This window comes from Lentilactobacillus sunkii DSM 19904, from assembly GCF_001435575.1.
In the GTDB taxonomy this organism is placed as follows: Bacteria; Bacillota; Bacilli; order Lactobacillales; family Lactobacillaceae; genus Lentilactobacillus; species Lentilactobacillus sunkii.
The window spans coordinates 173014-230684 of sequence record NZ_AZEA01000002.1 but is presented as its reverse complement, the minus strand read 5'-3'; the positions used below and the strand labels follow the sequence as shown (position 1 = coordinate 230684).

General features: G+C 40.7%; 55 protein-coding genes, 1 tRNA gene and 1 riboswitch (2 of these 57 only partly in view). Of the genes, 24 read left to right on the top strand and 32 right to left on the bottom strand.

The window, feature by feature from the left end:
* From FD17_RS03100 to FD17_RS03090, 3 genes are all read right to left on the bottom strand, one after another.
* Nucleotides 1–376, bottom strand: partial view of an ABC transporter permease gene (locus tag FD17_RS03100; RefSeq protein ID WP_057823488.1) — the 5' end (the start) only. It extends 434 nt beyond the left edge of the window; only the first 376 of its 810 coding nucleotides appear in the window; its start codon is at nucleotides 374–376; its stop codon lies off the left edge, out of view.
* An 11-nt stretch (nucleotides 377–387) separates the two neighbouring features.
* Entirely contained in the window at nucleotides 388–1476 is a 1089-nt protein-coding gene (locus FD17_RS03095) for an ABC transporter ATP-binding protein (protein WP_057823487.1), read from the bottom strand.
* A gap of 98 nt (nucleotides 1477–1574) precedes the next feature.
* Entirely contained in the window at nucleotides 1575–1946 is a 372-nt protein-coding gene (locus FD17_RS03090; protein ID WP_057823486.1) for a hypothetical protein, read from the bottom strand.
* 81 nt (nucleotides 1947–2027) lie between these two features.
* Between FD17_RS03090 and FD17_RS03085 the strand changes: the two genes are divergently transcribed.
* From FD17_RS03085 to FD17_RS03070, 4 genes are all read left to right on the top strand, one after another.
* Nucleotides 2028–3011 (top strand): asparaginase, encoded by a 984-nt coding sequence (locus FD17_RS03085; RefSeq protein WP_275452947.1) that lies wholly within the window; start codon nucleotides 2028–2030, stop codon nucleotides 3009–3011.
* A 214-nt stretch (nucleotides 3012–3225) separates the two neighbouring features.
* Nucleotides 3226–4389, top strand: a complete 1164-nt coding sequence (locus FD17_RS03080; RefSeq protein ID WP_057823482.1) for a hypothetical protein — start codon at nucleotides 3226–3228, stop codon at nucleotides 4387–4389.
* Between the two features lie 11 nt (nucleotides 4390–4400).
* On the top strand, nucleotides 4401–4775 hold the full coding sequence (locus FD17_RS03075; protein ID WP_235803163.1) for a hypothetical protein: 375 nt from the start codon (nucleotides 4401–4403) through the stop codon (nucleotides 4773–4775).
* Nucleotides 4776–4780: 5 nt separating this feature from the next.
* Nucleotides 4781–5017: a zinc ribbon domain-containing protein gene (locus FD17_RS03070; protein ID WP_057823481.1), complete on the top strand. Its 237-nt coding sequence runs from the start codon at nucleotides 4781–4783 to the stop codon at nucleotides 5015–5017.
* 214 nt (nucleotides 5018–5231) lie between these two features.
* On the opposite strand, the gene FD17_RS03065 is transcribed toward FD17_RS03070, so the two are convergent.
* From FD17_RS03065 to FD17_RS03055, 3 genes are all read right to left on the bottom strand, one after another.
* On the bottom strand, nucleotides 5232–6167 hold the full coding sequence (locus FD17_RS03065) for an AraC family transcriptional regulator (protein ID WP_057823479.1): 936 nt from the start codon (nucleotides 6165–6167) through the stop codon (nucleotides 5232–5234).
* 284 nt (nucleotides 6168–6451) lie between these two features.
* Nucleotides 6452–7504 (bottom strand): aldose epimerase family protein, encoded by a 1053-nt coding sequence (locus FD17_RS03060; RefSeq protein ID WP_057823478.1) that lies wholly within the window; start codon nucleotides 7502–7504, stop codon nucleotides 6452–6454.
* A 22-nt stretch (nucleotides 7505–7526) separates the two neighbouring features.
* Nucleotides 7527–8915 (bottom strand): MFS transporter, encoded by a 1389-nt coding sequence (locus FD17_RS03055; protein ID WP_202813270.1) that lies wholly within the window; start codon nucleotides 8913–8915, stop codon nucleotides 7527–7529.
* Nucleotides 8916–10028: 1113 nt separating this feature from the next.
* On the opposite strand from FD17_RS03055, the gene FD17_RS03050 reads away from it, so the two are divergent.
* Entirely contained in the window at nucleotides 10029–10352 is a 324-nt protein-coding gene (locus FD17_RS03050; RefSeq protein WP_057823477.1) for a DMT family transporter, read from the top strand.
* A gap of 324 nt (nucleotides 10353–10676) precedes the next feature.
* Nucleotides 10677–11594, top strand: a complete 918-nt coding sequence (locus FD17_RS03045; protein ID WP_057823476.1) for a helix-turn-helix domain-containing protein — start codon at nucleotides 10677–10679, stop codon at nucleotides 11592–11594.
* A gap of 93 nt (nucleotides 11595–11687) precedes the next feature.
* Here FD17_RS03045 and FD17_RS03040 read toward each other — a convergent pair whose 3' ends face one another.
* The 3 genes from FD17_RS03040 to FD17_RS03030 all read right to left on the bottom strand — a co-directional run bounded on the left by FD17_RS03040 (nucleotide 11688) and on the right by FD17_RS03030 (nucleotide 16445).
* Nucleotides 11688–13244, bottom strand: a complete 1557-nt coding sequence (locus tag FD17_RS03040) for an MFS transporter (protein ID WP_057823475.1) — start codon at nucleotides 13242–13244, stop codon at nucleotides 11688–11690.
* Nucleotides 13245–13256: 12 nt separating this feature from the next.
* On the bottom strand, nucleotides 13257–15194 hold the full coding sequence (locus FD17_RS03035) for a hypothetical protein (RefSeq protein WP_057823474.1): 1938 nt from the start codon (nucleotides 15192–15194) through the stop codon (nucleotides 13257–13259).
* Nucleotides 15195–15806: 612 nt separating this feature from the next.
* Complete coding sequence (locus FD17_RS03030) at nucleotides 15807–16445, bottom strand: TetR/AcrR family transcriptional regulator (RefSeq protein WP_057823472.1); 639 nt, start codon at nucleotides 16443–16445, stop codon at nucleotides 15807–15809.
* A 103-nt stretch (nucleotides 16446–16548) separates the two neighbouring features.
* Here FD17_RS03030 and FD17_RS03025 point away from each other — a divergent pair, with 103 nt between their 5' ends.
* Together FD17_RS03025 and FD17_RS03020 are read left to right on the top strand one after the other, a co-directional pair.
* Nucleotides 16549–17103, top strand: a complete 555-nt coding sequence (locus FD17_RS03025; RefSeq protein WP_057823471.1) for a lysophospholipid acyltransferase family protein — start codon at nucleotides 16549–16551, stop codon at nucleotides 17101–17103.
* A gap of 12 nt (nucleotides 17104–17115) precedes the next feature.
* The gene (locus tag FD17_RS03020) at nucleotides 17116–18165 is read left to right on the top strand and encodes an Mbeg1-like protein (RefSeq protein WP_057823469.1); all 1050 of its coding nucleotides are present in this window, start codon (nucleotides 17116–17118) and stop codon (nucleotides 18163–18165) included.
* Between the two features lie 246 nt (nucleotides 18166–18411).
* Here FD17_RS03020 and FD17_RS03015 read toward each other — a convergent pair whose 3' ends face one another.
* From FD17_RS03015 to FD17_RS02995, 5 genes are all read right to left on the bottom strand, one after another.
* Nucleotides 18412–18597: an LBP_cg2779 family protein gene (locus FD17_RS03015; RefSeq protein WP_020281212.1), complete on the bottom strand. Its 186-nt coding sequence runs from the start codon at nucleotides 18595–18597 to the stop codon at nucleotides 18412–18414.
* A 76-nt stretch (nucleotides 18598–18673) separates the two neighbouring features.
* On the bottom strand, nucleotides 18674–18988 hold the full coding sequence (locus FD17_RS03010; RefSeq protein WP_057823468.1) for a hypothetical protein: 315 nt from the start codon (nucleotides 18986–18988) through the stop codon (nucleotides 18674–18676).
* Nucleotides 18989–19063: 75 nt separating this feature from the next.
* Entirely contained in the window at nucleotides 19064–19717 is a 654-nt protein-coding gene (locus FD17_RS03005) for an energy-coupling factor transporter transmembrane component T family protein (RefSeq protein WP_057823467.1), read from the bottom strand.
* On the bottom strand, nucleotides 19714–21144 hold the full coding sequence (locus tag FD17_RS03000; RefSeq protein ID WP_057823466.1) for an ABC transporter ATP-binding protein: 1431 nt from the start codon (nucleotides 21142–21144) through the stop codon (nucleotides 19714–19716). Before FD17_RS03000 ends, FD17_RS03005 begins: the two co-directional genes overlap by 4 nt.
* 17 nt (nucleotides 21145–21161) lie before the next feature.
* Nucleotides 21162–21752 carry an ECF transporter S component gene (locus FD17_RS02995; RefSeq protein WP_057823464.1) on the bottom strand — a complete coding sequence of 197 codons (591 nt, stop codon included), beginning with the start codon at nucleotides 21750–21752 and terminating at the stop codon, nucleotides 21162–21164.
* A 135-nt stretch (nucleotides 21753–21887) separates the two neighbouring features.
* Nucleotides 21888–21977, bottom strand: a riboswitch (TPP riboswitch).
* 109 nt (nucleotides 21978–22086) lie between these two features.
* On the opposite strand from FD17_RS02995, the gene FD17_RS02990 reads away from it, so the two are divergent.
* Nucleotides 22087–22893 carry an HAD-IIB family hydrolase gene (locus FD17_RS02990; RefSeq protein ID WP_057823463.1) on the top strand — a complete coding sequence of 269 codons (807 nt, stop codon included), beginning with the start codon at nucleotides 22087–22089 and terminating at the stop codon, nucleotides 22891–22893.
* On the opposite strand, the gene FD17_RS02985 is transcribed toward FD17_RS02990, so the two are convergent.
* Entirely contained in the window at nucleotides 22885–23820 is a 936-nt protein-coding gene (locus FD17_RS02985; RefSeq protein ID WP_057823462.1) for a linear amide C-N hydrolase, read from the bottom strand. The genes FD17_RS02990 and FD17_RS02985 overlap by 9 nt on opposite strands.
* A 306-nt stretch (nucleotides 23821–24126) precedes the next feature.
* Here FD17_RS02985 and FD17_RS02980 point away from each other — a divergent pair, with 306 nt between their 5' ends.
* The 4 genes from FD17_RS02980 (at nucleotide 24127) to arfA (ending at nucleotide 30930) form a co-directional block, all read left to right on the top strand.
* Complete coding sequence (locus FD17_RS02980) at nucleotides 24127–24756, top strand: LVIS_2131 family protein (RefSeq protein ID WP_057823461.1); 630 nt, start codon at nucleotides 24127–24129, stop codon at nucleotides 24754–24756.
* A gap of 902 nt (nucleotides 24757–25658) precedes the next feature.
* Entirely contained in the window at nucleotides 25659–28025 is a 2367-nt protein-coding gene (locus tag FD17_RS02975; RefSeq protein ID WP_057823460.1) for a hypothetical protein, read from the top strand.
* 18 nt (nucleotides 28026–28043) lie between these two features.
* On the top strand, nucleotides 28044–29417 hold the full coding sequence (locus FD17_RS02970; RefSeq protein ID WP_057823459.1) for a glycoside-pentoside-hexuronide (GPH):cation symporter: 1374 nt from the start codon (nucleotides 28044–28046) through the stop codon (nucleotides 29415–29417).
* A gap of 10 nt (nucleotides 29418–29427) precedes the next feature.
* Complete coding sequence (gene arfA, locus FD17_RS02965; RefSeq protein WP_057823457.1) at nucleotides 29428–30930, top strand: arabinosylfuranosidase ArfA; 1503 nt, start codon at nucleotides 29428–29430, stop codon at nucleotides 30928–30930.
* 51 nt (nucleotides 30931–30981) lie between these two features.
* Here the strand turns inward: arfA and FD17_RS02960 are convergent, their stop codons facing one another.
* Together FD17_RS02960 and FD17_RS02955 are read right to left on the bottom strand one after the other, a co-directional pair.
* Nucleotides 30982–31863 carry a helix-turn-helix domain-containing protein gene (locus tag FD17_RS02960; protein WP_156653603.1) on the bottom strand — a complete coding sequence of 294 codons (882 nt, stop codon included), beginning with the start codon at nucleotides 31861–31863 and terminating at the stop codon, nucleotides 30982–30984.
* Between the two features lie 266 nt (nucleotides 31864–32129).
* Entirely contained in the window at nucleotides 32130–33026 is an 897-nt protein-coding gene (locus FD17_RS02955) for an ArsR/SmtB family transcription factor (RefSeq protein ID WP_057823456.1), read from the bottom strand.
* Between the two features lie 257 nt (nucleotides 33027–33283).
* On the opposite strand from FD17_RS02955, the gene FD17_RS02950 reads away from it, so the two are divergent.
* The 4 genes from FD17_RS02950 (at nucleotide 33284) to FD17_RS02935 (ending at nucleotide 40932) form a co-directional block, all read left to right on the top strand.
* Nucleotides 33284–34735, top strand: coding sequence for an alpha-N-arabinofuranosidase (locus tag FD17_RS02950; protein ID WP_057823455.1), 1452 nt, complete (start codon nucleotides 33284–33286; stop codon nucleotides 34733–34735).
* 70 nt (nucleotides 34736–34805) lie between these two features.
* A complete protein-coding gene (locus FD17_RS02945; protein ID WP_057823454.1) occupies nucleotides 34806–36092 on the top strand; it encodes an MFS transporter in 1287 nt (428 codons plus the stop codon).
* Between the two features lie 82 nt (nucleotides 36093–36174).
* Nucleotides 36175–38481 carry an alpha-L-arabinofuranosidase C-terminal domain-containing protein gene (locus FD17_RS02940; RefSeq protein WP_057823453.1) on the top strand — a complete coding sequence of 769 codons (2307 nt, stop codon included), beginning with the start codon at nucleotides 36175–36177 and terminating at the stop codon, nucleotides 38479–38481.
* A 39-nt stretch (nucleotides 38482–38520) separates the two neighbouring features.
* Nucleotides 38521–40932 carry a beta-L-arabinofuranosidase domain-containing protein gene (locus FD17_RS02935; RefSeq protein ID WP_057823452.1) on the top strand — a complete coding sequence of 804 codons (2412 nt, stop codon included), beginning with the start codon at nucleotides 38521–38523 and terminating at the stop codon, nucleotides 40930–40932.
* 62 nt (nucleotides 40933–40994) lie between these two features.
* On the opposite strand, the gene FD17_RS02930 is transcribed toward FD17_RS02935, so the two are convergent.
* Genes FD17_RS02930 through FD17_RS02920 form a run of 3 tightly spaced genes read right to left on the bottom strand, consistent with a single transcriptional unit; the run spans nucleotide 40995 to nucleotide 44167 of the window.
* Entirely contained in the window at nucleotides 40995–42875 is a 1881-nt protein-coding gene (locus tag FD17_RS02930; protein ID WP_057823451.1) for an FAD/NAD(P)-binding protein, read from the bottom strand.
* Between the two features lie 24 nt (nucleotides 42876–42899).
* Nucleotides 42900–43463: a M15 family metallopeptidase gene (locus FD17_RS02925; protein WP_057823450.1), complete on the bottom strand. Its 564-nt coding sequence runs from the start codon at nucleotides 43461–43463 to the stop codon at nucleotides 42900–42902.
* 56 nt (nucleotides 43464–43519) lie between these two features.
* On the bottom strand, nucleotides 43520–44167 hold the full coding sequence (locus FD17_RS02920; protein WP_057823448.1) for an NAD(P)H-hydrate epimerase: 648 nt from the start codon (nucleotides 44165–44167) through the stop codon (nucleotides 43520–43522).
* A 310-nt stretch (nucleotides 44168–44477) separates the two neighbouring features.
* Here FD17_RS02920 and FD17_RS02915 point away from each other — a divergent pair, with 310 nt between their 5' ends.
* Together FD17_RS02915 and FD17_RS02910 are read left to right on the top strand one after the other, a co-directional pair.
* A complete protein-coding gene (locus tag FD17_RS02915) occupies nucleotides 44478–44807 on the top strand; it encodes a hypothetical protein (RefSeq protein WP_057823447.1) in 330 nt (109 codons plus the stop codon).
* A 51-nt stretch (nucleotides 44808–44858) separates the two neighbouring features.
* Nucleotides 44859–44930: transfer RNA gene (locus tag FD17_RS02910), tRNA-Arg, on the top strand.
* A 70-nt stretch (nucleotides 44931–45000) separates the two neighbouring features.
* Here FD17_RS02910 and FD17_RS02905 read toward each other — a convergent pair.
* Together FD17_RS02905 and FD17_RS02900 are read right to left on the bottom strand one after the other, a co-directional pair.
* Nucleotides 45001–46152, bottom strand: coding sequence for a site-specific integrase (locus FD17_RS02905; protein ID WP_057823445.1), 1152 nt, complete (start codon nucleotides 46150–46152; stop codon nucleotides 45001–45003).
* Between the two features lie 51 nt (nucleotides 46153–46203).
* Nucleotides 46204–46782, bottom strand: coding sequence for a helix-turn-helix domain-containing protein (locus tag FD17_RS02900; protein WP_057823444.1), 579 nt, complete (start codon nucleotides 46780–46782; stop codon nucleotides 46204–46206).
* A gap of 156 nt (nucleotides 46783–46938) precedes the next feature.
* On the opposite strand from FD17_RS02900, the gene FD17_RS02895 reads away from it, so the two are divergent.
* Entirely contained in the window at nucleotides 46939–47211 is a 273-nt protein-coding gene (locus FD17_RS02895; protein WP_057823442.1) for a MerR family transcriptional regulator, read from the top strand.
* Nucleotides 47212–47782: 571 nt separating this feature from the next.
* Nucleotides 47783–48430, top strand: a complete 648-nt coding sequence (locus FD17_RS02890) for a Fic family protein (protein ID WP_057823441.1) — start codon at nucleotides 47783–47785, stop codon at nucleotides 48428–48430.
* Nucleotides 48431–48450: 20 nt separating this feature from the next.
* Here FD17_RS02890 and FD17_RS13410 read toward each other — a convergent pair whose 3' ends face one another.
* A complete protein-coding gene (locus tag FD17_RS13410; protein ID WP_235803162.1) occupies nucleotides 48451–48714 on the bottom strand; it encodes an AbrB/MazE/SpoVT family DNA-binding domain-containing protein in 264 nt (87 codons plus the stop codon).
* A 276-nt stretch (nucleotides 48715–48990) separates the two neighbouring features.
* Between FD17_RS13410 and FD17_RS02880 the strand changes: the two genes are divergently transcribed.
* Together FD17_RS02880 and FD17_RS02875 are read left to right on the top strand one after the other, a co-directional pair.
* Complete coding sequence (locus FD17_RS02880; protein ID WP_057823440.1) at nucleotides 48991–49584, top strand: tyrosine-type recombinase/integrase; 594 nt, start codon at nucleotides 48991–48993, stop codon at nucleotides 49582–49584.
* Between the two features lie 47 nt (nucleotides 49585–49631).
* On the top strand, nucleotides 49632–50534 hold the full coding sequence (locus FD17_RS02875; RefSeq protein ID WP_057823439.1) for a LysR family transcriptional regulator: 903 nt from the start codon (nucleotides 49632–49634) through the stop codon (nucleotides 50532–50534).
* 39 nt (nucleotides 50535–50573) lie between these two features.
* Here FD17_RS02875 and FD17_RS02870 read toward each other — a convergent pair whose 3' ends face one another.
* The 9 genes from FD17_RS02870 to FD17_RS02830 form a co-directional block, all read right to left on the bottom strand.
* A complete protein-coding gene (locus FD17_RS02870) occupies nucleotides 50574–51758 on the bottom strand; it encodes an oxidoreductase (protein WP_057823438.1) in 1185 nt (394 codons plus the stop codon).
* A gap of 377 nt (nucleotides 51759–52135) precedes the next feature.
* Complete coding sequence (locus tag FD17_RS02865) at nucleotides 52136–53839, bottom strand: P-loop NTPase family protein (RefSeq protein WP_057823437.1); 1704 nt, start codon at nucleotides 53837–53839, stop codon at nucleotides 52136–52138.
* 183 nt (nucleotides 53840–54022) lie between these two features.
* Nucleotides 54023–54361, bottom strand: coding sequence for a type II toxin-antitoxin system PemK/MazF family toxin (locus FD17_RS02860; RefSeq protein ID WP_057823435.1), 339 nt, complete (start codon nucleotides 54359–54361; stop codon nucleotides 54023–54025).
* On the bottom strand, nucleotides 54355–54627 hold the full coding sequence (locus FD17_RS02855) for an AbrB/MazE/SpoVT family DNA-binding domain-containing protein (protein ID WP_057823434.1): 273 nt from the start codon (nucleotides 54625–54627) through the stop codon (nucleotides 54355–54357). Before FD17_RS02855 ends, FD17_RS02860 begins: the two co-directional genes overlap by 7 nt.
* 134 nt (nucleotides 54628–54761) lie before the next feature.
* Nucleotides 54762–55250 (bottom strand): hypothetical protein, encoded by a 489-nt coding sequence (locus FD17_RS02850; protein ID WP_057823433.1) that lies wholly within the window; start codon nucleotides 55248–55250, stop codon nucleotides 54762–54764.
* Nucleotides 55251–55285: 35 nt separating this feature from the next.
* Complete coding sequence (locus tag FD17_RS02845) at nucleotides 55286–55699, bottom strand: hypothetical protein (RefSeq protein ID WP_057823432.1); 414 nt, start codon at nucleotides 55697–55699, stop codon at nucleotides 55286–55288.
* Between the two features lie 54 nt (nucleotides 55700–55753).
* Nucleotides 55754–56236 carry a hypothetical protein gene (locus FD17_RS02840; RefSeq protein WP_057823431.1) on the bottom strand — a complete coding sequence of 161 codons (483 nt, stop codon included), beginning with the start codon at nucleotides 56234–56236 and terminating at the stop codon, nucleotides 55754–55756.
* 14 nt (nucleotides 56237–56250) lie between these two features.
* Nucleotides 56251–56691 carry a hypothetical protein gene (locus FD17_RS02835; protein ID WP_057823430.1) on the bottom strand — a complete coding sequence of 147 codons (441 nt, stop codon included), beginning with the start codon at nucleotides 56689–56691 and terminating at the stop codon, nucleotides 56251–56253.
* A gap of 32 nt (nucleotides 56692–56723) precedes the next feature.
* On the bottom strand, nucleotides 56724–57179 hold the full coding sequence (locus FD17_RS02830; protein ID WP_057823429.1) for a hypothetical protein: 456 nt from the start codon (nucleotides 57177–57179) through the stop codon (nucleotides 56724–56726).
* 416 nt (nucleotides 57180–57595) lie between these two features.
* Here FD17_RS02830 and FD17_RS02825 point away from each other — a divergent pair, with 416 nt between their 5' ends.
* On the top strand, nucleotides 57596–57671 hold the 5' portion of the coding sequence (locus tag FD17_RS02825; RefSeq protein ID WP_057823428.1) for a DNA primase family protein. The gene runs 1412 nt beyond the window's last position; only the first 76 of its 1488 coding nucleotides appear in the window; its start codon is at nucleotides 57596–57598; the stop codon falls past the right edge of the window.

Below are 57671 nucleotides of genomic sequence, written 5' to 3'. Positions count from 1 at the left end.
GGAACAGTTCATTGACCAGACCATCGTGGCTTAATAGGCCGATAAATGCGTATGCCTTGAGCAGCAGGTTAATCCAGGTTGGCAGAATAATCAACAGAATCCACAAATTCCGGTGCTTGAGCTTACTGATCACCAACGCCATCGGGTAGCTGATCAGAATGGCGAATAACGTAATTAAAAATGCATAAAGCACCGAATTGGCCGTCATTGTCAGGTATGTTCCCGAAGTGAAAAACTCCTGGTAGTTGGACAGGGTGAAGTTGTGGTGAATATCAAAAAATGAATAGTAAAAAATCAAAGCGACGGGTGCGATTACAAACATGCCCAGCCACAAAACATAGGGCGTGAAAAATAATCCCCGAAAGTTTTTCTTCATCTCTCAGCCCCCTAATCTTCATAACTTTCAAGCCGGTGATTGAATTTGGCTTCAGTTTCGTTAAATCGCATAATATGCATATCGTCAGGCCCAAAGGTTAGGCCGACAATGGCGTCATCAGTACTGGCGTTGGTCGAATGAATCAGCCATTCGTTGCCGGCTTTGTCGTACGCGAGAATTTCATAGTAGTCGCCACGGAACAGCTGGGTATCAACCTTGACCTGCAGCTTGCCCTTTTCCGGTGTTGTGATCACCAAATCTTCTGGCCGGATAACAACTTCAACCGGTTCATTGGGCCGCATGCCGGCATCGGAACATTCGAACTGATGCCCCAGGAAGGCAACTTGATAATCTTCAACCATCTTTCCCTCAATGATGTTGCTCTCACCGATAAAGTCGGCGACAAAGTGGTTAATTGGTTCATCGTAAATATCAACGGGTGAGCCCTTTTGAAGAATTTCACCCTTGTTCATGACAAAGATTTCGTCACTCATTGCTAGGGCTTCTTCTTGATCATGGGTCACAAATAAAAAGGTGATCCCAAGGTCTTGCTGGAGCTCACGCAATTCGTACTGCATATCCTTGCGTAACTTGGCGTCTAAGGCCGATAACGGCTCGTCTAACAACAATACCTTGGGCCGGTTAACAATCGCTCTGGCAATCGCAATTCGCTGCTGCTGGCCACCAGAGAGCTCACTGATTTCTCGGTTGGCGTATTGCTCAAGCTGAACCATTTTTAAAGCATCGTGAACCCGAGTTTGAATTTCATCTTTTTTGGCATTGTGGACCACCAAGCCAAAAGCGACGTTTTCAAAAACGTTCATGTTTGGGAATAATGCGTAATCTTGAAAGACAGTATTGAGTTGTCGTTTATTTGCCGGGATGTCATTAATTTTCTTGCCGTCAAATAAGACCTGGCCAGACGTGACTTCGGTAAAGCCGGCAATTGATTGAAGGATGGTGGTTTTACCACAGCCGGAGGGGCCCAGGAGCGTGTAGAATTCACCTTCCTGTAATTTAAAGCTGATGTTCTTCAGAGCGGTAAAGCCGTCGTCGTACTTTTTGTAGACGTTTTTTAATTCAACAATGGTTTTGCTCAACGGTCTTCCTCCTAATATAATTGGATATAATAATTATAACGATTGAATGCGAGTCGCAACAAGGAAAGCGACTAGGCGTTTTGTTTCGCACTCCGGTTTTAGTGTCGCGATGATCTATGTTCCGAACTGCCATTCATTTTATGGACGTGGCGCTTAAATTTGGGCAGTGATTCAGCACCGACAAATTTGAAATTCTTCATCTTGCCGTTAAATGGATTTCCTGCCAGTCGGACTTTCAGCCAGCGTTCCATGACGTCAATCATTGAGTTGATTGAGTCGATTCGTGCCGGGACATTTTCCTGCTTGGCAGCTGCCATGATATCGGTCTTCAGACGGTTTACCAAATTCTGGTGGTAGGTAACGAGTTCTTGCGTGATGGGGGCGTCCTTGTATTTATTGAACAGCTTTTCGATCTGTCGCATAGCGTCTTTTGAATCTTGCGGCGTGTAGTATCGGTCGGAATTTGGCATATCTGTCGACTTCTTTCTTGATTGTAAGTTTACAAGTTCCATTTTACGGTACAATGGTATAGATTAACAGGTTGACGGAGGATGAAATTAATGAAAACAATTCTTGCAATTCACACAGGCGGCACAATTTCAATGTCTCAAAATGAAAAGGGCGAAGTGGTTCCCAACGATGAGAACCCAATCGCAGAAGAACAAGTTATTTTAAAGGGTCAGATTAACCTGATCACTGACGAAATGTTCAATTTGCCATCACCCCACGTGACCCCTGAAGTGATGTTAAAAATTAAGCAGCGGATTATGAAAGCAATTGACGAAGGTGTTGACGGCGTCGTGATTACCCATGGAACCGATACATTGGAAGAAACAGCCTACTTTTTGGATTTGACATTACCCAACACCATCCCTGTAGTACTTACGGGAGCAATGCGCTCATCCAACGAAATTGGTTCTGACGGATTGTATAATTTTAGAAATGCAATCATGGTTGCGGCAACCGACGAATCTTACGGTAAAGGTGTATTAGTTGTGATGAACGACGAAATTCACACTGCCAGATATGTGACCAAGACGCATACAACCAACGTGGCCACATTCCGGACGCCAACTTTTGGGCCAATTGGAATTGTAACGCAAAACAAAGCAAAATACTTCCAGGAGTTAATTCAGACTGAAGTGTGTGATATCAATCATGTGGTTGAGGGCGTTTATTTGATTAAGGCATATGCAGGAATGGACGGTTCGTTATTTGAAGCAATTAATAATAAAAATACCAAAGGATTAGTGCTGGAAGGTCTGGGTGCGGGAAATGTCCCACCAAAGACACTACCAGCCATTCAAAGCTTAATTGACAACGGTATCCCGATCGTCCTGGTCTCCAGATGTTATAACGGTGTTGCCCAAGAAATATACGATTATCAAGGCGGCGGCATCCAATTAGGAAAAATGGGAACAATTCTGTGCCAGGGGCTGAATGGTCAAAAGGCAAGAATCAAGCTTTTAGTGGGATTGAGTGATAATATGCATGGAGACGAGTTGAGAGAATTTATGGGGAATGCAATCTCGTAGAGTGCGACGAGACCCGGGAGATGCGGTCTCTAAGAGTGCTTTGACTGAAGCCCTGGTCTTTGGGGCTTTAGTTGAAGCGCTCTTAGAGGTTAGCATCTGGGTCGTCGGAGCACATTTCGGCAAGATAAAAGTAGGACTCAAAAGAATCTCCACTAAAATCTAAAACCACAAACTAATACCCCCACCCCCACCCCAACAAGAAAGAAGTGACACCATGAAAGCCCTATACGACAAGCTCCGCACCGCCCAAATCGATGAGCAGTTAATTAACGCCTTTCAAAATGATTCCGACATCGTGTATACCGGTGTCATTCAATTTTTAAGTGACAAAGATTTCATCATGCTGACCTATAATGACTATGGTATTCAGGACGGTGAGGTTTATTTAAAGTTGTCATCGGTTAAGTCGGTTGAAACTGACAGTTATGATCTGGCAAATATGGAGGACCGAATTGAATTTGATGAAAAGCATCATCTCAATTCCCAGCCGGCATTTGACCTGCCAATTAAGATGAGTGATTCATTATTCGATCGGGTTATTCAAACCCTTCACGATGAATCAAAAGTTGGCCTCATTATCACTGAAGAAGCCGGCAAGCTTAAGTACAACGAAGGCCTCATCTCCGAAATTCATGAAGACGGGATGACTTTTACCAACATTAATAAATTCGATTTTTCAAAACGGCCTGTTTTTAACATTCAATTTGACGATATTCGTGGGATTGAATTTGGCGGTACCGAATTACAATTATTGCAGAACGTGTTGGATATGGTGAAGCCGGAAAATCATATTGTAAATACAATTATTTCAGATCCAACGGCATTCCGCGATGTCGTGACCAAGTTCAGGAATTCCGGTGATTGGCTGGTTATTGATACCAATGATGACCGTAAATACTTTTATGTCGGCAAGATTATCTCCAGCAACCACAATGAACTTGTGATGATGGTGGTCGACATGAATGGTCGATTTGGCGGATACGTCTGGATCAGGTATGATGATATTGCAAGGCTGATTACAGATTCCGATTACCTTCGAGTAATTGATAAATTTGTCGCCGAAAATAAAAGCAACAAGCATTTTGCGTTGTCCGTGCTGAATTCAGACCGGGCTTTTGATAATGCCGATAATATTTTGATTAATATTATTACTCAATCGATTCAGTATCAAAAAGTGATTCGCTTTGAAACGGCTGACGAAGAAAACTTCGCTGGATACCCGACTGCTATTAACCTTGACACTGGTGTTTTAACCGTTGAACTATTGGATGTTGACGATGACGGCGAGCTGCCGACCCAACAAATCGGGATTGAAAATATCCGCGAGATGGCTTTTGATTATTTCAAAGCATTCTTGACGGAAAATGAAATTGATTAGGAGGATGCGCTTTGGCAAAAAAGAAGAAATTCAAATTTCCCAAATGGCTGACTAATACGCTGAAGATGACGATTATGATCACCGTTTTGATGGCGGCGTATAATTATTTTGGCCCGATGATATACAAAAGCGGAACTTATTTTCCGTGGTATACCTTCCCATACTCAATCGTTTCTGCACTATTCCTGATTGGCGGCTGGAACTTTCTTTCTCATCGGGCGAACATCATTCATAATCAGATGGTGGCTGACGATAAAGCAAAGGAAGAACGTCAAAAACGCGAACAACAGATTCGTGAAGCGAGTGCTGTCCAAGAAAAAGCAGAAGCTGAAAAGCGCCGTCAGCGAAACACCAATCGTAACCGCAACAAGCAACAATCGAGGTAAGCAAAATGGCCGAACAGAAATTTTTATTTTGTCCGTATTGTGGAGCGAAGTTGAAGCCTGATGATGTTGTGTGCCCGAACTGTGGCAAGAAATTGCCGATAGATGACGGTCACAGCGAAGAGCCCACTAGTTCCAATTCATGGTGGACGGGGTTGAGCAAGTTGTTTGGTAATCCCTATAAAGAGGGCATGAGCCGATATCAGGCGGAGAAAAAATCCAAGGGTAACAAGACAAAAAGATAACCATTTTTCCATAATCATCAACTGTCTTGATGCCAACTAAATATGTAAGTAAAAGGGAACTGAGTAATAGCAGATAGCTGTTATTGCTCAATTCCCTTTTCAGTTGTAATCGTAGATCATGTTTTGGTAATTAAGCGAATATGATCTTGTGCAAATATCTCGACTGATTTTTCAGTAGAAAAACAGCAGCAACTCTCACTAAGAATATATCTGCTTATTTCTCCTCCAAGCCCCTTAAGATAAACTTGGCACGTTTGGGAATTGGGAGATCAGGGTCAATGAGTGAATCGTTTGTATGGATTCCGTTATGAGCTTCCCGAAAGCTGAGTGGGGTTGTTCCGGTGATTCTTTTAAATTGAAGAAAGAATTGTTTCTCATTCTGGAAATATGAAAAGTTGCTAACTTCCTTGATTGACAGTGAACTTTGTAGGAGTAGAACTTTGGCCACTTTGATCTTTTGAACATTCATGTACTGAACGATTGTCATACCCTCATGTTCTCTAAAAGTTCTTGATAGATATTCTTCTGACAACCCAAATATTTGACTTATTTTAGAAACTCTAAGCGAGCTATCCAGATGTTCACAGATCCATTTTTTTATTTGAGAAATTCTTGCTGATTGACGATCGGCGTCTTCAGCCAATATTCTTTGGGAAAATTCTGAACTAATTATCAATAATATATTGGTCATCAAAAAATTTCTTTTCTCAAATTCATAAACGTCGTTATGTACACGATTTAGGAGATCATAAGCTGCTATCACCAGGTGGTCAGTGTTCTCAACTTTCGTTCGAACGGGTAGCACGTATTGCCGATAACCATCTTTGGCGAGCATTGGTTTGATTTCTTGGTTATCGAATTCTCTGAGGTCTGAATCTTTTGACGGAAGGAAATGTAGCCACAGGAAGGATAAGTTGCTGGATTTTTCTCTGCCACTGATTGTGACGCCGCTTGGAACGAGCAAAATTTCATTATGTTTCAGAGTGACTGATCGGTCGTCAAGGTTTAGATACAATGATCCCTTCAGCATGATAAATAATTCATAGTCTTCATTACAGACAACGTCATGCTTCCATGGTAATGACGTCCTGAATTCTCCTCCGACTGTGAACGTTACTGGAAACTGTGTTGATGAGATTAAGCATTTCATTAAGATACCCCCGTTAACACCGTTTAAATCGTTTTTGTGGACTAAATTGCAGCGCTGATCTTGTTTGACATATTAGAATATCAATCTGAATTACACTCATATTATAACGCGTTTGTTCTTTTTTGACGATCAATTTCTGATAAGTGTCATTATGCCAGTCTAATTTATATTACTTCGCAAAAGAGTCGATATAAAAACATTCGCCCAATACCAGCACTGAAAGGAAAGCAGAGTGCTAATATTGAGCGAATTAAGTTAAAAATGTTAATGAGAGTTAATGACAACTAATAACTGAGGTGGTATTTGATCGTGTGAGTAACTGGGTGATTCTTAGGAACTTTCATTTCTGAAAAATCTCTATCTTGACCAGGTTTAGCTAAAAACATTGGTTCAAGAGCGACACCTAAGTATGGGTTACCAACACCATTCGTACGAACGAAATTCATATTTTCGTGAGTAAATGAGTTTGCAGTGAACAAGATCATGCCGTCACGGGATGACTCCACAGTCACACCACGGTTAGTGGCCGGATCTCTTAATTCCGCAATGATGTTATTGGTGTCCGGATTAACAGGAAACACATCGTCGAACCCTTTTTCCTTAGTTTTCCCCATCGCAGCAATAGACTCACCTAACTTTTTGAAGCCATTAAAATCGTAAGGGGTGTTATTGACATCAATTCTTTCTTTGGTGGGAATCTTTTTATCATCCAGTTTGAGTGCCTGACTTGAATTGATCTTAAGAAGTTGATCGTTGATGGTGTTGCCATCTCCGAGATTGAAATAGGTGTGCTGAGTTGGGTTGAAAACAGTATCTTCTGTGCTCTTGGCAGTGAACTTAATTGAAACCACATCATCGTCTGAAAGTGAATAAGTGATTGTGACATCCATATCACCAGGGAAACCATCATCCTCTGATCTTTGGAGATGCTGAAGCACGATGACGTCTTGACCATTTTGGGTTTCAATTTTGCCATCCCAAATTTGAGTATTAAATCCATGCGGGCCGCCATGCAGCGTTGTACTTCCTTCGTTGGTTGGCAAATTGTACTTGTTTTGATCGATGACCAATTTCCCGTCAGCTATCCGACCAGCTACCCGGCCAATTCCCATACATACATAAAACGGATTTTTGAGATAATCCTCACTATGCTGGTAGTTCAAGACGATGTTATGAGGTTGACCGTTCTCATCGGGGACATTTAACTCATACAGCGTCGATCCTAACGTGATAACGGAAATTGAAACATTATTTGAATTTTTCAACGTCAGTTTTTTGATCGGATGACCCTGATAATCATCAAACTGATCGATTTTTCCTGTAACTTTGTTATCCATTGTTATAATTGCCTCCAAATATCTATTTGTCCGCACCGTCTGCAAATCTATCATTTCTCAAATCATCCATGATTTTTGGATATATTTTATCAATCGTGTAGAAGTGGAGAATAATCAACTGAAGAATAAAGAAGAGAACTGGTAGGTAGATGAAAATCCAGTAAATTGCGTGGACCGCACTGGCTGATTGGGTGGCAACGGCTCCGTTGTAATGGCCCATACCTAATACCCAACCAACAGCAGCAGTACCAATACCCAGACCAAGCTTTTGACCTAAACTACCACCGGAATAAAGTAATCCTTCGATTCTGTGACCAGTTTTCCAATGACCATATTCAATGGTGTCAGGGAATAATGCCCATAATGAACCAAGAAGTGGGGCTTGACCCAAGCCTTTAATGACTTGAGCAAATTCATTAAAGCCAACACTTTTTGGCATGATCAGTGGCATCGCATAGCCGATGATACTGATAACAGCACCTACAACCATCATCTTTGTTTTACCAAACTTATCGAACAGTTTAACAGAAACAAAGAACCCTAAGATAGTTGGAACGTAGTATAAAACATTCATAATTCCAACTAAATTTTTATCATGCAAAATATACTGAGCAAAATAAACCATTGTTGATTGATTAAAAGCGGTTGTAACACTGAATGTGACCGCAAACAGGAAGGCAAGGATCCAAAACTTGTTTTTGAAGATCAATGATAATTGCTTGCGGACTGTGAGCGTTTCTTCCTGCTTTTCAGTGATTTGAACACGTTCACGCTGTGTAAAGAATACGATCCACAGTAGGGCAATTGAACCAACACCCAGACATGCATATGCTAAGATCCAGCCAAATTGTTGACCGCCAAACATTTGAACCAATGGCATTGTCAGGTTGGTAACAATAATCAAACCAATCTGAGCTTCTGTCATTCGGAAAATGTTAAATGTTTCTCGCTGGTGTCGATCCCGAGTAACCAGTGAGTTCAAAGTTCCAAATGGAATGGCAATGGATGAGAAAGAAATCATCAAGACGTTATACGAAACAAACGCATAAGCAATCTTGCCAACACCAGAAATATTTGTTGGAACTGCGAAGATTAATACTGTTAATACAGCAAACGGAATGGCGCCAAATAAAAGCCAGGGACGAGTTTTCCCCCAACGGCTTCGTGTACGGTCAACCAAACCACCGATAACCATATCGATGATCCCGTCAAATGACCGTGATATTAACATCATTGTCCCAACAACACCAGCTGACAGTCCAACGACGTTCGTGTAGAAGTAAACGACAAACACTCCTAATGAACCAAAGGTGAAGTTGATGGCCATATCCCCAGCTCCAAAGCCAAGGTAATCCCAAAAATGTAGTTTCTCCCTAAAATTTGTTTTTCCTGAAATCGAATTAGATGCCAAAATAGAATCCTTCTTTCTATTAGTATTCAGTACCCAGACTGAACCAGCATTAAAACGATTTTTGCGAATACGCTTACAGGCAAATATTATTTTATTTATCCGCATAAGTCAAGATGTTTTTTATTTATCCGAATAATTATGTGAAGTTTCCGACTTAACGCTTAGCTCTTTAAATTGTGTTGTTCTGAATCCCCCATGACTAACGAATTAATAAATGTTTTGCTACTTTAAAATTATACGGATAATTTTCGGTATAACCTTTTAAAACTGTTAAGGAAATCTCAATGTCAAAAAAGGTAATTAGATATCAAATAATTTGCATTAAAAATCTTTTTGCAAGGGCTTACACTTTTCCCATAGATCATCTAACCCACTTGTTAGATGGCATCGGGAGGTGTTGCCACATATTATTGAGCCTTTGGAGATCTTTTCCACCGGACGTTTTAGTTTATTGAACAGTATTTTTATATCTGTAGATCCTTATGTCAACATGGGCAATGACATTTAAACTTCGTTAAAACGATTTTTGCCATAATACCTTACACTTATGATCCATGGTGGCTTGCTTAACAAGATCTCAGGAAAGATATTCAAAATTGAAGGTGGGTTTGATACCTAAGGCAGAATTTCGAAAAGAAATCACAGAACGATGAACAACTTAAGAGAAAACGGAATATTAGAAGAAGGAAATTGGTATTTTCGAGTAGTCTATAAATACATGAACAGTTGCAATCATTCAACGCACTCATTTTTGTTGACCGTAAGATGGATCATTATTACAAATTCAGTAGATTGTAATACCAGCTTTCTGACAGCTGGTCATCACTTGCGATCATCTTAAAGTAACAATACGAGTAATCTCCACGGCAATAAATGGCACGACCCGGCAGAATTTGGAGTCGTGTCATTTATTGACGGCAAGTTTATATATTGAATTTCAAAGTTTTCCTGACATTTCTGTATCTTCGAATGGTATACTATTTTCACTATCAAAAAGGATTGGTCAAAGTAATGGATAAAACATTATACTTGGCACTTGCATGGGATGTTCTTTGGTAAACGACCTCATTGCTGAATAAATTAATAAGCTATTCATCACTTTGAGGTGAAAACATGGGATATGTATTTTTAATAATTGCCATTGTTGGCGAGCTGTTGGGAACGAATTTGCTGAAGGCATCTACCGGATTTACCATTTTTTGGCCTTCCGTTGGGGCCCTCGGTGCTTATGGACTTTGCTTTGTTTTCCTGGCGATTGCAATGGAAAGTCTTAGTCTAAATCTTGCATACGCATTATGGAGCGGCATCGGAATTGTCATGACCACTGTTATCTCGATTGTCTTGTGGAAAGAGCCGATCAACGCTGCGAGCATTATTGGAATTGGTTTGATTTTGGTTGGGGTTGTCGTTTTGAATCTGTATGGCCCCAGTCACTAATTACCAATAAGGTTGACGAACAACCAAAATAAACTGAGATGAGGTTTCCCTGCTTTTTGGAAACCTTATCTCAGTTTTTAGGTTTTCATCAACTAAATTTTTTGCAGGAATGAGTTGGCATGTCAGATATTTTCCTTTGGGAGAAGGTTAATTGATGATGTCCTCTATTAACAGTAATCTAAAGAACCTAGCTTACATTCCCTCGGTTGGTGGGGGAATGTAAATGACGACTTTGTTAATTAAGTAGTCATTTTAATAAAAAGTATGTAGAATAAGAATGTAAGCGTTTACTAGAATACTGCAAATGAAATTTCAGGTGATAAAATGATCAAAGCACATGTTGTCAGAGATACGTTTATTCGAACTGAACTCAATTATATTGACCACCCACAAGCTCAAAGAGATATGCATTATCATCCTGAATGTGAACTGATGCTGATTCTTGATGGCGATGGTGAGTTTATTTACAATGGGCGTACCTATCCTGCCCAACCAGGTTCTTTATTTATTATTAAGCCTAATATTCCTCACAGAATTGATATGATGAACTCGAAAAGTCACACTCGAATTGTGATCGAATTTGATGGAAATTATACAGATACGAAGATGAAGGAATTAATCGGTTTTGGAACATTTGATTTCTTTGATAAATTTACCGGGGTATATCAACTGCCAAGTTCTATTTTACAGAATATTCAAAGGACAATGACGGTAATTGTAGATGAACAAATTAATAAGCGTCCCGGTTATCTTGAGATGATTGTCTGCAAACTTTGCCAGTTATTCTTACAAATCAATAGGGATGTTAAGTCTGATCGTAATCGGAAGGCGTCCTCACCAGAACAACTGGTTCAGACCGCCATTGAATATATCGAGGAACACCCCGCTGTTAGCTTGTCGCTTGCCGATATAAGTAAGGAATTGTTTGTAACACGGGAATATCTGAGTCGGATGTTTAAGAAATATAAAAATACAACTGTTCAAAAGTATATTAATCTTTCAAAATCTCGGACTGCCAAGGAGTTGCTGAATTCAACTGAAGATTCCATCGCAAAAATTGCGGATGAACTGGGATTTCAAAGCACTTCCTACTTTAGTACAGTTTTTAAAAATGAAACTGGGATGTCTCCCAGAAAGTATCGGGAATTTGTCAAAATCACAAACCAGTTGGAAAATGATTATAACAACCGAAACCTTAAATCAAAAAGGCTGTTAGATAAGCTGCATTTAAATGATGAGTAGATATTACCTACAACATATTCAATAACACAAAAATGTGGCTGAGATTGTTTAAATCTCAGCCACATTTTTATACATAAGCGCTAAATTAGGTGATTATTTTTTCCAAACTGTGATACTATCATAATCCATTCCAGATAGCTCGGTGATAACTTTCTTTACTGCGGGATCTGCGGATGACATGCTCCCACCATCTTTAAGACGATTAACTTCTGCGTTAACAATTTGTGAGGTTTGACGGTTAACTTTGAACTTGAATGCACCAAGCATCGCAACGATAATCAAAGCTCCAACCACCAAACTAATGATTCCGATGATCATCAGCTTAGCACTTGTTGGTTGTACCAAGATACCCGTTTTGGACTGGACAAAGCCAGCGGCATCTAACAATAAACCTACCACGATCGTTCCCAACGCGATGAATGTTTGCATAATGAACATCATTACCGATGCAAATACCCCTGAACGGTTTTCACCAGTGACAGCTGTATCAATATCGGGGATGAATGGGAACACATTCCACGGAATGAACCAGAGGATATATTGGCCAACGTTATACAAGAAGCAGGTGATACTTAGCCAAATGATCACATGCGGCGGTTGAATGAATGCAATTGCGGCAGTCGCCCCACATGCTACTAAGATTGGTAAGTATGCATACATATATAATGCTTTTGGGGTGATCTTTGTGATTGCCCATCCAGCAATGATGGTTACTGGAATTGAGACGAGACTAAACATACTCAGATAAGCTGCAGTCGATGATGATTGACCCATGACATCAATAATGTAGTATGCAAATACGGTTCCCCAAACTGAGGCAGCTAAGTACGAGGCACCAAAAATAAGCAGATGAATCCGAAATGCTTTAATTTTGAAAGTTGAAACGTAACTTTTGACTGCTGACATAAATAATGACCAGATATTTTTGTGTTGTTGTGAATGGGAAGCTTCAATTGCAGCCTCTTCTTTTGACACGAAATGTTCCCATGTGGTGAAATAAGTAACCAAGATAAGAACAAATGCTCCTGCAGAGAAAATGGTTTGAGCAGTGATGTATGGAATTGGGCTTGATTTTGGCCACATTTTAAACATTTGTGCGATAACCCACTGGATGACTGGTGCAAACGCCCCGGCAAAGACCATTCGAGAAGTGGATAATTTGGTCCTCTGATTGTAATCTTTTGTCATCTCATTTGAAAGTGTATCATATGGGATCTCAAGAAATGAGAGAAGCATATTTGTGAACAAATAAGTTAACAGGTAATAGAGGTAATTCATGTCCGGAACCCATTGAGTAATGGCTAACAGTGCGGCAGGGGCAGCCATAAAGATGAAGAAGTGTCGTCGACCAAACCGACGGCCAAACTTAAATTTATACAGCTTATCAGAAATATTTCCTGCCAGTAGGGTTGTGAATGCATCTATTACACGGCCAATTGCGAATATCGAAGCACCCTCTACGGCACTTAGACCACAAAAATTTGTGTAGAAGAAAAGGAGCCATGTAACCACCATACCCTGCATCGCCTGGCTATATGATGAGAAGACACCAAAGCCAATCGAGCGCCAGAAACCAATCTTCTTCTTTGATTGATAGATCCGTTTTGAACGGTATTCATCCCAACCGTCATGTAGATTTTGTTGATCCATTATGATTTCCTCCTAAAATTCATTATGTTTGAGGATATAGTATAATCCCCAATCTTGATCGTTTGCCCAGGGATCATAAAAGTGGGCAACTTCACCGTTTACTGTCATTGGGTAAATCATGGCATTTGAAGCACTGCCATCTTTTCTAAACAGACTGAGGATTGAACGGAATGATTTTCGGGCCTTGTGAGTATATTGATCAGTCCCGATCACCAATTCTGAATCGTAAAAGGCAAGTCCGGAAAGGGTTGTCCAATAGTGAGGGAAGGTGTCACCGAGCATTCGACGTTTTCCAAACCAATAACCGTCCCAATGCCTAATGGCAACTTCATTCATGTGATAGTCTGGTTGGAATCCTTCAAATAAATCTAACCCCATAAGCTGAAGTTGAGCTCCTTGTTGATACTTTTCTTCATCGGTCATGAGATACATGTCTGAAAGATATCTCGCAGCTGGAGCGACAATGCTCTGTTCATAGGAAACTTCGCTTTCAGGATAATTTTGTCCGGTTTCTTCGATAAAATCAGCGTGTCTTTTGTACATTTTGAGTAGTTTATCGGCGAGGTCGGTTTGTCCAGCTTGACGGAATGTTTTAATGGATTCGCGCATTGGCAGTCCAATGGGATAAAATTTGTCACCACCAAGTGAATAGAAGTGAACCATCAACTTAAAGTACCAGTTCAGGTATTGGCTGTCCTTTTCCAACTTGTACATTTCCAAAAAGAGGATTCCAATCCATGGGTAGTTATATAGGCGGGGCTGATCATTATTTCGTTGTACATCGTTATACACGGTTCCGTCATCCGGATTAAATAATTCCCTCGTAACGTAGTCAACGTATTTTGATAGGCTGGCGTGAAGCTTTTTATCAGGATGCGTTTGAAGATAGAGAGCGATTAACGCTCCCATGCCAACCCGTTCTCTGCCACCGTTATGGTCGTTAAGATGACTGTAATATTGGGCCTGTTCCTCATTGTCATAAATTAAATACGCACCATTTAAGTGGCCCTTGGGATCTATACACTGTTGTTTATTAACAATGAAATTGACCCGTGACTTTGCAATCTGGCTCAATGGCAGTGTTGCCAAAAACTTGGCTTTCGTTTTCGCACCACCCCAGGTGATTGTAAAGGTATATTCTCCTGATTGAATCACCGGATATTTTACCGAAACAGCTGAACCTTGAATCTCGTACTCGGCTCTTTCCCCGTTGCATAAGATTGTCGGTGGGGTTTCAGGTAAGTTGCCTCCAAACTGAGCCTGAAATTGAATTGGTTCATTACCGATTGTCACAAAGGCAGGAGAAGAGACGTGAATGTAATCTTGGGTGTTTAATAACCGCTTTTGGAAGTCTGCTTTATCTTGGAACCAAGTCAATTTCCAAACGAGTTCGTATGATTCTCCTGGATGAAGAATAAAGTTGTCCGGATGAAGAATCATCAGCCCACGATTATTGCTGACTTCCTCCTCTCGGCCTTTAAAATCATATCCTCTCTCAATGCTGTAGCTTTGTATGCCGCCATGTTGCACAATCAATCCCAAGTTGGGAGCCTCACCGCCTTGCCGAAGGCCCATGATGTAGCTTGAAGTATTTCCGCACCAAATATGGGCATTACAGCATTTGGTCAGACCAATGCTGGCTTTCGTGTAATAATCGGGGAATGGCGTGTAAATACCAATACCGTCGCTAAGCGTATAGATGTCAAAACTTGTGTTATTAGTAAACACCATTGTTTCCTCGAGATCGCCTGCGTCGGTGAACCTTCTAGTGACTTTCACGTCCAGGTCATATTTACAATGGACTTTACCCCAAACTGCACCAGGCTTAACCCAATCCATATGATGTTGGTCGTGTGGGTTTCCGATGCTGATAATTTGATTTTCAGAGTTTGTCTGTAATTCAAAATTTTTCGATTCTCCAGATAAGGGTGAATAATGAATTGTTTTCATTCGATCCTCCTGTAATTGATTAAAGGGTGTTCAATAATCAAAATAGTTAAAATTATTGCGACTTTTTTAAAAAACATTGGACATATAGCAGGTAAAACTTTGTTACGATATAGAAAGCGCTTTCTTGAATTGATTATAACGGACGATTGCCGGTATAGGAATACTTTGGAGCCTTTCGGTTAAGATCATGTAATATTTTATACGATTTTAAATATATTGACCTGAACTGTTTTTTTAGAAAATGTTGTGTTTGACAATCAACCATTTTCCAGAAATTACGAAGGCCGATAGTGTCCAAGTGTTTTGAATGGCGAGACGCACATAAACTATCTTGTAAGTGGAAGAATATTCGGCAGTTTACTTATGATGTATCTTGGCCTAAAGTGACAATTCCTGCTTTGCATGGGTTGATGTACCGGATTGTTATCGCTGAGGCGAACCAAAGAGGCTCCTGGTCAATTGTTGATGATTTTGTTGCAACCATAAACACAAAGTAAGCGAATGTGACATAAGTTCCTTAAAAAGAATCGGATCCATTCAAAATTCGTTTGAACTTTGAATGGATCCGATTTCGTGATTTTTGAGTTTTGTGAACCAGTCGACACCAATTGATCAATCAGCTTGCTTAAAATCAGTGGTGAATTCCCAAGTAGTGGAACTTAACTGATCAAAAGTATCTGTGGCAATTGTCAGCGTATTTTTGATTAGGCTGGCTGGCACGTCCAGCATACTGAGAAAGCTTGTCATGATGGTTGACGTAATGCGATTGATTGGCAGCTTCAAATTATCTTTGAAGCGATAAAGCTGTAGGCCACCACTTAACGCAAATAGCAATGCAGACCGGATCTTACTTTGATTACCCGTCAGAAGGTCGTGTTTGGTTAACCATTTTTGGAAATAGTTGATAAAGATGTCAAAAAGTTCATTGTTCTCGATGATCTCAATAATAAATTTGTGGATTTGCGGGTTTTGGGAAATAAATTTGAAAAACATCATTAAAAATGTCGCCAGCTTGGCATAAGTTTCCTCTACGGGAATGCTGGCAATCCATTGATTGAAATTCGCATACATAATTTGCTCCAGCAGGAGCGATTTTTTGGGGAAATAGTATTGAAGAAGTGATTTGCTGATACCGACTTCTTTGGCAATCTGACTGTAGGTAACTGCACTATAACCGTGTTGAATAAAGAGATTTTCAGTTGCACTCAATATTTCGACTCTTAAATTTTGATTGTCTTTTGTTTTTTTCATGGAGATACCTCTTGCATTAATTTGAATTGTCACTATACTAGTATAAAAAGATGCTCTTATACTAGTATAGTATCATATTTGACGTGAATAGTGGAGGGAAATAATGTTATATCATTTTGCCAGAGTTCTTCTAAAAATGTATTTTGCCATCTATCTTGGACCAATCAAAATTGTCGGTAAAGAGAATTTACCCGACATCAACTTTATTCTTGTGGCACCTCATCATTATTTGTGGGATGCACCGGTTCTTGCAGTGACACTCGTTTCAACCACGTTCTTCTTCATGGCCAAAAAGGAATTGTTTTCAAACTTCTTTTTCGGAACCCTTCTTGGTCATTTGAATGCATTCCCGGTTGACCGTAAAAAGCCTGGAACCCGAAGTATTAAAATGCCGATCAGAGAATTAAGACGTGGTTCAAAGTCGATGATCATCTTTCCAACTGGTTCCCGGTTTTCAACTCAAATCAAACCTGGTTATCTAATGATTGCCCATGCGAGTCAGGTACCGGTTGTTCCGGCAACAATCAAGCATTCCAAGTGGGGACAAACTGTCATTGAAATTGGTAGACCGTATTTCGTCAACGAGGCAGTTAATAGCCGAACCAAGGAGAATCACTATCAGAATCTGTTGGATGCATACGAAAGCATCGGAGCTTAAGGAGTTATGTTAATGAATTTAGTCGATTACGTTATCAAAAATGCAAATACAAGTTTTCAGGATCTGCCATTTAACCAAGTTGACAGTGCCGTTCTCTCTCAAGCCAGTTACCTGGACTTTAACGTGGCTAGTGGGAAGACATTGGGTGAACTAGCTGTCAGCAGCCGGTCGGAGAACTTGTACGAAGGGACTTGGAACCCTCAAGGCAACCGAGACCTGGTTGAAGCATTCCAAAGCAGCAAAAGATTTGGTGGTATTAGGTGGACTGAATTTGTAAATGTCACAGATTGCGACAAGCAATACCAGTTTTCCGCCGTTACCTATCACCTGAGCGATAATCTTTGCTTTATTGCCTACCGTGGCACGGTGGCCAGTGTTGTTGGCTGGAAAGAAGATTTGAACATGTCGTTCATGCAGACAATTCCATCCCAAAAGATGGCAGTGGCCTATTTCATGGCTGTTAACAAGAAGAACCCAAATTGTCAGTTCATCCTCGGCGGGCATTCCAAAGGCGGCAATTTGGCAGAATTTGTTGCGGCTCAACTTCCCAATGATTTAAAAGACAAAATTAAGATGGTTTATAATCTTGATGGTCCTGGGTTTCGGAATGATCTATCATCAAAGACAGACGCGAAAGTGCTGAAGATGATGCCAAAAAATTCAGTGATTGGGGCCATTCTTGATGAAAGTTCAGATTACCAAGTTGTAAAAAGTTCCAAAGTCGGCATTCGTCAACACGATTTGTTTACATGGCAGGTTTCCGGAACGGCCTTCATTGAAGAACCAGATATCAGCAGGCTCTCAAAAGGCGTCAGCTCATTATCCAGCAAATTTGTGGTTGATTTGGAAGATTCCGCAAAAGAGTTTTACTTGGACAAGTTGTTCAGTATGATTTCGATTAATGAAAATACTTATTGGCGGGAAGTCATGACCACTCGGAATGGCTGGCTGGTAGTTCAAAGGTTTTTACAAACCGATGCGGAAACCAAACGAAAGTTGTTTAAAACGACTGTTCAGCTGCTGTCGTTGGCGGTGGCTCGGGATGCTTCGGGTAGTCGGTAATGGGTGTAATGAAAGTTAATATGTATGAAATAAGGACTGAAGCGGTTGGCTTCAGTCCCTTTTGTTTTGTGGAATTTGTTTGTGGTTTTAGATTTGAGTGGAGCTTCTTCTGTGCTTTGCTTCTCTCTAGCCGAAACGTGCTCCCTGGGGCAGCAACCTGCATCTAAGGCACTTCGAACGAAAATCAAACTCGATTTCCGTCCAAAGTACCTTAGACACTGGTTGCTAACCGCCCCAGTCCGCACTCTACCGAACAAACTGTTCAATCGTTCTCTTTTCGTCCGGTGTGGGGTCTGATTCCATTGACTTGATATTGTGGAGGCGTTCAACTGATATGTGCAGGTTAAATGCTAACGCTGTATCGGGCATATCGTTCTTCTTTTGATAATTGATAATTTCTTCTGCTAAGGTACTAAATTTTTCTGCCATCATAATTCTCCTCCATCAATTCGCATTTCAACGATGTTCTATAAATCCATTATACCAATAATTGAAATTTTGACACAGATTAACGATGCTTGAGCCCATATTCCATTAATGCCATCGCGATCAGAGCAATCACAATTGCGACCCACAGCTTATTGGTTTGAATATAAAAGTAGTACAGTAGGCCTAATCCAACCACAGCCTGACCGGCATATCGTTCCCACCGGTTGGGCAGGGACAGGAATGCCAATCCGATCGCTAAAATGATCGAACCGATCAAGACGACCTTGGCGCTGTCCAGCGAGCCAAACTGATTGACCAACCCATAAATATCAACAATAAGTCCTACGACCAACGAAAAAATACCAAACGCAAATGCAAATAGATTTGCCCGCATAAAAAACGCCTTCTTCCAATTTTCACTCTCTGATTTAATTATAAGTCAAAAAATGAAATGTTGGAATAACAGCGTTTAGTATCTGATGAAGAATAACAGGACTTGAACGATTATCAGTAAAACAAAGAACAGTGTCCAGTCGAGGGCTGTGATGCGGATTATCTTATAATGAGTCCGCTCATAATCTTCTACAAATCCGTGAGAAGTCATGGCTTCAGCAAGATTTTGCGACCACTGAATGGCTGACAGAATGGACTTGAAATACAGCTTTGGTGACCAGAAGTGAAGCGCCTCGCCACGCATTAATGCCGATGTTTTGATGATTTGAACTTCCTCGACAATTTTTGGCATCAGGTTAAATGCGGCCAGAACACCGTACGCAAATTTGGAAGGCAGGTGAAAATCCTGCTCCAGTGTTAGTGACAGGTCGGTAATACTGCTGGTAAGCGTGAATGTGGCACCTAAAAATACATAGGCATAGATACGGGTGAACAGGATCCATGCAAAGTGAATGCCGGCACTACCATACAGCCATTGAGATACGAAAAGTCCAACGGCAGGAAACAGCGGCCAGAAGATGATGCCCAGTAAGGCTTTCATTCTGATATGCTGGGTCAAGATATACACAAAACTGACCGCAATTAAGATACAGTTAACAATTAAGCTCTGGGTAAATGAAATTTCCAAAGCTATCAGCATCACTAATAATAGTTTCATTCCAGGATTCATTTGATAACCTCCTGGTAAGCCAGATTTTGATTTTTAAAAGTTGCGTGATAATCAATCAGAGTGTCCAAACCGGATAATTGATGAGAAATAATGATCTGGGTTTGGTGGAAATCCTTTTTGGCACGGTTCAAGAAACCGACAACGACTTCCAATGAATGGTAATCCAGTCCTTTAAAGGGTTCGTCCATCAATAATACCGGTGGATTCATGATTAACATTTCGATAATCTGAAGCTTCTTCTTCTGTCCTTCACTGAGTGAATAGACGATCCGGTCGTCTCGGCCAGCCATATCAAGCTTGTTGAGCATGTCGTCAACGTCAGCTTGGGTATAGTCGGTGTTGGTTCGATTAGCCAGCGACAGGTCAAGCTCTTCTTTAACAGTAATGTTCAAAAATTGATTTTCTGCATCCTGAAAGAGCAGCGTCACATTTTTTGCATATGGTAACGGCCGGATTTTCTTGATATCCTTGCCGTCAAAGACAATGGTGCCTTCATATGGCAGGAGTTTGGTTAAAGCGTTGAACAGGGTTGATTTACCAATTCCATTGGCACCGGTGATCAAAGTTGTTTTTTGTTTATAAAAGTCCAAATGATTCAGCTTTAATAACAAAGAGTGATGGGGTTCCAACTTAAAATCATTGATTTTAAGAATGGAATTGTCATCACCACTTGGCACCTCAACTTTCTTGTTGATGGTTTGAGTTGACTCAAAATTCTTGAAGAAATGTTCGGCCTGCTCATCATCCAAAAGATTGATGTGGTGGGTATCGGGATCCAAGTAGTAGAATTCATCGACCAAATTGCGGTAACTGGTCAAATCATGATCGGCCAGAATGATGGTTTTCCCATGTTTTTCCTGGAGGATCTTCAATTTGTTGATCAGATCCTCACGTGAGTCCGGGTCAATGCTGGCGAATGGTTCGTCCAAGACGATGACTTGTGGATCCATTGCCACGATACAGGCCAACGCGACCCGCTGCTTTTCACCACCGGATAAGGTGTTGATGACCCGCGACCGCAGTCGTTTGATGCCACAGAATTCCAGGGCATGGGTGATAATATCATCCATCTTATCCGGGGCAATTCGCAGATTTTCCAAAACAAAGGTCATTTCGTGAACGACCGTGTCCATGGCAAACTGCTGGTTGGGATTCTGGAACATCATTGCGACAGATTGGCTGACCTTTTCTCTGGGGATATCCTTGATATTGGTATCGCCAAATTTGATTTCCCCAACCGCGTCATTGCCGCTAAAGTGCGGATACAATCCAGCAATAAAGTACAATAAGGTTGATTTGCCGCTGCCGGAAGGGCCTGAAAGCAATGAGAAGTGATGACTCTTGAATGTGATATTAATATCGTTCAATACTTTAACGTCACTCTCCGGATAGTGGAAAGTGAAGTGGTTAATCGAAACATCAGTCATTATCAAAACCCCTATAATTACAAATTGATTGCTTTACTACGATCCAATAACTTAACGATCATCTTGGTCAAAACGCCGGCAAAGATGAAGGTTGAGATATAACGGGTAACAAATAATCCCAAGAGCAATGGCAGACTGAATTTGTCATAACCATTTCGAATCATGTCCCAGGCAAATGTCACAACAACAGTCGTAAAGATTGATGCGTTCAGACCGAACCAGTCGTAACGTTTGTAGGCTGTCAAAGTAAATCCAAGTTCGGATGCAATTCCTTGAACCAGTCCGGAAATAAAGGCACCGGCACCCCATTGGCCACCGAGAAAGACTTCAACAGAAGCGCCCAGGAATTCACCAAGAAAGGCTGAACCGAATGTGCGGATAATAAATCCTGTCAGTGGGCCGGCCATGCACCAAAGACCCATTAACAAGTCATTGGCGAATGGAGCCATTCCAAATGGGGTAAGAGCAACGGTCAAAGCGGTGTACAGGAAGCCGGCTCCCCAAAAAATAATACCAGTAAAAATAGCAATTAATGCAATTAAAATAATGTTTCTAAGCGTCCATTGGCTTTGCTTTTTGCCAGTGGTTGCCTGATTCTTGTTATCCATAACAAGACCTCCAAATAAAATTTTGATCGAATCGTTCTCTGGAAGCCTTACCGCTGAGCACACAAAGAGGCCAGGTACAAAACTGTTGTTTTGCCCTGACCTCAGAAAATCATCTAAATGCAATTAATCCATCTGAATACAACGGAACATGCTCCCTTCGCTGGTATTATCCAGATCAGGTTCGATGGGTTTTTCTCAGCCGATAAGGCACCCCAGATAGTTGTATGATCAAATTTAGTATACAAGATATAAAATTAATTTACAAACGAAACTATTCCCTTAAAATAAGAGTGTAACCAATTTTTGAAATTTAAAATATTTAGGAGGAGCCATTGTGGTGAAAGTTATCGCGAGCGACATGGACGGCACTTTTTTAAATGATCAGGGAACTTTTGACGAGGATCAATTCCAGCAGCAGCTGGATCAGCTGGGGGAAAAAGGGATGCACTTCATCTCGGCTTCCAGCAATCAATACCAGCATCTGTTGGGATTATTCAAGAATGTCCACGGCCCCATCTCATATGTTTGTAACAACGGCGCACTGGTCATCGATGAGCGCGGCGTGATTGTTCATGAAGAAATTATTGATCATCTGATTTTGAAAAAGGCCTTGGATTGGATCTTCAGTGAGCCCAGCTTTGCAGGTGCCGAGGTGATTCTGGTAGGACGAAATGGGACATACTGCAACTTGCCCGAAGATTCCGATCGTTTCCAAGCGTCTAAATATTTCTATGAAGACATGCAGTCAATGGCCGATTTGCGGCTGGTCTTCGACTCAATTTATAAGCTGGATATTACCTGGGAAGAAGGCGGGGTTCTCAAACGCCAAGATGAATTTAATCACAAATTCAGCGGCCGATTGAACGCTATTTCTTCCGGTATGAATGGGCTGGACATCATGGCCGATGGCACCGATAAGCTGACCGGGGTTGAGATGCTGCTTGAATCATGGGACCTGAGTCTTAACGACGTGGCAGCCTTTGGTGACAACGGCAACGATTTTGAAATGGTCAATGCTGTTCAAGAAGGCTATGCAATGAAAAATTCTGCAGCGGATTTACTGCAGAAAGTTGAAAATGTGACTGAGTATTCCAATAATGATCAGGGCGTCCAACGAAAAATCGACGAGTATCTAAGCTAAGAATCGGCTGGCATCTGGGTATAATTTAACCAAGTCGCTTAATGAGAAACTAAGCAGCTGCTCAGAATCATGATACCTGAAGTAGTAAGTCTGATCGGTGGAATCCAATACGGAAATGTAATGCGTATAGTTGAAGCTGGGATGGTCGTTCATCGATGGCTTGTAAGGGATGGAGACTTCATCCAGTACATTGAACAGGCGATTTCTAGCCTCAAACTGAGTGTGGCTTTCCTGGCCACCAAGTTTGTTGACAGCTGCTACCAGAAAACGGGTGGTTGGCGTGTTGGTTGCCTTTGGCAGGTCTTGGGTGAGAATAAGCTGTTCGGCTTTATCAGCCAATTCTTGTTCGGATGTTGCCTGCAGTTTCTTCTCTAATTTCTGCATGTGTTCCGGGTAAGTCGGTGAGTTGGTCATGACACCAATCGAGTTGTCGATGACTTCCAAGCCGTTAATGGTTGGCTCAATGATCAGAGTTTGACCGGTCTTATCGGTTAAAATCCAGTGAAACGAGAAAACTTCACGGCCAGCCATCCAATATTTGCCGATTAGTGCGATGTTATCGAGATCAGACTTAACCTCATCAAGTGAGGCATGCTCGCCCAATACCCATGGTAAAAAGTCCTGAGGTGTTAAATTGAGCTTGTCGTCGACTTCTTTATCCAAGTAATGAGCTTTCAGCGGAAACATCAATTCCGCACAGCTTAGACCCTGCGTGTTGACGCCGTCGGCAACCAAAATGTTGTCATTTTCTTCAGTCCGGCCTCCGCCAATGTATGGATACTTAATGGGACGGGTTCCAGATAAAGCGGTTTCATAATTTGGCTGATTAATGAGAACTGGTCGCCATGCCGCTTTAACAGGAAAGTCCATGGTTCGGGCCAACAGGACGTGTTCGTTCAATGTTTGTAGTGTGAGACTGGTGCACATGTGGGTCACCTCGTTGGTTGATTTTAGTTGGTACGATATACATCAAATATAACACGAATCATGTGGAGTGGTGTTTGGCTTACACTAAACGTGCTCGTCGGACCAGCAATCTACGTCCAAGCCAGCATTAGACGAAAGCAAAAACGTGCTCCCAGGAGCAATAATCTGCACATAAGCCTACCACAATCAAAATCAAACTCGATTTTGACCGCGGCAGACTTATGCTCCGATTATTCCCGCTCCTGCTCGCACTCTATAATTTTTTAGTGTAAACTTAAGCTATCAAAGAGAAAAAGGGGAATGATTATGAAATCCGCCTGGAATTTAGTGGGAATGGCTTTGTGGCTGCTCCTGATTGTTTACTTTGCATACATTATTCACGATATGCGGGCACGCCGCCTGCGGTTAATCGTGACTGAAAAAAAGAGTTTCTCGTGGCACAATTTTTGGATTTCATTTAGTGAATTGGCAATATTTTTAGTATTCTTGTGGGGAATGTCATATTCAACATTCTTCCTGGATGTTAAAAAAATGGACCAGAACCGAATTACCACCAGTTATTCGTATAAACCATTGATTATCCGCTACCGGGCCGACCAGTCCGATTATGTAACGGTCAAGAATGGTGTCGGTCGAAAGCCGATCCAAAACTATACATTTTACGTTGATGGCGGCAAGTACCTGGTGAACAGCACGAATGCCACAGTGGTTTACGGCAAGAGTAATTTGAACGTTCAGGCCGAAAGCTACAAGTGGAACAAGGAGTGGCTGGACCATTTGGATACCAGATACCAGAAGGCGTGGGTAGCGACCGTTACCACCACGTATAAGAAGAACTTGTTCAACGGAATCGGATTGCATGCCGGAAGACAGGCCGATCGGTTTAGCTTGATCCGGATACCGGATAAGTCGTTTATGAATACAGTGGGCGAGTAGCTCCGGGAGATCCTGAGCATTAAGAGAATAACCGAGATGATAAACGGGCTCTGTTTATCGTCTCGGTTATTTTTTTAAGCGGAGGGATCTGGAGCTAGGAGCCGTCCTCAGAGTAGACTGAATCGCAAAATGACATTAACGTCCCATCCGGGAGATCCTGGAGTGTAACCGGAAAAATTCGATGGGAAACGAACCTGTGTTTCCCGTCGGATTTTTTTGGTTACATGCAAGGATCTGAGTTTATTTGCCGTCCTCGGAGTAGGCTGAACCCCAAAAGAAAATAAAAAACCATCCTCGGGAGATCCTGAGCATTAAGAGAATAACTGAGATGATAAACGGGTCTTGTTTATCGTCTCAGTTGTTTTTTTAAACGGAGGGATCTGGAACTAGGGGCCGTTTTCAGAGAGGACGAATTACCTAAAATCGGATCGAAACCAAAACCAACGATAATAACAGCTGAGGAACTCATGAAGTATCCATAATTCAAAATTCAAAAGTCCATTAGCGAATCATATGATCAGTGCCAACTTAGTTGGATGAACACTGGTTTTTATGACTTTTTGTCATCAAACTAATCCCTCACAGAATAGCGGAAATGGTCACCTGCTGTGAAGAATCATAAATTGATTGTGATACTTTTTAACTGGGCCTGTCAACTAATATAGCCAGTGATTGCCTTGCATCAGCAATCACTAACTTATATATATTGAAAGGTATTGTAAAATTTGTGAATTTTTATAAATACAATTCATTTTATTTTAAAATATTTCACACATATTATATAAACATTGTATCTGAAATCCCATTCCTATCAGACTTGATACGTTTTATGATTACATCGTAAGCGTTTCCAGCAAATTAAATGCTTGAAACAATTCCACAAAACAAAGGAGGATTTAATAATGAAGTCCAAATTTTTAAATGTTTCCCAGAATGATCGGGGGGCAATTACAAATTTACAAATTACCAATGATTCATCAAATATGAACTGGGTGATTGACCCGGAATATCTGAAATCATTGAATTATGATGACTTTGATAAACTATTTGGTGAGTTTAATATTACGATCAATGGTCAAAAGTATCGAAGTATCGATGAGAAACCGGATGTTGTAATCAATGATACTGACAGTTCGATTACATATCACATTGCTCAATTGGCGTTAACACAACATTTTGAATTGGTTGATCATTCATTGCGTTGGAACTTTAGCATCAATAACATCGGCACCGATAAAGTGACTATCGATAATCTTGGACTTTGGGTCAGCTTGGCTTATGTCATGTTCAGAGACAAGAATGTTCATCGGAATGCGAACCAGTCTGCCGCCGTATTTCCATCTATTTCTCGAAATTATACCAAGCTCGCAGCAGTTCGCAGAGATAACACAAAGCCTAACATGGGGCTCTATCAGTTAAGTGGCAGTGTCTTATCAGTGGGAACATACAATGAATATACCAATCGCTTTTTTGAAAACGTTTCCCCATCTTTGGACGGCATGTTGTTTCATGAAATTATCTTAGCAGGTGGATATGATTCTGATAAGCGTCCTCATAAGGATTGGATTTATCCACAAAATAAGGTGTCCGTTGAACCTGGCAAATCGCTTTCATGGACTTTTGCTCTTCAACCATTTGAAGATGAGAATGACTTTTATGATGTCGCTATGTCATATGGGCATCCACGGATTAGCTTTGAGCCGTTGATCCAAGAAAGTCAGAAGCAAATTTTTGAAATTCATTTAGCCGATCATCAGAAAATTCGTCAGATCGTGATTAAATACAATAATGGCCGCAAACTTGTTGAAGAGGACATCACTAACAGTCTTGATGGCGAGAAGCTGATATATTCTCCAAACGGCTATGGAGAGCATGAGATTATTGTCACATTTAACGACGGTACTTCCGACATGGGCGTCTTTAATGTGATGAGTTCAGTTCGGCAACTACTTAGAAATCGTGCAGATTATGTTTCTAAACACTCTTATTCTGGTAAGAATGGCAAGGTTCCATATAGTTTTGGCCCGGTTTCAAACCAAGGTGAATCCCTTGGGAAGATGACTTTTATCATCCAGGAGTGTCTTCTTGATGACCAAGTGAGTGATCCTGCAAAGAAGATTCAACAGGTTGAGGAAAGTGCTGTTAAATATGTTCGACCAAAGTGGTTCATTGATGGAGACTTTATCCATCCACGCAAGTTGTATGGCGAATTTTATCGCGTAATGGACTTTGAATACATTGGTCACTTATTCTACATGCTATCCAAAGTTCCGGCAAAATATTTAAAACTCCATTCACCAAAAGAATACTTAGCATGGGCTGCAAAAGTATTCGACATGCGGGTTAATCCGGATCTTCATGATAATCAACGAGGAAAAGAGGAAGCCCAAATGCTGGGTCTTTACTTCTTGTACATTGAAGACTTGTTGAGGGATGTTAAGGCTGCTGGACTTGATCAGGAGTATTCCGAGATTTCAAAATCATGGGCAGCGGTTACTAACAGAGTCGCGAAAACCAGTAGCACCCTGGCAGCAGCTATGACGGAGCACTTCTTTGATAATGCTGGATTTGGTCCAGCCGCTGGTGCGCTAGCCTTAACTGGAAAGACCGATGCAGCAAAAACTTATGGAGAACTATTGAAGGCAAATATTGGTTTTAGCAATGATTTCCGTTCTCAGAGCCCTGATCGTTGGTGGGAGGCACTATCCTATATGATTCATTCGTTATGGGGTGGTGTTACAGCAGCGTCCGCCCAGATGACCGGAGAATCTCTTCAAGACGTTGAATTGGTTGAGGCTGGTTATCGGGCAACTAATGCTGTTCTCTATATGTATGATTCAAATGCATCAACGACTGACAGAGTTTTGAAACCGGGTGAAGCGGCTTCTACGTACAGTATTGCGGGACCAAACTTGAACCGTCCAGATTTATCGAGAAACCGGTTTGGCCAGTCAATCTTCGCATCCGATGGTGGGATTTTCAGTCGATTGTTCCCTGACGGATACACTGGTGAGGATGATTGGGACATGGGTGAGGAACTAGTTGCCTACCTTAACGGTTTTGGCCAAACTACGTATATATATTCTGATTCCGAGGGTCAATATCATGCAATTAACGGTTCGATGACCAAGCTTTCTAATGATCGTAATGAGTTGAAAAGCTTTGCTCCATATACTCATAAGTACGTTAATCTCAGTTCAAATGAGAAGTTATTTACATCAAGCCGTCGCGTTATTTTAGATCCCAAAACGGGACAATTTCATGAATGAATTTAGGAGGAATTACTAATGAAAAGTTCGATGGGAGACGCAATCAATAGTAAAGTAAAAATTCCGTTTCACCGTATGCTGGCATATGCTAGTACCGATGCGGCAGGTAACCTGCTTTACACAACTGTAACGACGTTTATTTTGTATTACTATACTGATGTTTTTGGAATATCAGTCGCAGCCGCAGGAACCATTCTGTTGGCAGCACGTGTACTGGATGCTTTTGATGCACCAATTTGGGGATTCATTATTGACCATACCCACACTCGGTGGGGGCAAAGTCGACCATATTGGCTTTGGATGGCCTTTCCGTTTGCAATATTCTTCATTCTAATGTTCTGGTCTCCAGACTTGAGTACCACTGGTAAATTCTGGTGGGCACTGGTTACATACCTGTTATTTGGTATTTCATACACTGGTGTTGGTACCCCAATCACTTCGATCCTGCCTAACTTAAGCAACGATTCAGATCAGCGAATTCGCTTAAATAGTACACGAAGCATTGGTGGAATGATTGGTTACTTTATTACTGCAACATTTACTTTGAGCTTTGTTGGATTCTTTGGCCACAATGCTCAAACCGGTTGGAGAAACACAGCACTTATCTTGGCAGTTATCGGATTTTGCCTGTTAATGTTTGCGTTCTTTGACACTCGCGAAATCAATAAGCCTAAAAAAGGTATTTCAATTCTCAAATCAATTAAAGCTGCCAAGTCAAACTGGCCATGGTTCATATTGGTTATTGTCTTTATCTTCTACTGGTTGGGAAATGCTTCACGGACATCAGTTGTTGTTTACTATACTCAATATAATCTTGGCCAAAAAGGCTTTGCCTCAATTTTGAATGCCTTGGTTATGTTCCAAATTATCGGGATGGTTGCCATTCCATTCTTGGTTAAAAAGTTCCGCAAGTCTTATGTATTGATGGCCGGAATGTTCCTGGCAGCGTTTGGTCAGATCCTGATTTCATTTACCGGTCACTCATTGATTGGATTGTCGGCTGCATGGTCATTAGCTTCAATCGGAACTGGAATTTCAGTTACTTTGCCGTTCGCAATGCTTGCCGATACTGTTGATTATGGTGAATGGAAGAACGGGATTCGTGCCAGTGGTTTCCTTACTGCCATCGGAAGTTCATTCGCAATCAAGATGGGTTCCGGACTTGGTGGCTGGGCACCTTCAGTCGTTCTTGCACATGCAGGATATAAAGCTGGTGTTGTGCAAAATGCCGCAACGCTTTCCGCTATTAAATTCAGTATTTCATGGTTGCCAGCTATCTTCTTTGTTGTTGGTGGATTATTGATTTTACTGTATGTCAAATTTGAACGGAATGAAACATCAATTCGATCAACACTTATCGATCGTCGTGGTCAATTGAACTCAGAAGATTAGGAGGATAATCATGAAAGGAAAATTAACAGTCGATCCAAGCAGTCAAATTTCGAAAATTGATGAAAGAATTTATGGTTCATTTATTGAGCAACTTGGCCGGGCAGTTTATGACGGAATTTATCAACCTGGGCAGGCAACCGCCGATAAAGACGGGTTGCGCCAGGATGTCATTGATGCCATCAAGAAGCTAAATGTTCCCATTGTCCGTTATCCAGGTGGAAACTTTGTATCCCAGTACAAATGGGAAGACGGAATTGGTCCTAAAGAAGACCGGCCCAAGCGTCTTGATTTAGCTTGGCGGTCGATCGAAACCAATGAATTTGGTATTCATGAGTTTATGAATTGGGCTGAAAAAGTTGGAACGAAAGCCAACATGGCTGTGAATCTTGGTACTCGTGGAATTATGGCTGCAGCTAATCTAGTTGAATATTGTAATTTCCCCGGTGGGTCTTATTGGAGCGACTTGCGAAAGAAAAATGGCCAAGAAAAGCCATATAATATCAAGACTTGGTGCCTCGGAAACGAAATGGATGGTCCATGGGAAATCGGTCAAAAAACCGCGTATGAATATGGTCATTTAGCTAATGAAGCCGCCAAAGCCATGCGTGCAGTTGATGATTCGCTCGAGTTGGTGGCATGTGGAAGTTCATCCATGGACAATCCAACATTTGGTGACTGGGAACGAATCGTTTTGGACCAGTGCTATGACAACGTCGATTACCTGTCACTTCACAGATATTATGGATTTTATAATGATGACGATCCAACCGATCTTAAGAATTATTTGGGAAAAAACGTTGACCTCGATCAATTCATTAAAGGTGTTGTCGCCATCTGTGACGCCGAAAAGGCAAAACGACGATCTGACAAGACAATTAATCTTTCGTTGGATGAATGGAATGTTTGGTATCACTCAAATGAAGCTGACACAAAAGTTAAACCATGGCAAAAAGCACCACATATGCTTGAAGATATTTATAACTTTGAAGATGCCTTACTTGTTGGAAGTTTACTAATCACTTTGCTTAAGAATAGTGACCGTGTAAAGATAGCATGTCTTGCACAATTGGTTAATGTTATTGCGCCAATTATGACCACGGACGAAGGCGTTTGGTATCAGTCAATCTTCTACCCATTTATGCAAGTTTCCAACTATGGGAAGGGCATTGCATTGGCGCCAAAGGTTGATGTCAAGACATACAAGTCACGTGAATTTCCTGAAGTACCTTATCTTGATAGCATAGCAACCTATGATGATCAGAATGGGGAAATGACAATTTTTGCAGAAAACAAAAACCAAACAGATCGTTTGGAGTTTACTACCGAGTTAAGGGATTTGAAAGTTACTGATGTGATTGAAGCAACACAATTTTATGGTTATGATCCTAAACAGGATAATCGTGATGGTAAGATGAAGCTCCAACCATTAAAAGTTAATATGGACAGCAACCAAATTTCAGCCGATCTTCAACCGTTATCTTGGAATATGATTCGAGTTAAAGTGAACAAGTAGATACTGTAACGTAATAGGAACTGCAGCAAATCGTGTGATTTGCTGCAGTTCCTATTTTGTTGTTACCTGGTTATTTGCATATTTTTTTCGATACTCTGCGGGAGCAAGACCATAATCTTTTTTAAAAGCGTTGGAAAAGTAGTACACATTTGTATAGCCGACCTCGAGCGCAATTGTGCTGACGGGCTCATTGGTTGTTAGTAAACGCTTGATTGCTTCTTCAGAACGATATCGACGCAAGAAGGAATTTGGTGTTATTCCAAATGTTTTTTTCATGCTGGAAATAATTGAATTTGGATGAACGTGGAATGTATCGGCAAGCGTCTCATTAGTAATTTTCTCATCAAAATGATCCCGTAGGTAGAGCTGAATTCGACCTGCAAGTGTCTCTGCAGGTGATTCAGTATTGGTAGTAGTTTGAACCATCTGCAGTAAATCGATGAATAAGTGTTGAGCCTGCCAGAATCCAACGTCGTTCTGCTGGGCGCTGCTTTTAAATATCTTATTAATTATGGAAAATAAACTTTCCTGATTATTGAATGCGTGCTGTTTCTTGAGGTACAACGTCACGTTGGGTGTGAAGTAGTGGAGCGTTGGAATGGCAACTTTTGAACCAGTCTTAACAGGCTTGCTGTCTTGTATCCATTTACCATTTGCATAGAAATGAATCCAATAATATTCAGTCTGCGAGTCAATCGGCTTCCAAGAATAGTGGTGATGCATCGGAAGGAGAATGAACATTTCGTTGGGGGTAACAGTATAATTAACATCGTCCTCGGATATGAATAATTTGCCTTTGACAATGAACATTAGAACGAAGTATTGTAAGTCGTTCCGATTGGGGTGATTTTCACCAGGGTCAAAAATGGCGTATCCACCCTGAATAAAAGTTGGGATTGGTAAGCAGGAAATTGATATGTACTTGTTGTCCACTGTCTTCACTCCTTCGGCTATTTGGGTCATAAGCTCATTATAGTTCAAGCGGACACATTTTGGAAAGCGCTTAATTGAGCCTCATAAAATGTGTATGGTCATGCTAGCTTGTACACTTTGAAGCGTGATTCACAATTTTATTTAGAATACATTCATAACCCAATTACTTTGCTTTGAAGAATGATCATCAACATGGAAATATTTTTGGAAGCAGTGCTTTGTAGTGTCAATGAACTACTGTGTGGTTGTGAGCAATTACTTAACTTTTAATCCTCACTAAAATAAAACCGTCCCTTAATCCCTTGATCGTGATTTCCAAACTTATTACCAAAGATCGTACAGCCACCTGCATGCTTGGCATCATCTTTGACACCAATGCGTAAAGTCCACGAATTCTTTGTTGTATCAAGCTCTTCAATAGTTGTATCTGCGGAGTGCTGGCCATCGATAAACGAGCCATGTTTGGAAACTCGCAGTGATTTGAGCATTCCATATTGGTTCATATCATCGTATACCCAATCCGGAGTGTAGCGCCCACGGATATCAGAGAAGTCACCAGGGCTTGTCCAAGTGCCGATTTCATTGCCATCCAGACTGATTGTGATGTCGGAAGGCCAGCGATTGTTGGAGAATGGAAATTCTGAGCTTAATTCTAATGATAGTTCGATCATTTCCAGTTCTTGGTCTTTTTTCAAGTAGTTTGGGATCTGGTATTCGACGTAACCTTTCGCAAACCAAAGCATTCCTGCTTCATAACGCCCTGGGTCCATAAAGTAGCTGGGGTTGTCTACCTTGCCAATGAAGCCTTTTTGGCCGGCAAGTCCACATGACGGCTGAACATCGAAATTCGTAAACTGACCAATTGGCAGTTCGATGTCCCAATTTTCATAAGGAATATAGAGCTGTTGGGGAAGCTTGATGTTAATGGTATCAACCTGGAGGCTGGAAATTCGCTGATTGCCCTTCTTCTGAGTCTTTATAATATGAGCTTCTTCCAACTTGTTAAGATGCATGAGGGTGATTGGGCTACTCAAATGAATTGCTTTTGAGATTTGGGAGACATTCATTTTCTTCTTGGATAGCAGGCGAATAATCTCAACTCGGACCTTGCTGTCGAGAGCTGCAAATATCGGTAATGATTTATCTGAAATATCTATATCCATAAGATGACCTCTAATTTTTGTTAATGTTTATATTACAATTATAAAGGATAATTTGGCTGAAAGCGGCTTCTTGTTAACCATTATACTAAATACATGAAAATAATCAACGTTTTAGTAAAAACTTGTTTACTTTGGGATTTGTAAGCGCTATATTAAAGACGTTAAAACTTTTACCGGTAATTATTAACAAATGCTATCAAAGTAAATTAACATTTATGTTACTAAGAACATATTAAAAGAATGAAAGGTTGAGTCAAATGACTATCGAACTTGTACCTCAGAAAAGTGGCCCACAAATCAGTAAATATATTTATGGCCAATTTTCGGAGCATTTAGGAAATGGAATATATGGAAGCCTATACGTTGGAAAAAATTCAAAAATTCCTAATGTGAACGGCATGCGTAGTGATGTCGTAAATGCATTGAAGAAGATTCACGTGCCAGTTTTGAGATGGCCTGGCGGATTGTTCGCGGATACTTACCACTGGGTTGATGGGATTGGGCCTATGGATACTCGAAAGAAAATCGTTAACACCAACTGGGGCGATGTAACTGAGAACAACCACTTTGGTACTCACGAATACTTCGAATTATTGCACCAGCTTGGAGCGGATGCATACATCAATGCCAACATCGGCAGTGGAACTGTTCAAGAAATGGCCGAGTGGGTTGAATACATGACAATGCCGGGTGAATCACCGATGGCCAACTTGCGCCGGAAAAATGGTCGCCAAGATCCGTGGAGAGTGAAATTTTTCGGAATCGGCAATGAATCTTGGGGTGGCGGTGGCAATATGCGTCCTGAATATTATTCAGACGTTTATCGTCAGTATCAGACATTCATGCCACAATATGACAAGGATCATCCAATTTATAAGGTCGCCTGCGGTCCGAATGAAGACGACTACAATTGGACAGATACAGTTATGAAGTATGCTGGCAAATATCTTGACGGTATCAGTCTTCACTTTTACACATTGCCTAAAGGTACCTGGGGTCAAAATAAAGGTGATGCCACAGACTTTCCTGAATCAGAATGGGACTCAACCATGACTCGTGCAAAGCACATGGATGAGTTGATCACTCGTCATTCAACGATTATGGATAAATACGATCCTGAAAAAAGGGTTAACTTAATCGTTGATGAATGGGGCACTTGGTTCGACGTGGAAAAGGGCACCAATCCAGGCTTTCTTCACCAACAAAACACAATCCGTGATGCAATGGTTGCTGCCATCAATTTAAATATTTTTCAGAAGCATGCCGATCGAGTGTACATGGCTAACATCGCTCAGATGGTCAATGTTCTACAGTCAATGATTTTGACCAAAGGCGACAAGATGATTAAGACACCAACCTACTACGTGTTCGACATGTATCAAAAGCATATGGATGCCGAATTTGTCGAAGGAGTTGGTGAGGTGCCTGAAAACGTCACCTACGCTGCATCTCAAAAAGATGGCAAACTGACCATTTCAATTTGTAATTATGATGCTCATGATTCCAAAGATGTAAATTTTGTTGGAATCAAGCCATTTAAGGCCATCGATTCTGCAAAGATCCTGACTGCAAATAAGTTGGATGCTCATAACACATTTGACGATCCGGATGAGGTTGTCGAAAAAGACTTCTCCGGCGCAACACTTAACGATGAAGGCTTAAGTATGGACTTACCTTCGAAGAGTGTTGTCACGATCACAGTGAAATAGTAATTAGATTCACTGCTTTGAAAAAATGTAAACGATTTCTAGCATATAAAATCCATAGGGGGTTTGAAAAATGTCTAAAAAGGATGAATCAGAATCAAAAGAGGCTGTTGCCGAACCAACAAACGCCAAAGTGACGAATGCCGAACAGCCGAAGTTCCCTAAACTATTCGGTCTGGCAATGCTGATTGGACCATTTGTTTGGTTGGCACCAGCCGGAAACGTTCGTAACACATTACTTCCACAGTATTTCTCGCAAATTGATCCAAGTGGAAAGGTTGCCGCAATTGCGATTATGGCTTCTGTATCATCAATTGTTGCCGCAATTGCCAACATTCTTTTTGGTGGGTTGTCGGATATCACCAGAACTAAATGGGGCAAACGAAAGCCTTGGATCTTAGGTGGAACGATTGTTGAATCCGGGTTAATCTGCTTGGTTGCCAATTTACATAATCTTTGGGCGATTGTCGTTGTCTGGGGATTCGTTGCCGCTGCTGAAAATGCGGTTGCTGCAGCCATGGTTGCCCAGGAAGCTGACCGAATTGCACCAAAATGGCGAGGAACAATTTCGACACTTTACGGAATTGGATATACTGCTATTCAAGTTATGACAATGATTGCTGCTCAATTCTTGGGAAATCCTAAATTAGGTATGTATGTCATGGCCGGAAGTGGATTTGTCATGGGTATTTTGCATGTTTTGTTCGCTCACGAAGGCAGCAACTTGGATGAACCACGTGAGAAGTTTTCCTGGCGTTCACTTTGGTTACATTTCTCACTGCCAACAGTTGGTGCCCGGGATTATTGGTACGCTGTTGCTGGGAAATTGATGATGGTTATGGGTGGTACAATTGCTACGGCATACATGCTATACATTTTGACCGACTACATGCATTTGGGTCAACAATCAGCCGGTAAGACATTATCAGAAATTTCATTAATTAACTTGGTATTCGGAGTTGTCTTCACAGCAATTTCAGGACCTGTTGCTGATAAGATCGGTCGGTTAAAAGCACCCGTTGCCTTATCAACAATGTTAATTGGTATTGCTCAATTCTTCCCGTTCTTTGATAACAAACCTTGGACCATCTTGACATACGCTGTCTTGGCTGCCATTGGTAATGGTGTTTATAACGCCGTTGATGGTGCCTTGAACTTGGCCGTATTGCCAAATGCCGAGACTTCAGGCAAGGATATGGGATTCATCAACTTGGCTAACACGTTCTCACAAATTTCAGGAACTGTTGTTGCATCATTGATCGTTACTTATCTTGGCGGATATAAAGCAATATTCCCCGCTTCATTCGTAATTGAATTAATCGGTGCGTTCTTAATCTTTAGAATTAAATCTGTTAAATAATTGTTACTTGCAAAAGAATGAATATATTGATTTTGTTCATTCTTTTGTTGTCTACGTCCGTTTTTAGAAAGAGGTAATAATTTTGAATACACCACAATTAGTCACTAATAACAAATTAACATCATCGGTCAACGATTTATTCGGAATCTTTTTTGAAGATATCAATCATGCCGCTGATGGCGGGTTGTACGCTGAAATGGTTCAAAACCGCTCGTTTGAATTTGCACCAATTGATAAACAGGATTACCAATCAACGACTGCATGGAAATTAAGCGATCCTGAAAGCTTAAAAGTGGAAACAGCTAATCCGCTGAATACGAAGAACCTTCATTATTTGTCGGTTGACACAAATAAGGATGTTACGTTGACCAATGTTGGTTATAACAAAGGGATGTACATTGAAGCCGGAAAAAAGTACGATTTCTCTTTCTTCGTCAAAGCTCTTAACGGTACGAAGAACGTCATTGTTCGTCTGACCGATGCGGATAATACCGAAGTAGGTGTACCAACGGTCATTCCAGTTGAGAGTCATCAGTGGATGAAGTATTCAGCTTCCTTTACCGCTGATAAGACAACAACCACCGGAAGGCTGACATTGAAGTTTCCTGAAGGGTCCCATATCTTAGTCGATATGATCTCATTATTCCCTGAAGATACGTTTAACCATCGAAAGAATTATGTTCGAAAAGATTTGGGTGAGGCTCTTAAAGCCTTGCACCCCAAGTTTCTTAGGTTTCCAGGTGGCTGCCTTGTCCATGACGGTCAGCTTGATCCTGATGATCGGGGCGCCATGTATCGTTGGAAAAATTCAATTGGGCCGGTTGAACAACGGCCGGCACGACGAAATAATTGGGGCTACAATCAAACCCTTGGATTGGGTTACTTCGAATATTTTGAGTTAAGCGAAGACATTGGTGCTAAGCCATTGCCCGTTTTACCCGGTGGTTATGATCCCCATCATGATCGGGAAGCGCCGATTGATCAGTTGGACGAGTGGGTTGACGATGCCCTTGACTTGATTGAGTTTGCCAACGGTTCCACGGATACCAAATGGGGGAAAATTCGAGCTGAATTGGGCCATCCCAAGCCATTTAACCTGGAATATATTGCGATTGGAAATGAAGAGGTTGGCCAGGCATTCTTTGATCGGTATCCATACTTCCATAAAGCCATTCGAGCAAAATACCCCAACATTAAAATTATTAACACCGCCGGCCCATTTGCTGCCGGTAAGGAATTTGACCGGGGCTGGAAATCAGCCCGGGAAAATCAATCTGATCTGGTTGACGAACATTATTATCAGGAACCGGAATGGTTCTTAGCTAATCAGCACAGATATGATTCATATGATCCAAAGGGACCAAAGGCATTTTTAGGAGAATACGCATCAAAGGCAAATAAATGGTATAACGCAGTGGTTGAAGCAAGCTATATGATTGGCCTTCAGCGCAATGCAAACAAAGTCGGGCTGGCATGTTATGCGCCACTGTTCTGTAATGTTGATTACGAAAATTGGGGAACCGATTTGATCTACTTTGACCAGAAAGAAGTTTCACCAACCGTCAATTATTACGTCCAACAGCTATTTATGAAGTATCAAGGAACCGATAATGTTTCGTATCAGCTGAATAATCTACCGGCAGCCAAAGTTGTCGATGATCAGCCGCTTAACGGAAAGTTCTTTGTTCAAGGCGATAAAGCCAAAGCCAAGTTTGAAAATATTGTTCTTGATGATGGCAGTAAGAAGCAAAAATTTGATGCACAAACTGTCGATCATGAAGAAAAAGCTGAGTTGGGAAGCACGGACGCCAAAGATTACACCATCACCTTTGACGTGACCAAGCCGGACCAGGATGCAAAAGGGACTCACTTCTGCTTTGGTCAACAAAGTTCTGATAAGTGGTGTGTTTGGATCCTTGGAGGTTGGGCCAATACGGATTCAATGGTTCGAATTCACCATGGAAAAGCTGATTCAGACTGGACACAGACAACATGGTCTATGGAAAAAGGCCGAACATATCACTGCAAGTTAGTCGTTTCTAACCGTCATGTTCAAACGTTTATTGATGGCGAAAAGATTAACGACGTCGTGATTACCCCAACAACAATTGAGCCAATGTACACCAACCTAAGTTATGACAGAAATACCGATCAATATTACTTTAAGGCAGTTAACGTCACCGATCAGCCGAAAACAATTGCGGTGGATTCTACGAACTTTAGTAACGGCTCATTGTATCAATTAACCGGCAAACCGGATGCGGAGAACAAGCTTGGAACGAATAATCAGATTTCGGCAGTTCGCCAGCCTTTCGCCGGTAAGGAGCTTGTGTTACCGCCATACTCTGTTAGCGTATTAATTAGTCCTCGGCAATCTTCTGAAAAATAGTGAGAAGGCTGAACAAATGATGCTGAATGGAGGCCAACAATGAAACAAAATGTGAGTTCACAATTCGTGACGCTGACGGATCCCGAAATATTGAATGCGCAAAAACAGACCGTAAACTATCTGCTGGCCCTTGATCCTCAACGTTTTCTTGTGACCTTTGACGAGGTTGCCGGAGTCACACCTGCTGAATCAACTGGCTATCAGGGATGGGAGCGTTCCAATGGACTGAATTTCCGTGGTCATTTCTTCGGCCACTATCTTTCGGCAGTCTCTCAAGCAGTGGTCTCGGTAAAAGACAATGATACCCGCTATCAGCTGTTGAACAAAATTCGAACGGCGGTGAACGGTCTACAGGCTGTGCAGAAAGTGTATGCGCAAAAGCATCCTGAAAGTGCCGGTTATGTATCGGCGTTTCGAGAAATTGCGTTAGATGAAGTCGAAGGTAAATCGGTTCCTGAAAATCAAAAAGAAAATGTGCTGGTTCCCTGGTACAATCTGCATAAATTATTAGCAGGACTTTTGGCAATCAGCACTAATCTTCAAAGTGTAGATTCTGTCTTGGCGGAAAGGGCGTTGACAATCGCCCATAAATTTGGAATTTACGTCTATAATCGCATGCTGAATCTAAAAGATGCCAAACAGATGCTCAAGACTGAGTACGGTGGGATGAATGATGCTCTTTATAAGTTGTTTGAGCTCACTCAAGACGAGCGCATTTTGACCGCAGCAACCTACTTTGATGAAACGGCCCTATTTAAAGAATTGGCCGATGGCAAGGATTTCTTATCAGGCAAACATGCCAACACAACGATTCCCAAGCTCATTGGGGCATTGCAGCGTTATGAAATATTCAGCGATCATAAAATGGCTGACAAGTATTTAAATGCTGATGAAAAATCATCATTGGATATGTACTTCAAAGCTGCTGTTAATTTCTGGCAGATAGTAGTTGATCACCATACTTACGTGACCGGCGGCAATAGTCAAAGCGAGCATTTCCACGAACCGGATCAACTATTTCATGATGCAGTGTTGGAAGATGGGGCAACAACCTGTGAAACTTGCAATACGTATAATATGCTGAAGTTAAGTCGGGAACTGTTCCGGGTAATCGGCGACAAGAAGTATTTGGATTATTACGAGCAGACCTATACCAACGCAATTCTGGGTTCTCAGAATCCCAAGACGGGAATGACGACCTATTTTCAACCCATGGGTGCCGGCTACACGAAGGTATTTAACCGGCCATTTGATGAGTTTTGGTGCTGTACTGGTACTGGTATTGAGAACTTTACCAAGTTGGGTGATAGTTATTACTTCATTTCCAAGGATACTTTGTATCTCAACTTATATTTTTCAAACAGTTTGCAGTTGGACGCCAAAAATCTGCGACTCAATGAAGAAGTGAATCGGAAATCCGGACAGATTCACATGGCGGTGTCAAAGCTGAGGGTACACGACAGCTTTGAGATGATCAATTTGAAACTGAGAAATCCCGGATGGCTGGACAAAAAGGCGATGTTATTTGTTGACGGGATCGCTCAGGATGCAGATGAAAGCGCTGAATTTTGGGAGATCGATAATGTTGACGCCGGGACAGTCATTGATATGAAAATGCCAATGAGTCTCGGGATTGTTAGCGCAAAGGACAACCCTCGCTATCTTGCATTTAAGTATGGACCGTTTGTCCTTGCCGGCCAATTAGGGGATTATCAACTGGACGCTGATCAGCCGAACGGAATTCTTGTCCGTACCAGCACCCATGATCAAGGAGCTCCGGCGGCCCTGACGACTGAGATGGACTGGCAAACATGGAAGCATTCATTTGCTGATGAGGCGATTGTTGATGTCAATTTAAGCGATTCACTGGTTAAGGTAAAACTACCCCATATCAAGGAAAGGATTATCTTCATTCCGTATTACCAGACTTATCACAATCGTTACGGGATATACTTCCAGTGGCAGCAGGCAGGATCAGAAGAAGCCAAGGAACACGAACAACAGCTTCAAATGATAAAAGAATATCGGATGAAGACGGTTGCTGAATTGGATAACTTTGATAATAATAATTTTGAATTCGATAAACATTTGAAGCAAAGTCATTCCGAGGCAGACAATGCTAAAGGAAGACGTTTCAGAATTGCTCATTCGGATGGCTGGTTCAGCTATCAATTTCCGCTTGCCAAAGCTAAGCAAGATGTTGCTTTAACATTGACTTTAAACATTGAGGATGCCGGGCGGTCAATTGTGGTCCGATTTGACGAAAGCCCCCGATTTGATCAGGTCTTGACGGTTGATAAGACCCATAAAGCTGACGAGAAGGGCTTCTATCAGGAAACAATGCCGGTTCCTGAAAGCTTGATCAATAACAAGTTGACCATCAAGTTGAGCTTTGAAGGTGCTGGTGGTGATTCGGCCCGTTTATTTGGAATAAGATTGTTTAATCGATAAACAAAAAATGCAGTGAAGAGAAGATACATTTTGTATCGACTCTTCACTGCATTTGTATTTAATTAATCCATTTCAACATCATCCGCCACCGGCAATCCCAACACTTCAGCAGCTAATTTATCAGCTGTCTGAAGATTGGTATCATTGACCCCAGGACGTGGAGCGGCATTGGTTACATAACGCAAGCCATCCAGTGAAGAACCCCAGATGTAAACGTCGGGTTGAACATCACCGTTAATGTCCAACAATTGGTCGGTCTTTGGATCAACGTCGACGGCATGCACACCAACATTTTCGCCGTTGATCGGTAATCTGTGGGTGCGGGCAAGCTGCGCGTTGACCAAGCTTTCCATAACTGGGTTGGCCGTGATATCCAGATTTGCTTTGGGTACCCGTGCTTCGATGAGGGATGCTGATCTGAACTTATCCGTATTGCGTTTTGGTGAGGCAGTTACGAACCAGCCGTCTTGACCCTTAACCTGCATACCGGGTGCCAAAATGGTGACAACACCGCTTCGAATCAACGCGGATAATTGTTCACTTCTGACAACTGGTGGTCCCATAATCAGGAAGTTAATAACTGAATCTAAGCTTCCCAGGAATTTTTCAACATACTCCTGATTGGTAAAGCAGTCATCGACGATCATTTGCCGGAAGGTTGGCCGGAAGTCTCGCAATAAGTCTCTAGCGGCTGCCAGCGGACCAGTCTTTGAACCCTTGGCTGAATCGACAATTTCACCGTTCAACCAGTTGATCAGCACGGTTTGGTAATCCTCTGTCCCAACTGCCTGAACGTCTTTAAACGGATTAATGATATAATCCCACTCGAAGAAATCTTCTTCTTGGAATCCAAATTGCTTAAGAACCGCGTTTTTATCGGGATTACTCAAGAATTCTTTTTCAAATTCATTAGCGCTCTTATATGGATATTTATCGTTAATGGTGAGTTTGTAGAAGACTAATTCCAAATCAGACAACAGTAAGTCCATGAATTTATCAAACGGCAGCTTGCCGTCCTTTGAGTACTTTTCAATATTTTCTTTAGTTAAGAACTTGGGAACCTCGCACTCCCCGTAGCCCTTTTCGTTAATTGGCTTTGGGTAGTATGGAATACCGCGTCCCGAGCCGGCGACAATCCGGGGTTCTCTACCGGAAGGCTGGTAGAACAGACTGCCATCCTCGTTGCGCATGTAATGTCCGCCACGGCCAAGGGTCAACTCGGATACATAATCGATAAAGCTGAGACCCAAGCCGCGAATGATGGCCAATTCGCCGGCAGGAACGGCACTAAGGTCGGCGTCGCCTGGGTGGGTTGGTGAGATATAATTCAGGGCGTTTTCCTGAGCATATGTGGCTAATCTTTGTTCCTCATCGTTGAGGTAATTATCCTGTTGACCAAGGCTCATGACTACCTTGTCAAACGTATAGGTGCCATCATCGGTTTTGATTACCGGTTTGTGGTCATCGTTGTACGTTAAACTAGTGACTTGGGCCTTCATCAGTGAAGTTGAAATTTCGGTTGGCTGCTGGCTAATCAAATCATCATAGAACCATTTGATATAGGCGCCAAATAAAACTCGTGGTGCGTAACCGTTAATCTGCAGCTGAGCCGCTGCGGCAACGATGTCAGACGAGTAGCCGTGTGAGGCGAGATATGAATTAGCTTCGTCGCTTCGTGCCCATTCAAACAAAGAAGGGCCATCATAGACTTTACTCGACATTGTGACAGAAGAGTCCGTAAACAAAGTGATCTGATCAGCCGCACTGTTCATAATCAGTTCGTCTGATTGGTCAGTCCGCCATACCCGACCGCCGATTCCGATTGGGTCAAACAGCGTGATCGATAATGGTTCGGTTTGTTCGCTGTGATATTTATATTGATTAAATAATTGGGAGGTCATCAAGATCCCCCGTGGACCAGCTCCAATAATTCCAACTTTCATGTCATATACTCCCAATATCTCAAATTAATAATCTTTTGGATCGACCTCTAATGGGCCAAATTCGTCCATGTCTGAATCGCGGAAGTCCCACCATTCATTTTCATACCCTTTGAATCCTGCCTTGAGCATTGCTTCGTTAAGAATATCGTAGTTCTTTTGCGCAGTTGGTGTCCATGATGATTTCTCACTACGTTTGGCACCGCCTTTGAAATCGTCAAATGGGGTCGGCATCTCGATTTCGTTGCCATCTAAATCGGTCAAAGTCAGATCAAATGTCACGCCTTTTTGATGGCTGAAGTTTGGATCCGGCTCCGCTACCCACGTTGGGTCAGGGTAGACTTCGAACAACCGCTTCTGCGCGTATGTCGGTCGGTAAGCGTCCCAGATCTTAATTCGGTAGCCTTGATTTTTGAGGTCCTTACTTGCATTGGCGAGCTTTTTCGCTGTGTCAATTCGCGCAATTGCCTGGTCAAAATCATACACAACCTGATGGGTAAAATTATCTTCTGTCGCATACTTCAAGTCAAAAATGATGTCTGGGTCAACGTCGTGAAGATTAATGTAGCCTTGTGTCTTTTTGTCAGCCATGAGGGCACCTCCGCTAATATTAGAGAAATCTAGTTAAGTTAATAATATATTAATAATTATTCATTTTCAAATGAATTTCCACGATATATGCCGATATCATCAACATAAATTTTGCCGGTGTATGGTTTTGCTTCATCTTTGAGCATGCCGACCTTTGGATAGGCGATGGTTGAAGTTGAGGCTGCTTTGATTGCCGTGCCCATGACTTCACCAGTGTCGCCGTTTAAGCCGGATGGAATGTCAATGGCGTGGATCTTCGCTGCAGAAGCATTCGCCTTGTCGATAATTGTCGCAAAATCACCGCCAACATTGCGTGACAAGCCGCTGCCAAAGAGAGCATCGACCAGCGTTGTGTATTTATCAAATTTTTCGTTCATGAAGACTTTCTTGATTTGATAGTAATCACAAATGTGGGCTTGCGCCTTGTGGTCATGGCTTGCATGATCCGGATTGCCGACAGTTAGGATTGAGACATTGTAGCCGTGGGTTTCCAGTAAGCGGGCAACTACCAAGCCGTCACCGCCGTTGTTGCCGGTTCCGGCTAAGATCAGGACATTGTCCAGGTTTAAATCTTTGTTGTTAATCATATCTTCATAAATCTTGAGTCCGGCACGTTCCATTAATACTAGGGAAGGGATGCCGATTTTGTTGATGGTTTTGTCATCTAATTCACGTGATTCTTCGACTGTAATTGATTGTGTCATCATATTACCTCCCATTTTCGTGATGAAAGCAGTTCACACCTTATATGGTGGGCTATCCAGTAGTTAAATGCAAGCGAAAAGAGTGTAATCAGAACCGGTAGATGCGGTTTCTAAGGTAACTTTGGTTTAAACCCCGGGCTTGGGTTTGAGCCAAAGTTACCTTAGAAGTGAGCATCTGGTTCGTCAGCACACGTTTAGAGGAGGGTAAAAGCCAGTAATAAAAAAATAGGGTGCATACAAACAATATCCGTGTTATTTATGATTTTCCTGTCTTATAATAGGTTGTAAGAGAAAAGTTGGAGGTTTGATTATGTCTTTAGATTATCCAGAAAATATGCATGAATTTGAAGATCGATTCGCAATTGAAAAAGCCCGTCACCCCGAAACAACAAGGGACGGACTGATGAAACAGGTTATTGAAGATGCGTTTCAAGGTTACCTGGATGAAGCTGAAGAAGGCCATTATGATACCGGTGAATTGGTCGGTAAAGAGATTCAAATTAAGAGTGTCCATCATGACTTACTCAAGAAGATCCCGCCAATGGGCGATTCCTTTGAAGCCGATTTTGAGAAAGACGGCAACAAATTAATGTGGTACTTAGAGGATCAAGCCGACAAAGCTGCGGCGGAATTTTCATAAGCTTGCCGGTTGTATTAATATACAAAAACCGCTATAATTAAATGATGTAAGGCGTCCTTAGTGTAATGGATAGCACATGAGATTTCGGTCCTCATGATCCGAGTTCGACTCTCGGGGGACGCATAATACAGGCAAGAATCCTTGATATATCAAGGGTTCTTATTTTTTTCACCGAAAATTTACCGAAAAATGTTTAAAGTGCCAAGAAACTGCTGAATTTTTGAGTGGTTTCTTTTTTGATGGCCTCATCCACATGGGTGTAGGTATTTAAGATGATTGACGCGTCTGAATCACCGAGCTGCATCTGAATTTGCTTGATAGGGATGCCTGATTGACTCAGTAGGGTGGCAACTGTGTGTCTAAGCCCATGGGGTGAAATTTGCTTTAAGTTGAATCTGTTGATGATCTTAGTGAGCCAATGGTTAGGCGTCATCAATGATAGCAGCGTATTCTCACTCGTGGTAAATATGAATTGATCAATTTTGATGGTATTCGATCCATTGCGTTGTAGAAAGGCTTTTTGCTTAGTCTTCCATTCTTTGAGCAATTGGACAGTCCGCTCATCAATGTAGATTACACGGTTTGAGTTGGCAGTTTTCGGCTTTCCAATCGCCTGACTGTTATCCAAAGTCCGAGTAACGGTTTTATTGATTGTGATTGATCGTTCTTTGAAATTGATGTCTTTCCACTGCAAGGCTAACAGTTCACCTTTTCGGCATGCAGTTACTGCTGATAAGTAAAAGTATGTCCGCATTTGGGGATGATCAGCGTAATGCTCATCCAATATCTTCAAGAATTGCTTTAATTGGTCCTTGTTCCAAAAGTTATTACTCTGTGTAACGTTGCTTTTTGGGTAAATCACCAAAGTCATCGGATTGTTCTTGATGTATCCCAATCTCATCGCATGTCGGAACACGGCACCAACGTATGACCCAGTCTTTCGAATGCTGGCGACACTCTTGATATCACTCGCAAGGGTATCGACATACTTCTGGCAAAAGCGAACATCAAGCTTGGAAACTGGTCGCTGGCTGAAGACAGGTAAGATATGATGCTTGAATATGCCAGAAACGCGATTCTGGGTGCTTTCGACAACGGTTGTAGACCAAACCTTGTACCACATCTCAAACACTTCACCATACGTGATATTGGTGTTTTGGAACGGATTGGAATGTTCATATTCATACTTCAGGCGATCTAGCTCAAGCTTTGCTTCACGTTTTGACTTAAATCCAGAACGGGTGACTTCCTTTTTCTTTCCTGAGATGGGATCAGTCCCCAAATAATCACGGAATTGGTAATAAGTCTTGTTTTGTTTCTTGTATGCATGTACACCTTTGTTCATGTTAGTTATTCCTCCATCGTTGCTTAGCGAGGGCAATGGATGGGGAAGTGGCTATCTTTTTAAGTTCTCTACAAATTCAATAAACAGAATATTCAACTTTTGAACGTTTACTTTCTTAGGGGTGTTGATAACGTCTGTTAAGGTCTTGAGGATATTATCAAGATCTTTTCCAAGCGTTGTCTTTCCTGACCACTTTAAAGCGTTGAGTAGGCCAATGAACGCATCAATTAATTGCTCATCCTTTTTGGTGAGTTCAATGTTGCTCTGGGATGCCAATGCTTCTTTGACTTTTGTTTTGATAACATCCATCCCTGACTCATTAATGAGTATCTGCTGACCAAACGACCGACCACTCACGATGCTTGATACAGATGTGTTACCTAAGTGCGCAATTGCCCCTAGACGTTTCTTATTGGGCAAGTTACGATCATGTTCCCAATTGTTGACGCTGCCCTTTAAAATTGTTGTGGTGCCTGTTAGTTCATTGAGAACATCAGCGAATTGTTGTTGAGTCATACTGTTCTCTACTCTGATTTTTTTGATCCGCATCCCTGGAGACGTAAATTCATTCACATCATTTTTGGTAGCATTTGCTTTCTTGGACGAGTCTTGATTGTTTACATTGACCATCCATGAACACCTCTTTCAGAATTTCTCTATATTGAGATAAGTATTGAATCAACTTTTACTGATAAATAGTATCTAAAAAGTATTGTTTTAAAATCATCTATATGATATCATAATAAAGCTGAGAAACATAGCAAAATTTTAGATAAGGAGACGTGTATGGAAGCAACTTTATCATTACCAAAGGAATTCTTAGAGCAACTTCAATCCGTCATTCAAAGTACCGTGCATGAAATGTTTGGCCAATCAAAAGTAGAGTCACAATTTCCTGAATATATGAAGATTGATCAAGCAGCCAAGTATATGAATTGCTCGAGATCCACACTAGAACGAAAGTTCATCCCAGCAGGGTTAAAGGTTATCAATATCGAAGGCCTTTTGCGAATTTCCAAAGAAGCCTGCAACGAGTTTTACGAACATAACAATTATTAAAATTAATTAGTCTTAGCGAGGGCAATTATTATCATCTATAGGAGGGACGTCATTGAGACGCCTCTTTTTTTTTACAATCATGTGACGGTGTGAGCACCATCAGGCTTTTTCGATTATAATAACAACCAAATACCTGATTTTAAAAATTCACAAGTAATAGTGACTGGACGAAGGAGTGCAAACACCCATGAGGCCAGTCAAAAAAGCCTGGCCCAATAATTTCTAATATCTGGGGTAGAACGGCTTCAAGACGCTATTCTTTGAGTAAGAAAAAGGCTTAAGATTTGATTTGTGAATTGAGAACCTTATCTTCAATTACCCCATGATAAATATTTGCACCAGCTACCACATATTAGCTGATCATGCTTTGAACAAACGAGGAAAGTACCCCCGCTTTTCAGGGTGCATAGCTTTGGTTGGACATGAATGTTAGATATTCTAAATATTGCAGCTTCAAAAAATTGAAGCTTTTAAATTTGTTATGGTGATAATAAGTATCTGCAGGTGTTTTGTCACATAGAATTATTCCCATAAAATGACGAATACCACTATATTCAGGAGGCATTAAAGGATGACGCACAAAGCAAACATACATAATAATATTCAGTTCATAAAGTCCAATCTGATTAATCTGATTTACTCGGAAGCTCAATTTGAAGATATTCATGCTACGTACGACCAGGTGGGTGAGTTGCTACAAGGTAACAAGCTTCAAGCCGTCTCAGATGACGACCAACTCGTAATAGCCAACTTAAGGGATGCCTGGAGCTACATTATTAACACAAAACCCGATTTTAATCTTTCAACCATCAAAACAATCAATGGTTTTGTTGCAAAGGATGAGTCACTTGAGTGGGGTAAGCTTCGCACGGGCAGTGTTCAAATCGGTGGAGTCAGTTACATTCCTCCCATTCCTGATGAAAAGTCAGTCCAACGGTCATTGATCAATGTGATGGGTGAGGGGCGTTCATTGCTTGATGCTGCCTTGGAGCTGATGCTTTATCTGATGCGCTCACAGCTGTTTTGGGATGGCAATAAGCGAACAGCCATCGTGGCAGCAAATGCTATCCTGCTGGGCAAAGGACATCACTTGATCAATGTTCCACTTAAGCAGTTTGATATGTTCAATCGATTGTTAAGCCAATATTATATGGATGGCAACCCTAATAGGATGATTGACTGGATGAAGATGTATTGTGTGGTGGCAATTGATAATTAAGCCGAGAATGAGTGACTGTATTATTCTAGTTTTTCTGAGCCGACGTCTTTTCCCCAGTTGATTTCTGAAGTATTCACACTGCCGTATTTTCTTTCTTGTGCATCAACTGCTTTCCAGAAGTCGTTCTTTTGTGGGGATGCTTTCCTTACAGTAATTAGGTCGTTCAATTCTACAGTCCATTCAATTTCATCGGATGGATTGACATGTAAAGCTTTGAGAACTGTATTTGGAATCGTAACTTGGTTGTTTGAAGATACTCTAGTAACAAATATTTTTTTATTCATGACGTTTCCTCCTTCAGCTGTGTATTTAGATTATATGACAACTTCTTCCTAAGCAAAATATATAGGCAAGTATCTGACATGCTAACGCACGCTTTTGGGTAAAAGCGTGCGTAACATTTACCGTTAAATCAGGCTTCTTAAAACGATTCATTTCTAACGCACGGTTTAACGAGATTATCCTCGGAACCGTGCGTTAAATTTTCACTGGTTATAACGCACGGTATTGAATGTAAGCGTGCGTTAGTGTAAAATGAATTTGTAATCGAGGTGGATCAAATGATGGAAACTAAAAAGCATAATACTAATAAAGGTCAAAAATTAAACGTCCAACCTTTGCGCACTCAAACCGATATTGAAACTGCAAAATTCTTTTTGAGCAAAAACAAAATGGGCAAACGTGATTTATTACTTTTTTTGTTCGGAATTAATACGGGGCTCCGTGCCAGCGATATTGTCGTTCGAAAAGTTGGTGAATTTCGAAATACCAAAAAGCCCTATATAGTGGAAGAAAAAACTCACAAACGTCGCAAATTAAACTTATCAAACCTTGCCGAACAAATCGATGAATATATTGCTGATAAATCGGATGATGATTGGCTGTTTCCATCATACAAAGATCGATCCAAACACTTGACTGTAAATGGCGTTTACCGAATGTTCGAGGTGTTGGGTAAACAGATGGGCCGTGATGACTTGGGCACACATACCATGCGCAAAACATTCGGCTACCATTATTACAAGCGCACGCATGATATTGCTACATTGATGGAGATTTTCAATCATTCATCACAACAAATTACGAAACGCTACATCGGCATCACTGAGGATGAGATTGACAATTCACTTGATCACTTCAGCATCGGGATTTAACTGTGCCTTTAATTTAATGCCCCGTAAAGACAAAAGGAGACACTAACATGACTTTGGACCAATTAATCTATGTAGTTGAACTTTCAAAATATCAAACTTTGGCGAACACTGCTGATGCATTACATATTAGTCAGTCAGGACTTAGTAAGTCAATTTCTCAACTTGAAGAAGAGCTTGGCGTCAAAATTTTTGAAAGGGATCGCAATGGTACACAACTCACTCCTGAAGGAGAGGAGCTTTTACCACTTGCCAAACAGATATCAAATAATGCGTCTAAGTTTAAGGACTATGCATCCAATCTAGGAATTGTAAAAAGGAAAGAAGTATTTACGGTTGCTTTTGCAAATACAATCTTAAAGCCGTTTTTAAATGAGTACATTCAAATGCAAAAGCAAAATATGAGTTTCAGACTAAATCTTATACAGACCTCTTCTGCTGACGTGGTCGATTTAGTTGCTCATCATAGTGTTGATCTCGGCTTTGCAGCGATCAATGATTATAGTCATAATGATATCAAACATTTGGCATTCCGCCCCGTTCATGACGGTCATCTTCGATTATTTACATCTGCACATAATGAATTGAAGAACTGTCGTCAAGTTACGACCACCCAATTACGGCAACAAAGGTTTGTGCTGTTTGATGATCCTTATAACGAAAATATCTTCCGACAACTTCAGTATTTGTGCGGCCCATTAGATGTTGTTCTTAGAACTAGTGATCCATGGACAATAATGTCATCCATTCGTGAATTGAATGCTGTAACGTTCGCTCGTGACTGGCAAACCAAATTTTCTGTCTATTCTCCACTGGAAAAGTTGCCAAGCATAAGTGTCGAAAACTTGGTAGACGATAGATTTGTTTTAGGCTGGGTTTATGATAATAGTAAGTTATTATCACCAATGTTAATGGATATTATGCAGAAAACAACTAACAAATTAACAAACTAAAAGCAACGATCCTGTAATTGGACCGTTGCTTTTAGTTATCTAGTTTCTTTGATATTCAACAACTTCTTCATCGCCGGGCATCGGTACATCCGTAACATAACCGTGTTTTGGGATATCCCCCTGCCATCCTTCGCCCTTGATAATTACATCATATAATCCTGAAGGCCATTTAAGCAATGGTAATCGTTCTTTTGATATTCTTGATACAACTGTTTCTGGTTTACCATCGTGCAACTTTTTACCAAACTTCGGATCCATTAGCGCTTCTCTTGCTAATCCAGCTAAATCTGCAACTTGTACAGCCTCTTTTGCATCCTCAACTGTTAGGATATCACCACATGCAATCAGTTTAATGCTTGGATCAATTGACTTTGCATATAGTTCTGTAAAACTAGCATCTTTATCGTTTGGTTGTGCTTTCCAACCATCTACAGCATTACCCATTGCCGAAATGTGCAAATAGTCTAACGCAGTAGAATTCAGTCGTTTGATAAATTCACAATTATCTTCCCAACCAAAGCCGTAATTTTCTCCATGAATCTCTTGCTGACTAATTCTTAACCCAATAATAAAGTCTGGCTTTGCGTACTCTTTAGCAACTTTCTCCACTTCAGAAATGATATCTAAAATGAAGTTCATTCGCTTATCCAGTGATCCTCCGTACCAATCGGTCCGCTCATTTGAGTATGCAGAAAAGAACTGTTGTAATAAGTAGTGGTTAGCACCATGAATTTCAACGCCATCAAATCCTGCTTTAATTGCACGAATAGTTCCCTCACCAAATTCTTTGATTACCCTCAAAATTTCCCCTTCAGTAATTGTCCTGACTGGATAATCTATGAAAGGATAATCTTTCTCGGTTGGAACAACTGGACTTCCTCCACGATCATAATAAACAGCAGCTTGACGCCCGCCATGATGAAGTTGAAGTATTGCTTTCGCACCATGTGATTTGATTACATCAGCTAACTTCGTTAATCCTGAGATATATTTATCTGATGAAATTCCAATTTGTCCTTTAAATGCTATACCTGCTGGGTCGACATACGTTGCTTCGGTAATAATCATTCCAGCAACTTGAGATCGAGCTGCATAGTAATCGAGTTGTTCCTGAGTGACGTCTCCATCATCATTTCCTGCCCATGTGACCATCGGGGCCATCACAAGTCGATCGTTCAGAACTGCACCATGTTTTAATGTTACTTTATCAAGTATTTTCTTCATTATCAGTGATCCTCCTTGTTTGTATGTGATTATATTAACATGTAAAGTAAGCGCTTTAAATTATCAAAAAGTTGCACTTTCGTCTACTTTTGCTCAACCCCATATGTCATTTTGGGTTAAAGAATCCTATAGAAAAAGGGGATTGCCTCGAATATCTAATGGCAATTAAATGTGTTACAATCCTATACGGAGTTCAATCGCTCCAAATATTTGCAATCACTAGGAAAATCCGAATTGAATTCGGGCTTTTTTAGTATAATCAAAATTCATATGTTTTTTGAGATTAGATGCGCGCTATTCATTAAATCCAACCATGCAAAAAAAAGAAGCGTTGCCCGTTTTGGTTCAACACTTCTCATTTCTAAATTGAAATAACCCTAATAAGTATATGGAACGAGACCATCTGGTGCATCATTTGTTTGTTGGACTGTGATGTACATTGGATAGCCATTTTCTTTTACATGAGCGGTCATTTCAATATAACCTGACTTAGTTTTATTATTAATTTGATAAGCTTGTGCGAAAGCATTAATTATATTCTGACTTTCAACTTTCTGAACAGGGAATGACTCTAAGTCCCGTTGATTATTAATGAATGAAACTGGGTCATTTTGACTCTCGCCAACATATACAATGGCTCGTTCAAATGATATAACATCATTTAAGATATTATAACCTCTCATGTATTTATCAAAGGTTTCTTTAAACTCAGCCTTGCCTCGCAATACAGTATCAAGTTTTGAACTAATTTTATTAAGCTTATTGTAGTCGTAATCACCTTTACTCAGCTTTGCATTTGCATACTGAATCATATATTCTTTTAACGATTCGATTTGCGATCGTTGTATCCTTGTCATCGGCTCTAACTTCATTCGTTCTTTGGTGATACTGCTTGGATGTTTCTTCTCAAATGAACGAATTTGTTTATATGCTTTAGGATGTTTATTCTTGTATTTCTTAATGAACTTATTGAATTTTGGGTAGTCCTTTTCTGGATTAGGGGCTTTCATTATATTAACAGCTTTTTTAAAATTCGAAATACTTTTAGGGCTTTCCACAGATTTTAATGTATCGTATAGGCTTTTAAGGAAGTTGCCGTTTGTTTCTTGCCACGCATCGGTCTCGATCTTCTGTTGAACATGCCATGGATCTCGTTTGGCAATAGCTAACTGTTTTTTCATAATTTGGTTTTTAGAAAATATTTGATTTGTAAAACTATTTAATTTTCTAGTTGGAATATATACTTGCCATGAAGGCTCTGACGCATCATCTGAATGGCGTGGAGGTAAGTTGAATGCCATCACATTAGTATATTTATCAGTTGTTTTGCTACTTGGATTGTCAATGTTTGTACCTTTCGTCTCCTGTTCGGTAAGATCTAGATCCATTAGGAAATGGATGTAGTCTAGACCATCATAATGACCAGAAAATGGCATGAATTTAACGTTGATACTAGAAGGTCCTGTGACTGTTACAAAGAAGTATGTGTATGTATTATCATCCATTTTCTTTGTACCGTCCCAAGTTCCACCCATACATTTAATCATTATGTGGTGTTCGTCAATTGTGTAATAAGCAGCATTCCAAAGCGTATCAGTTTGTGAAACTATGTTTGAGTCATCGGGTACGATCAAGAGCTTTCCATCTGTGAATGTATATGTTACGCCTGCTCCATCTTTCCCCTCACCTGTAATGCCATCGCGAGTATGACCAGTTCCCGTCCAATTCTCTCCCTCATCTGAGCCAGCTTTATTTAAAACGCTGGGGACTTGGGTAGTCCATATATTGTCCAACATATACTTCGCTTGCATTTCTTGAAGTAAAAAAGATCCTGTTTGCAAATTGATATGATTTCCATTGACAATATGTGCAGATGTATCCAAGTTCTGCTTATCATCAGTTGGAATCTTTGCAAGCTTAGGCGTAATTGTTGTTGGAGTCCCTTTAGTAGTACCAAGGTTAGACATTTGGCCTTGTGAACTTGCAAGAACTCTTTGAGAGTTTGGGCTGAATGTCATAAAACCAATAATTGCCATAAACCCAATTAACAGAATATTTTTCCAATGTATTTTTCTTACCAAACTAATCCCTCCAATAATTAATATACCCTATCAATATTTAACATATTTATTATACATCTATCACCCTTAATGGAATCAATATTCCTGATAAAATCCCAATTTTATCCATCAGAAAGGCTCCCGACAATGAATGTCGAGAGCCATTTTTGTGTTTGCTTTGTTATGAATAAAATCGTGATTTCATCACCCAATATCAAATAACAAACTATATTGGTAAATGATGTCTTCAAGTTCTTGCCGAGATATGTGTTCAACGACGCTATTATCATCAACGCCACGAGCACGTAGATCTAATGCGGTAGTTTGATCTAATAGAACTTGTCCATACACCTTCGTCGTTGTTTGTAACCGATGATACATAGGATAGTGCCTTGAAGTGCTGCTAATTGGTGCAACAATTGTCATATTGCTTGTTTCAGCAACTAAATCATTACTCAATACAATTGCTGGTCGTTGTGACATTTGTTCATGCCCCTTACTGGGGTTAAAGTTCACAATAAAGATATCGCCTTGTCTTACCATTTCAGCTCATTACCTTTACTTTCTCCCCAATCCAGTTCGGTGTCGCGTTTGCCATCATCCTTCCAACCAGCGAATAGCTCATGGATATTGGCAGGGCGATTAGACAGGGGCTTTAGAACTAAAGAATTGTTTTCAATATTTATCGATAGATTCTCATTGTCTTTCCAACCCAATTGTTCAATTAGGTTCCGTGGTATTCTGGTAGCATTTGAATTACCCCATTTGGATAATTTTGTTTTGCCATCTTCATTTAAGGTTTGAGACATAAGAACACTTCCTTTACTCTTTATGAGTAAAGTATATACAATGTATCTACCTCAGTCAACAAAAACAACAAACTATTTCTATTTTGCAATTCATTCAGATAAAACTGTGATTTTATCTTCACCTAATTACAATATTAATAGAAATAGCTGCCAAGATAATGCCCACTAATTTGATAAACCTTTGATGGCTTAAATCTAGTGTAAATCGGTGTTGGACCTTGTTGTGGAGACTCTAACAATACATGACGATATTTGCCAGCTACCTTCATGTGTGCAGGAGCATATGCTGGGGTATCTCCAAATGTAACTAAGTGGTGGAAATAATAGTAGTGCTTTTTATATCCATTATATCGTATCGTTTCTCTATACTGATCAACACCAAATTTGCTGCCCTTGTAGTAGTAAGTATGACCATTGGAGTACTCAGTAAGCGAATGCTTACCGATGACCATTTTGTTCATATGTGCCCTTGTTCCGTAGTATTTACCATAAAAATGGTACCAAGTTCCTCTAATAGAAACTGGGGCAGATTTAAGCTGTTTATTTGCACTTGCCTGATTGTTTCCAACCAAGCCCAATGCCATTCCAGAGGTGGCTAAAATCCCCAATATAATTCTTTTCAAATTCATTCTCCTCACATATAAAATTCAAATTTTATCTAGTAACGATAATAACTGAACACTTTGTTGTTTGACCAAGGTTTGATCACAATATGATTGTGACTTTTCCACTTGATGTAACAGCTACTTGGTGACGTTCCCAAACTTGTTCCTTTGAACTTGTAGAGATGGTTCCCTAGATATTTATACCTTGCATGTTGCACTGTTGGCGCAGCCATGTCACTTGGACCGCCGTTTAAGCCGCGTACTTCGGAAATAATCTTATGTGCAGATATAAAACTGCGATAATCATATTTATACCCAGACTGAGTCCACGGCTTGGTTTTCCACTTGCCCCTTAATGCACTTGGTGTACCTTTATGCCAACTTGCTGCATTAGCAGTCGTACTTACCGCACCTAATCCTAATCCAGCAGTTAGCAGTCCTGTTGCGATCATTGTTTTAGTTTTCATTCGATTACCCCTTTAAAAGTGATTTGTGAAACAGATTCTCAATAAGATTGATATTTAATACTTGATTGTTCCCTGAATGTGATAATTTTTTGTGGGCTTAAAATGTGTAAACACATCAAATGTATGACCCTGTTGCGGGGCTTCCAGCAAAACATGATGCTTATGTCCGTTAATTCTAATATGTGCAGAAATGTACGCAGGGGCATCGCCCATTCCTATCACATGAACAGTGACAATATGATATTTACCACCTTTAAAGCGAAACTTTGATTTAAAGTTGTTCCCCATTAGATGATTCTTACCTATAATAAATGATTTTTTATTTCCATCTTTGATTGTTTCTGAGTGGGCATACATTTTTATCTTCGTGACATATGGGTTTGTATTAAAGGCAGGATCATAAGGATACTTGTGATACCATGTTCCCCGAATATTCTTGGGTATTGTTGTGGCCTTTGCATTAACAGTCGTACTTACCGCACCTAATCCTAATCCAGCAGTGAGTAATGCTGTTGCGATCATTGTTTTAGTTTTCATTCTTATAATCCTCTTTATCCATTTTCTTTGATATGGTTTGTTTTCTTTGCATAGTGCGCCCCATAAAATCCAGAAGTTACAAAATGCTTATACCCTCTGAAAGCAAAATAGTTATTTTTTCGATACATGACTAAGTTCTCATTGCCGCTATTGTACATACCCATATGGATCCGATGACCGTGGATATGATAATATTTTCCGAATTTATGATATGTAACATTTTTTATTACACGTGCAGACATTCCCGACTGACTAATTTCAATTTTGTTTCGGGTAATTCGCACGAAAGTTCCAAATCCTAAAGCTGAGTTTTTAGGGAGCTTATATTGATACAGTCCTCGTAGTGCAGAAGGTGTACCTTTATGCCAACTCGCTGCATTAGCAGTCGTGGTCAACGCACCAATTCCTAATCCAGCTGTTAATATTGCTGTTGCGATCATTGTTTTAGTTTTCATGTGGTTTCCTCATTCCTTTAAAGTAAACAATATTAAGATAAAGGCTTGGCATAAATATGAAAATGTCTAACCCGATAGTAAACGCGATTCTTATTACCTGATTTGATTAATAGTTTGTTCCTAGACAGCCGTTTAATCTTGTCGACTTTATATGAACCTTCAGCAAAATTACTATAGGAATGAATGTGATAATATGGGCCAGAGCTATTGGTTTTAGTAACCTTGCCAGTTAACAAATCGGTTTGTAATTCACAACCACCGATATGATGCTTTGTAATGTGATAGCCCCATGATGCTTGCCCCCAACCCTTATGACCATCATCATAATAATAACGGACTTTAAAGGGCTTGGTTTCCCATTTACCACGTAATACAGTGGGAGTTTCATTGTGCCATGTTGCCGCACTTACACTGCTTAAACTACCAACAGCAAAAAATAGTCCCAGCGATAGAGCTACTGTTCCCAACAACACTTTCCATTTCTTCATATATGTAATTCCCTCTTTGCTTACTATTAGTTAATGCCATTGCTGGATTAACATTTTAATTATATATCTACTTAGGAATAGATAAAATGAATATTTTATCTTTTTGTGAAAAAAGTTTGTTCAGGGACACACTTTTTTGTGAATTAGGATAACTTTGTACTCAATCATCACTTCATCATCATTATTGTGAGAGTTCACATAGCGCCTATGTCAAGGCTCAGCAAGTTATTGCTGAGCTTTTTATTGTGATCTTCAACCTCGAACATTATTTTGTTAAAAGGGTACGCAAAAAAATATATGATGATGGGGTTGCTATTTATAATTTGAGTATGGTAAAGTATTGATACGGATTTTTCAGAATAAAAGTATTTAAAAAGTATGGAAAAACCGAATAATTTTAGAATTGGAGTTTTAACGTGAAGCAAGAGAAATGGACAAAGGTCAAACTACATTTATATGAAGGTGACAAGACTGACAAATATATTGATAAAC

Coding starts and splice junctions, on each gene's coding strand:
- FD17_RS02855 (WP_057823434.1), bottom strand. CDS start 54,627: ATGTCTCAAACCTTAAATGAAGATGGCAAAACAAAATTATCCAAATGG.
- FD17_RS02975 (WP_057823460.1), top strand. CDS start 25,659: ATGAAGTCCAAATTTTTAAATGTTTCCCAGAATGATCGGGGGGCAATT.
- FD17_RS03020 (WP_057823469.1), top strand. CDS start 17,116: ATGAATTTAGTCGATTACGTTATCAAAAATGCAAATACAAGTTTTCAG.
- FD17_RS03010 (WP_057823468.1), bottom strand. CDS start 18,988: ATGCGGGCAAATCTATTTGCATTTGCGTTTGGTATTTTTTCGTTGGTC.
- FD17_RS03045 (WP_057823476.1), top strand. CDS start 10,677: ATGATCAAAGCACATGTTGTCAGAGATACGTTTATTCGAACTGAACTC.
- FD17_RS02980 (WP_057823461.1), top strand. CDS start 24,127: ATGAAATCCGCCTGGAATTTAGTGGGAATGGCTTTGTGGCTGCTCCTG.
- FD17_RS02830 (WP_057823429.1), bottom strand. CDS start 57,179: ATGAAGAAATGGAAAGTGTTGTTGGGAACAGTAGCTCTATCGCTGGGA.
- FD17_RS02835 (WP_057823430.1), bottom strand. CDS start 56,691: ATGAAAACTAAAACAATGATCGCAACAGCAATATTAACAGCTGGATTA.
- FD17_RS02870 (WP_057823438.1), bottom strand. CDS start 51,758: ATGAAGAAAATACTTGATAAAGTAACATTAAAACATGGTGCAGTTCTG.
- FD17_RS02995 (WP_057823464.1), bottom strand. CDS start 21,752: ATGGATAACAAGAATCAGGCAACCACTGGCAAAAAGCAAAGCCAATGG.
- FD17_RS02955 (WP_057823456.1), bottom strand. CDS start 33,026: ATGGATATAGATATTTCAGATAAATCATTACCGATATTTGCAGCTCTC.
- FD17_RS02895 (WP_057823442.1), top strand. CDS start 46,939: ATGGAAGCAACTTTATCATTACCAAAGGAATTCTTAGAGCAACTTCAA.
- arfA (WP_057823457.1), top strand. CDS start 29,428: ATGAAAGGAAAATTAACAGTCGATCCAAGCAGTCAAATTTCGAAAATT.
- FD17_RS03065 (WP_057823479.1), bottom strand. CDS start 6,167: ATGAAATGCTTAATCTCATCAACACAGTTTCCAGTAACGTTCACAGTC.
- FD17_RS03080 (WP_057823482.1), top strand. CDS start 3,226: ATGAAAGCCCTATACGACAAGCTCCGCACCGCCCAAATCGATGAGCAG.
- FD17_RS03005 (WP_057823467.1), bottom strand. CDS start 19,717: ATGAATCCTGGAATGAAACTATTATTAGTGATGCTGATAGCTTTGGAA.
- FD17_RS02875 (WP_057823439.1), top strand. CDS start 49,632: ATGACTTTGGACCAATTAATCTATGTAGTTGAACTTTCAAAATATCAA.
- FD17_RS02890 (WP_057823441.1), top strand. CDS start 47,783: ATGACGCACAAAGCAAACATACATAATAATATTCAGTTCATAAAGTCC.
- FD17_RS02945 (WP_057823454.1), top strand. CDS start 34,806: ATGTCTAAAAAGGATGAATCAGAATCAAAAGAGGCTGTTGCCGAACCA.
- FD17_RS02985 (WP_057823462.1), bottom strand. CDS start 23,820: ATGTGCACCAGTCTCACACTACAAACATTGAACGAACACGTCCTGTTG.
- FD17_RS03025 (WP_057823471.1), top strand. CDS start 16,549: ATGTTATATCATTTTGCCAGAGTTCTTCTAAAAATGTATTTTGCCATC.
- FD17_RS02970 (WP_057823459.1), top strand. CDS start 28,044: ATGAAAAGTTCGATGGGAGACGCAATCAATAGTAAAGTAAAAATTCCG.
- FD17_RS02925 (WP_057823450.1), bottom strand. CDS start 43,463: ATGGCTGACAAAAAGACACAAGGCTACATTAATCTTCACGACGTTGAC.
- FD17_RS03050 (WP_057823477.1), top strand. CDS start 10,029: ATGGGATATGTATTTTTAATAATTGCCATTGTTGGCGAGCTGTTGGGA.
- FD17_RS02920 (WP_057823448.1), bottom strand. CDS start 44,167: ATGACACAATCAATTACAGTCGAAGAATCACGTGAATTAGATGACAAA.
- FD17_RS02915 (WP_057823447.1), top strand. CDS start 44,478: ATGTCTTTAGATTATCCAGAAAATATGCATGAATTTGAAGATCGATTC.
- FD17_RS02935 (WP_057823452.1), top strand. CDS start 38,521: ATGAAACAAAATGTGAGTTCACAATTCGTGACGCTGACGGATCCCGAA.
- FD17_RS02840 (WP_057823431.1), bottom strand. CDS start 56,236: ATGAAAACTAAAACAATGATCGCAACAGCATTACTCACTGCTGGATTA.
- FD17_RS03035 (WP_057823474.1), bottom strand. CDS start 15,194: ATGAAAACAATTCATTATTCACCCTTATCTGGAGAATCGAAAAATTTT.
- FD17_RS02845 (WP_057823432.1), bottom strand. CDS start 55,699: ATGAAAACTAAAACAATGATCGCAACAGGACTGCTAACTGCTGGATTA.
- FD17_RS03015 (WP_020281212.1), bottom strand. CDS start 18,597: ATGATGGCAGAAAAATTTAGTACCTTAGCAGAAGAAATTATCAATTAT.
- FD17_RS03070 (WP_057823481.1), top strand. CDS start 4,781: ATGGCCGAACAGAAATTTTTATTTTGTCCGTATTGTGGAGCGAAGTTG.
- FD17_RS02900 (WP_057823444.1), bottom strand. CDS start 46,782: ATGGTCAATGTAAACAATCAAGACTCGTCCAAGAAAGCAAATGCTACC.
- FD17_RS02860 (WP_057823435.1), bottom strand. CDS start 54,361: ATGGTAAGACAAGGCGATATCTTTATTGTGAACTTTAACCCCAGTAAG.
- FD17_RS03090 (WP_057823486.1), bottom strand. CDS start 1,946: ATGCCAAATTCCGACCGATACTACACGCCGCAAGATTCAAAAGACGCT.
- FD17_RS02905 (WP_057823445.1), bottom strand. CDS start 46,152: ATGAACAAAGGTGTACATGCATACAAGAAACAAAACAAGACTTATTAC.
- FD17_RS13410 (WP_235803162.1), bottom strand. CDS start 48,714: ATGAATAAAAAAATATTTGTTACTAGAGTATCTTCAAACAACCAAGTT.
- FD17_RS02880 (WP_057823440.1), top strand. CDS start 48,991: ATGATGGAAACTAAAAAGCATAATACTAATAAAGGTCAAAAATTAAAC.
- FD17_RS03040 (WP_057823475.1), bottom strand. CDS start 13,244: ATGGATCAACAAAATCTACATGACGGTTGGGATGAATACCGTTCAAAA.
- FD17_RS03060 (WP_057823478.1), bottom strand. CDS start 7,504: ATGGATAACAAAGTTACAGGAAAAATCGATCAGTTTGATGATTATCAG.
- FD17_RS02950 (WP_057823455.1), top strand. CDS start 33,284: ATGACTATCGAACTTGTACCTCAGAAAAGTGGCCCACAAATCAGTAAA.
- FD17_RS03085 (WP_275452947.1), top strand. CDS start 2,028: ATGAAATTAATGAAAACAATTCTTGCAATTCACACAGGCGGCACAATT.
- FD17_RS02930 (WP_057823451.1), bottom strand. CDS start 42,875: ATGAAAGTTGGAATTATTGGAGCTGGTCCACGGGGGATCTTGATGACC.
- FD17_RS03000 (WP_057823466.1), bottom strand. CDS start 21,144: ATGACTGATGTTTCGATTAACCACTTCACTTTCCACTATCCGGAGAGT.
- FD17_RS03030 (WP_057823472.1), bottom strand. CDS start 16,445: ATGAAAAAAACAAAAGACAATCAAAATTTAAGAGTCGAAATATTGAGT.